This is a genomic window from Jhaorihella thermophila (assembly GCF_900108275.1).
Lineage (GTDB): Bacteria > Pseudomonadota > Alphaproteobacteria > Rhodobacterales > Rhodobacteraceae > Jhaorihella > Jhaorihella thermophila.
Genome location: NZ_FNVD01000019.1, coordinates 1 through 43,132, shown reverse-complemented (window position 1 = coordinate 43,132; position 43,132 = coordinate 1). Strand labels below are relative to the sequence as shown.

Genomic DNA, 43,132 nt, shown 5'->3' with positions numbered 1-43,132 from the left:
TTTTTGAGCAACCGGTTCTCAAGCGTCAGTTCCGCAACGACCTCCTTCAGCGCCAACGCCTCGGACCACAGTTCCTTGACTTCAGGGGCCGTCGCCTGCCGGGCGGTGTCGCCCGCGAGCCGGTTCTTCCCGGCTTCGAGGAATTCCTTCGACCAGGAGTAATACAGGCTCTCGGCAATACCCTCGCGGCGCCACAGTGCAGCGATGCTTTCCTCACCGCGCAGGCCAGCCAGGACAATCCTGATCTTCTCTTCCGCTGAATACTGTTTACGGGTCTTCCGCTTGATGCCTCTGACCAGCTTGTCAGCGGCATCCTTGCTTGTTCCGGATTTCTTGTTCATCTTCGCTCCTTGATGGCTTCGATGAACCAGAAATCCTCCGTTGCTCAAACCCCTAAATCTGTCCGATAGGTGCTGACTTCAGACAGGGCTTGAATACCGGAATTTTGCGGTAGGACCGGAGCGCTGTGATCCGCTCTCTGGTCCAGCGGTTGCCGTTTCCGATGGCAAGGCCGTTGCGGTACAGGGCGCCTGCGATGACATCGTCGCTGGCGATCCGTGCAAGCTGGCGGACAGCCTCGACAGCATTCGGCGGTATTGCGTTGCGCTGTCCGCGGCGGCGCTTTGGCAGGCGGATTTCCTTATGCGCGCCGCCGGCCCAATGAACCAGCAAAACGATCTCAGAGGCATCATCATCAAGATCTGCCACCACTTCCTGGATCACCGTGAGCGTGTTGCACAAATCGTTTCCGATGCATAGCTGGTCCTTTGATTTGACTGCGGGATGCTGGGATGCCTTTCAAATTCAACGCGTCGCGGCGGGATAAGTTTGCGAAGGCAAAGTACCGTGTGACGAACTGGGCCGAATACAACGAGGCGCTCCGGCAGCGTGGTGATGTTACAGTCTGGTTCAGCGAAGACGCGGTGTCTCGGTGGTGCGCAGTGCGCTCCGGCAAGCGCGGTGGTCAACAACGATATTCTGATCTGGCGATCGAGACCTGCTTGACCCTGCGCGCCGTGTTTGGCTTACCGCTTCGCCAAACGCAGGGCTTTGTCCGCGGTCTGCTGCGGCTCATGCAGACGGACCTCCCCGTGCCGGATTTTTCGACGCTTTGCCGGCGTGCGCCATCGCGTCAGATCGCGCTCGACACCCGGACAGCCAGTGGTCCGATCGCGCTGGTTGTGGACAGCGCAGGGCTGCGTGTCCACGATGGCCGCGAGTGGATGCGGGAGAAGCACGGGCTGCCGAAGGCCCGCAAGATATGGCGCAAACTGCATATCGGCTTCGATCTGGAGAGCGGCGAGCTTGTGGCGTCCTGCCTGACACCCCAGCAGGTCGGGGACACCGGCGCTTTGCCCGAACTTCTTGCCGAGGTGCCCGGTCCGGTGCGCCGTTTCATCGGTGACGGGGCTTACGATGGTGTACCAACCGCCGCGACCATCCGGCACGCGTTTGGCCCGGATGTCGAGTTGATTATTCCACCGCCGAAGAACGCCGTTCCCGGAGAGTGCGCCGCACGCAACGCCCACATCAACATGATCGCCAGGCATGGTCGTATGGCCTGGCAGAGGGCCACCGGTTATGGTCAGAGATCGCGCGGCGAGGCTCAGATCGGGCGCTACAAACAGGTCATCGGACTGGAACTGCGCAGCCGCAACATGGAGACCCAGACAACCGAAGCCCGCATCGCTGTCAACGCCCTCAACCACATGACCCGTCTCGGTCGAGCGGCCTATGAGCGTGTCGCATAGCGAACCGGGGAAAGGGGCAAATGCGGCCCAAGCGCTATTCGTGCAACGCGGTCCTGAATGACCGCGCATATTGGCTCGGAGGCGCAAGCTTTGACCTCTTTGGCTGCATTCTCAGCGACGCAGGCAAAGGGCATTTCGTGCGCGAACTGAAACGCCACGGGGTAGAGGTCACCTGTTTCGGAAACTCAAGCAGCGATCTTCCGATGCTCCGATAGGCGGATAAAATACGTTTTATGTTCATAATGAGAACCCAAACGAGCGCCACCGTGAAAAGCTCCGTGCCCATCTATCCCTGACCTTGCTGCAACTGGAACACCAAGATGCCTGTCACGATACTCTCCAAGCAGATCCCGTTTCTTGAAACCCTAAACGGCAAGACCCGCGACGCACGAAACAATGGCACACGACTGGCGAAGATCCACCGGGAAATCGGGCGCATACTTGGCCAGCACCATCTGAGCCGGAAACCGTTTCGAACCAAGCCGACTACGACCGTTCAGGACAAGCGCAGCGACATTTCGGTCCTGGACACATCCGATCTGACTATCGTCGCCTTGCTGCGGGCGGGCCTTTATGTTGCCGAAGGTGTTCGCGATCTGCTTGATGAAGCGCCGCACCACTATCTTCTGTCCAGGCGTCCCGACGATCTCGACCTCCGGTTCATCGACGGCAAGGATGTTCTGCTGGTCGATGCGGTGATCAACACCGGCAAATCGATCGAGGCCTATATCCAGGCCGCCGCCGCAGCCAGGAGCATCGCGTGTTTCAGCATCGTCATGCAGGATGAATTCCGCATCAAGGCCGAAGACCGGCACCGGGATATCGCGTTCATCACCAGCCGCGTGTCAGAGAATGCATTCGTGGGTCGTGGGCAGACAGACACTGGAAACCGACTGTTCGGAACGATCTGACTCGTGAAAGGTGCAGCAGGCAGACCGCCCACGCCGGGCGGTCTGCCTGCAAGCGGATCCGTTTTTGGGGGCCCGGTTACGGGGCCAGGCCGACCCGCCTACCCCGCGTCCAGCATCGCGATCAGCGCCTCGAGATCCTGCACCGAGCGCAACCTGAAGCACACAAGGTCGGCCCGTTCCAGCTGCGGCATGGTCCGCAGCCCCGAGTGGCGACCATACAGCAACTCTCCCTTTTTGTTTTTGCGCGAATACAAGGTCGAGGCCGGAGACAGGCGGTGGTCCAGATGCCCGCAGGCTCTTTCGTTGACGAACCGTTGCGCGATCCACAGATTCGCGGGGCTTCTGGGGCCTTTTTCGAACATGATCTCGATCGGCGTGCCACCTGCCGCGCGATAGACATAGCGATTTGCATAGGTCGATTGATGCCCCGCAGGATGGACGTCGGCGATGGCATCCAGCCGCGCGACCACACGGCGCTTGATCTCGTCCTTCGACAGCGGCGTATGCGCCGCTCTCCCGGCCTGCGACGCCGGTCTGACTGCCGGAGCCTTCGACCGCGCGACCGGCCGTTTCAGGGCAGGCCCCGCGCCTGTCAGGGCGCGCAGGTCAAGGCCGGTCTGCGCCATCGCCCGCAGCACGACTTCGGCGGCGGCCCGTGCGTCCTCTTCGCCGTCATGGTGGCGGAACTCCAGCCCCAGATGGGTCTTGAGCGAGGCCAGCCCATGCCCGCCGTTGCCCCACAGCTCGGGCCAGGCCCGGCGGGCCACGGCCACGCTGTCCTGCCAGTTCCAGGCCGGGGTCGCCACCCCGTGGGCGGCGCAGGCGGCATTGATGGCGCTTCGGTCAAAACCGCTGTGCTGGAACACGATCTGACCATCCAGAACCGGCAGCAGCCGCGCCAGAACCTGCGGGAAGCCAGGCGCACCGCGCACGGTCCGGGCGGTGATGCCATGCACGAAACTGCAGCTCCAGTCCGTGGTCCGCGGATCGACATGGCTGCTCCAGGTGCCGCTGATCCGGCCGTTCTTCACGAAGGCCAGGCCGATCTGGCAGATGCTGGCACGATCATTGTTGGCCGTCTCGACATCCAACGCGACGAAATCGAACGGACCCGACGGCAGGTCGCCGCCCGATGACTGCGCGCCGCCGGCCGTGGCCTGGGCATGGCGCGCCCGCTGCCGCTCGAGCGCGGCGATTTCGGCCGCCGAAAACCCCATCCGCCCGATCAGTGCATCCACCAGGTCCGACGGCTCGGGATACGGTTCCATCGCCCGGCGGTTCCAGGCCACGGCCTCGGGCGGGGCCAGGCGCAGGATCTCGGCCTCCAGCGCCTCGATCGGGGCGGTGTCGGGCAGCGGCACCCAGACCGCGCGGCAATGTTCCGCGATGAAAGCGTTGCGCAGGCGCTTGGCGACATCCGCATCCGCCCCGGCCTCGGCATCGCGGCGGTCGCGATACATGCGGCCCGTGTTGTACATCCGCGAGAAATAATGGCTGCTGTCTTCGGACCCGGTCCGGTGACGCTGATGGATGCGTTCATACAGCGTCTGGCGGGTCGAACTGGTCGATCCGACATAGCGCAGATCGCCATGGTGGTCGATCAGGCCATACAGGCCGCGCCGGTCCCGCGGGGCCGCCGCGGTGCGGGCGGGCGCGGCCGAAAGAAGCGCGGCAAGAAGCTCTTTGGGGTCAAGTCGCGTGGTCATTTCCATCCTCTCCGGTGCCTTGCTCACGCCCGCTTCACCCGCTGCCAGGCCACCCCGGTCACGATGCCCCAGTTGCCCTGCGCGTTGGGGCGGCGCCAGCGCGGCACGGGCATGGCGTTGAGCGCCTCGAGCGCCTGCTCGTAGGTGTCAAAATGCTGCTCGTCGCCCTTGGCCCCGATCTGGTACTGGCCGGCGCGCTGCAGGTCCGGGGTGAACATCGACCCGTCGCGGGCCACCGGAACAAAGATCATCCTGCCCGGATCGACGGGCTCGGGCCGGGCTTCGGGTTCCGACTCGGCCTCGTTCCAGATTGACGCCAGGAAACCCTTGCGCTTCTGCAGCCAAGTCAGGGCCGACAGGGCCACGACCCCGCCGTTCGGGCCCCGTTCAAGCTGCGCCCCCTCGCCGGCCAGCAGATTCCGCAGCCGCCCCTCGGACACGGCGCCCAAGACGGACATCGAATGGATGTCAACCTCGCCCTGCCCCCGGTCCATCGCGTGCCGCGAGGCGGCAAGATTGGCGATCATCACGATCGGGTTCCGCTCGACCCCGAGAGCCTGAACCTCGGGGTGCGCGGCAAATTCCGTCACCCGGCCGACCAGATCGGCGATCCACCCCGCCCGGTCCTGCACCGCGATCCGGGCCGGGGTCACGCCGTAGAGCCCGTACAGAAGCGCGTGGTTGAAATCTTCGCCGATCGGCCAGACCGTCCCGGCCGAGAACACATCCTCCATCACCTCGCGCCAGGTGTCCTTGCGCGTGCCCTCGATGGCGGCCACGGGGGCCAGAAGCTGCATCAAGGGTTCGGCGGCGTGCCGTTCGCCCACAAGATCCTCGACCAGGTCCAGCGCCCGCTGCAACAATTCGGCGATCCACTGGGCATAATCCCAGTAATGCGGATCATCGCCATGCTGAAACTGGTTTTCCATCCAGGCGTCGCGGCGCTCTTCGGCGGTCATCAGGTTGTCCATCTTCTGTCCTCTTCTTTCAACGGTGCAGGCGCCGGATCGCGCTGCGCAGGTTCTTCAGGTGCGCCGGTCCGATGGCGACGCCGGGGCGGTCACGAACCCGGCCTCGAAACACAGGCGGCAGTGTTTGCGGTGCGCCTCCAGGCGCAGCAGCGTCACGCCCTCGGCCGCGCACAGCGCGATGTATTCCCGGTGGCTCCAGGTCATGGCAAATCCGTTAAGGCGTAGCTATTGTAATCAAACTATTAGAGATTCTTGAGGTGTCAATTATCATTTTTCGTGAGTGGTGATATCACGCGCTTACCATCTTCCCCAGCAAACCAATCCGTACTCTACTCACGGGCGGAAGGGCCTGTTCCGCGGATCAAACGTCGCCCGGGGGCAAAGATGGGGCTGGCCTATGCGTTCTGATTGCCCCAGCCCGCGCCCAGCGATCTGCCGATCCTTTCGATCAGGAAATCCATGAACGCGTGTTGACGCCCCTTTGAGGCAAGCTGGCAATTCGAAGGAGCGGAACAACGCCGTGACAAGTCCAGACAGCATCGCTGGGGGGCCAACCTAGATTGCTGGGATTGCAGATTTGCCGGCCGGGTCTCGGGAGATGGCCGAGACCATGGCGATCATGATGCTCGCGTCAGATGACATGAGCTTCGCGGAGCAGATATAAGAGAAAAGTCGCAATTAGGATCAGGCGAAAATCACGCCCTCGGGCTTCTTGAAGAACTTATTTCTTTCATATGCGGGGAACACTATGGGTGCCTAATGCCTTGCTGCCCGAAGGGCGGGTCATCCCCGCGGGTGCGGGGAACACGGCGAGCGCTGCCCCGATGCGGGCGTCCAAAGCCGGGTCATCCCCGCGGGTGCGGGGAACACAGGGCATGGGTGGCGGCGGAACCGTCGAGGTTCGGGTCATCCCCGCGGGTGCGGGGAACACGGCGCTGGTGCTGGCCGATTGGATCGTCAACATGGGTCATCCCCGCGGGTGCGGGGAACACTTGGGGTAGGCCCCCATCACTGTGTCCAGCTCCGGGTCATCCCCGCGGGTGCGGGGAACACACGGACTACACCTACAAACTCTATGCCGCTGGCGGGTCATCCCCGCGGGTGCGGGGAACACGCATCCATCTGCGTCATCAGCGTTTTGAGCGCCGGGTCATCCCCGCGGGTGCGGGGAACACGGATCCCCACGCCCCGCGACCCCTGTTCGACGCGGGTCATCCCCGCGGGTGCGGGGAACACGGTTCTCAGGACGGATCGGCATCATCATTCCCGGGTCATCCCCGCGGGTGCGGGGAACACGGCATGATCGAGATCCCCGAACATGACCGGCTGCGGGTCATCCCCGCGGGTGCGGGGAACACACCGCGCAATCATCGACGCCCAATCAGCCGCCCGGGTCATCCCCGCGGGTGCGGGGAACACTCAGCTTCGCGACGTAGATATTCAGCGACGGCCGGGTCATCCCCGCGGGTGCGGGGAACACTCCAAGCTGTCGGCACCGAACGCGACCAGGAACGGGTCATCCCCGCGGGTGCGGGGAACACACGATCACGACCCTCCGCGATCGCGGCGGCCACGGGTCATCCCCGCGGGTGCGGGGAACACTGCCGCCCCCATTCGCCTCGATTGCATCGGCCCGGGTCATCCCCGCGGGTGCGGGGAACACGCCTACCTATCTCGACAAGTATGCCAAGAAGGCGGGTCATCCCCGCGGGTGCGGGGAACACTCTGGCTGGAACATATTGAAAAACAACGGATTTGTCACCCGTCGAATTTCCACCGATGATCTTGGCCGGGTTTTTCAGCCGCCGGGGCCTCAGCCGGGGCCGTCGCGCGGGGCGAACTGCACCAGGGTCAGGCCGTCGAAGTCCACCGGCATCCGGCGGTTGCGGCCCACCGTGCGGAAGGCAAAGCCCTGATCCGTCGGCGCCGCCCAGCACATCACCGCGTCGCCCTCGGCGATGCCGGCCTCGACCTGCGCCCAGATGCGATCGCGCACCCGGGCCGAGTAGCGGCCCACATAGACCCCGGCGCGGATCTCCAGCAGCCACACCGCCAGCCGCCCCCGCAGGCGCGGCGGGGCGTTCTCAACCGCGATGACCATCATCGCCGCCTCCCTCGCCGTCGCTGAAGGCCGGGCCGACGCCCTCGGGCGCGGGCACAGGCTTGGGCAGGTCGCCCGCCGACAGGACCTCTTCGATGCCGGGAATGATCTTGGACAGCAGGCCGCTGCTGCGGAAGGCGTCGCGGCAGGCCAGACGCACCGCGCGTTCGGGCGGCATGTCCAGCTTGCCCTTCTGCGCCTGGGCGGCGACGCGAAAGGCCTCGGGCACCACGGTATCGAGCTTCCACAGATCGGCGATGTCATAGACGAAGCTGCGCGGCTTGCCCCGGTGCAGAAAGCCGATCGCGGGCGCGTATCCGGCGGCCAGAACGGCGGCCTCGGACAGGCCGTGCAGGCAGGCGGTGGCCGCCGACAGGCAGCGGTTGGGGATGTCGGCGCTGTCCCACTGGCCCGGATCATAGCGGCGGTGTTTCCACTTGACGCCGAACTTGCGCGCCAGCAGTTCATAACCATGGCGCACGCGCTGCCCCTCGATCCCGCGCAGCTGGTCGACCGAGCGACGGGCCGGGGGATCTTCGCCGAAGCGGCGGGCGAACATGGCCCGCACCACCCGCAGGCGGGCGCCCTCGTCCAGCGCCAGCGCCGCCTGCCACAGCAGCTTGTCGGCGCGCGCCCCGCCCGGTTGCCCGGCGGAATAGAGCCGCACGCCGCCCTCGCCCACCCAGGTCACCAGCGTGCCCGCCTGCGCGGCCAGCGACACCGCCGCGTGGCTGATCCGCGCGCCGGGTTCCAGCATCAGGCAGGCGATGCCGCCCACGGGGATATGGGTGCGCATGCCCTCGGCGTCGATGGCGACGAAGGCGCCGTCCTTCACGTCGATCTGGGCGCGTTCGACGAAAACCATCGCCGCCCGTTCCTTGAGCGGGATGGGTTTGGGCGGTGGCAGGCCCGGCAGGCTCATCGCGCCCTCATCGCGCCCGGCGGATCAGCATCAACCCGCAGCCCCAGGCCTTGGCCCGGCCAAAGCCGCTGGCCAGCGCGGGCAGAAAGGCTGTGGGGTCGGTGACTTCGATCTCGCCGGTCAGGTCCAGCACGCCGTGGGTCAGGCCCCGGCGCCCGCCCCGGCCCAGGTTCAGCACGCGGTAATCCTGCACCGCGACGCTGTGCGGGGTGAATCCCTTGGCCGCGCCCTGCCGCGCCATCCAGCCCTCGGCCGCCTGTTGCGCCAGCCGCATCCGTTCGGCCGCGCGGTCGGGGCCGGGCACGTCGCGCAGCAGGTCCATCACCACGTCGACGCGGCGGCTCTGGCCCCGGCGGGCGGATTTCTCCATCCGGCTGACCGCCGCCCGGTCGCGGGTGGCGTTGGCGCGCAGCGAAAACAGCAACCGGTCGCCGGGGGCGAGCTGCGGTGCGAATTCCTTGGTTTCCGGCGGGCAGAACAGGTCATTGGCCAGCGGCGGCCGGGCCGAGAGGATAAAGAACCGCCCGCGCCCATCGGCCCGCCACAGGAAATCGCGGGGCCGGTCGCGCGCGTCGCCGAACAGGGTCCAGATCAGGCGGTGATGGGCGTCGGCGCGGGCGTTGTCATCCGCCGGGTCCAGCAGGCCCGACAGGGCGCGGGTGGGCGCGTATCGGTTCAGCGTCAGGCGCGAGAAATACAGGCTCATGCCTCGGCCTCCGGTCGGTGGACATGCACGATGCGCGGCCCGAAATGCCAGCCCGCGCGATCGAGCGGTTCATCCCAGACGGTTTCCTGCATCGCGCCCTCGATGGCCACGTCCGAGGCGATGGCCAGCGGGCGCCGCCCCGCCAGCCAGGGCGGTAGCACGACCTGATCCAGCGCCGCCACCACATCCGCCGCCTGCACGATGCGCGGGGCCATGGGCGCGGCCAGAGGGCAGGATTTGCGGCCCAGATAGGGGGTGAACACGGGCCGTTCCAGCGCGGCGCGGGCGGCGTCCAGGTCGTCTCCGCCCCACAGGGCCACGCCAAAGGCGCAGTCACAGCGGTAGTCGCGCCTTGTGATCACGGGGTTGTCCTTTGGTTTCAGTGCCTTCAGGGCCTGCCGTCGGGTATCGGGGCGCTTGATGTTGGCGCTGGGAACGGTCTGCACGGTGTGGAAATCCTGCACCGGCACGCCCTCGGACAGCACCGAGACCGCCACCTGCCACCGCCGCAAGGCCCCCTGCCCCGCCGCATCGTCGCGTCGCACGCCCTGCGCCGCGCCCAGCAGGCCCAGGATCGCCGACCGGCCCGGCCAGCTGCCCGAGCCGCGCCGTTCATGCCCGGCCAGCCCGCCGAAACTGCCCATGGGCGCGGTCAGCGCAAAGACCAGATACTCAGTCATCCAGCACCGCACCCCGCACGAAGGCCTTGATCTCGGCCAAGCTGCCGATGCCCTGTTCCACATCCATCAACGCGCAGGCCTCGGCGCAGGGGCCATAAGCCTGATCCATCCGCTCGGCCATCTGTTGCAGCGCCGCGACCGATCCGGCCATCAGCGCGCCCTCGACCGGCTGAAAGAACGCCCCGGCCAGGCTGCGCGGCTGCTGCGCCCCGCGTTCGGCGCGGATGAACCCGGCGCGAGTCTGATGGGCGAAACTGTTGCGCTTGCCCGAGGGCGTGGACACCGCCAGCGCCTCGGCCAGCGCCTCGGCGGCGCGGGCGGCCAGATCGCGGTCGCCCTCGAGGTTTTCAAACAGCAGATCCCGGTCGATGCAGGCATAGAGGTAATAGACCCCTGAGCCGAACCCCGCATCGCCCACAAACCCGGCCCCGGCATCCTCGGCCGCGGTCTTGAGGTCATCGACAGCGGTGTAGAAATCATCCTCGACCAGCGCGCGGTGGGTGGTGATGGCGTGGCTGACCTGCACGGCGGCCTCGCGATTGAAATCCGGGTCATCGGCCAGCATCCGCCCGAACATGGCGATGTCGGCGGCGCCGTCGGCGGTGCGCAGAATCATCTTCTTCAGCTCGGCATTGGCGGGCAGAGGCTCGCCGGCGATGGCCTTCTGCGCCAGTTCGGTCGCCAGCGCCTGTTCCTGCGGCGACACGAAGGCCAGCTGTCGGGTGCGCACATGGCCCTTCTTTTCGGCCTCGGCATCCAGCTTGCCGAACACGTCGGCGATCTGCTTGGCGGCTTCGCGGGCGGCGTCGCCCTCGGCCCCGGCCTCCTTCAGCGCCTGTTCGATCACCTCGCCGATGCGCTGGGTGCGCGCGCCCATGTGGCCCTGCAACGCCTGCTGCATCACGTCCGAGATCCGCGCCGCGCGCTTGATCGACTGGCTGGAGATCCGCAGCCGCGGCTGACCCCCGAACACGGCCGATTTCGGGCGGCCCTGATCGTCGCGGTTGGGGTTCGACGGCGGATAGACGGTCAGGTAATGCAATTGGATGAAACGGCTCATGCCTCACTCTCCTCGGACATCTGTTCTGTTTCGGGCGCCGCCTGCGACGCCCCGTAATAATCGAAACACCAGCGGGCGCGGGTGGCGTCGGTCCACCAGCGCAGATCCTGCGCCAGACGGGCCACGTTGGCCCCCTGCCCCACCACCGCCAGCGCCCGGCGCAGTTGGGTGGCCAGTTCGGCCAACTCCTCTGGCTTGGTCAGATCGCGGGTGCGGATCAGCCGGTCGAAGCGGATCTCGCTGAGGGGTTTCGGATCGCCCTGCCCCATCCGCTGCGCCAGCCGCGGCCCCGTGTGTTCCTTGACCTGCGCCAGCACCATCGCGATCAGCGCCAGCCGGTCGGGCGCGGCGCGCATGTCATGGCCCGCCGCGGCCAGTTTCCGGTTCAGGTCATGCACCGCCCGGATCGCCAGCGCGTCCACCGCGCCCCCGGCCCGTTTCAGCCGCGCCAGATCGGCCCGCGACCGGCCGATCGACGGGTCGGTCAACCCGCGCCACCAGCCTAGGCAGATGGTGCCGAAATCGCCGCTTGTCTCCGTGCTCATGAGCGTGCCTCCGCTTTGGCCTTGCGTTTGGTTTTGGGCAGGGGAAGCTGCAGCGCGGCAAAGATCTTCTTGCCCACGCCCCCGTAGCCACTGAAAGTTGACAGCAGGCTCTTGCGCGCCGCCACCGCCGCCTGCCGCCGGGTCTCGGACAGATCGGCCAGCCCGGGCATCACCTCGGCGTCGAAGATCCGCAGCGCCGCGCCGCGCAGATCGCTCAGCCAGTCGCCCGGCACCCGGTCGCCCTGCCCGTTCACCACGTCGCGCAGACGCGCCTCGAACGGGGCCTGGGTGGCGGCAAAGAACACCTCGCGCGCGCGCGCCCCTGCGCCGGTGGTCAGGTCGTCCTCTCCCCTGCCCTGCCGCACCGCGCTGGCCAGCGCATAGCCCGCCTGCTCGGCCGCATCGACCAGCCGCCCGGCCAGATCCTCGCCCTCCGGGTCCAGCGGAAAGACCGGCGCTTCGGACCAGATGAAATCCAGCGGGCTCATGTTTGACATGGCCCAGCCGCCCACCAGCAGCCGGCAGGGCGCGCTGTCGGTGCGCCTCAGATAGGTCTCCAGGCACTGCGCCCGGTCCGCCCCGTCATTCAGCAGCACGATGCCGCGCCAGTTGCGATAGCCGAAGGCGCCGGGCTTGGGGTGTTTACACCGCTTTTTGTTTTTGTCGTGATAGTAAGGACTGAGTGGATGCACCCAGCCTTCGTAATTGGTGCCCCAGGGCGTCTGGATCACGCCGGTGATCTGCCCGCCCTCCTCCACCAGCCGCAGGCGGCGCGGCTGGCCAAAGAACACCTCGGGCGGCAACAGGTCGCCGTCGGGTGGAACCGTCACCTGCCCCTTCTTTTCCGAGGTCTCGGTGGGCCGCATCCAAGGCAACCAGTCCAACTCGTCCGCGCCCAGCGGCACCCCGTCGGGCACATTGGCCCAGATCAGCGGCCATAGCCCCGCCGCCTCGGGACGCACCAGCGTCACCATCGGCCCGCCGCCCCGCATCGAGGTCCGGTTGCCCGCCCCGCCCGAGGGCGCGAAGGCCTGCAACGTGTACAGCGCCATCGCCGCCAGCGCCGGGTCCAGCCGAGGATAGCGGGCGCGTTTGACCATCAGGTCGGCGTTCTTTTTCGCGGTGCTGTCGCCCGCGCTGTCGATGAACAGCATGTCGGGCGGGTTCAGGCTGCCGTCGATCGGGTCGAAATCCTGAAGGAAACGCGGCCCCTCGCCCAGCAGGTTGAAGGCCGGGGCCAGCGGCGCGAGCGCCTCGCGCAGCGCCTGTTGGTCAGGTTTGCGGGCGGCCCAGTCGTCGGCATCCTGCGGCGGGCAGGCCAGATAGACCAGCCCGATCAGCAGCTCGAGACAGGCCAGATTCAGGTCGGCGCGCGGCCAGTTAGGGAACAGAACATCCGGCTCGGCGATCTGGTCGGGGCGGATCACGTCGCGGCCACCGGTCCGGCGCACCGGGATCCAGGCATCGGTAACAAGATTCAACAAATATGCACCTTAAGTTGATCCGTACTCCTGCAATCGCGCCAAGGATGTATCAGCTTGGCAGTGTTTTCAACCCCAGACCGCCCCCAGTTCCGGGTCATAACGAAGCCCCTCACAGATCTGCCCGTCCGGCCGCAGCGGCGCAATGAGGGTGTATTTCGCGCGGGCTTCGGACCAGCCCCGCTTGACGCACGCGATGGCCGGGTCGCTCTGGTCGGGCGGCGTCAGCTTGTCGAACCGCGGTTTCGAGACCTGCAGTTCCGACATGGCCCAGCCGTCCGGCCCGTCACCGGCATAGGGTTCAAGCCCCCCTGCCCCGGCCCGCGCCAGCGCCAGCGTCACCTGCGGCACGCCCAGCCGGGTCGGGAACTGTTCGTCATCCCAGACCTTGCGCATGGCGTTCTGGGCGAAATCCTCGGCGGCCGAGATCAGGCAGGTCTCGGCCAGGTTTCCCTCTACCAGCGTCTTGCCGATATGCTCGAACTCGGCGTTTTCCAGTGCCTCGGGCAAAGGCAGCGGGTCGGCGCCCTCGACCGCCTCGATCAGGGCGCGCAGCCCGTCCGGGGCGCGCAGTTCGCCGGCATCGAACAGGGCCCGCGCGCTGCGCCACGTCACCGTGGCCGGATAGACATAGGCCCCCGCCCCCAGCACCTGATGCAGCCAGCGGGCGTTGTCCACCCGGTCGGGATCGGGCGACAGCACATGCAGGACCGGTTCGGGCACCGGTCGGGTCGGGGCGGGCCGCGCATCCATGTGCCGCCACAGCCGCCCTGCCCTCTGGATCAGCGCGCCGATCGGCGCCAGGTCGCTGACCATCACGTCGAAATCCAGATCGAGGCTCTGTTCGGCCACCTGTGTCGCCACCAGAACCCGCCCTGCCCGGCCCTGGCCCGATTTGCCGAACACCGCCTGCAAGGCGCGTTCCTTGTCCAGCCGGTCGCAGATGGCAAAACGGGCGTGCAGAAGGTCAGCACGGACCCCGACAGCGCGCAGGGCCGCAACCGCCTCGATCGCGTCATCCACCGCGTTTCGGACCCAGATGCAGGCGGCCCCCTGCGCGCTGGCCTCGGCGATCAACTGCACCGCCTGCGCGGGGTCCGGCAGGCGGGTCACGCCAACCCGGCGCACGGTGGGTTCAGCCGGGTTGACAGCTGTCAACTCGGCGGTGGTAGTGGCGATGGTCAGGGCCGGATAGGGCGCGGCGGGCGGGTCGGCGGCAGGCACGGCCGGACGGCGTTGGCCTCGGCTGGGGCGCGGCGGGGCCAGACCGGCCTGGAATGCGGTGACGAAACCCTGTTTCATCCGCCCCGGCAGGGTTGCCGTCATCACCACCGCCGATCCGCCCAAGCGGGCCTGAAAGGTCAGCAGGCGCTTCAACTGGGCCTCCATGTAGGGGTCATAGCTGTGCGCTTCGTCCACGATCAGCACCTTGCGCGCCAAGGCCCGCAGACGCAACCCATTGAACCGCGTGGGCAGCACGGCAAACAGCGCCTGGTCGATGGTACCGATGCCGATATCGCTCAGCAGGATACGGCGGCGGTCATCGGCCAGCCAGCGGGTGCAATGCGGCCCGGTTTCCGGGTTGGCTCCGTCGCCGCCGATCAGGCCCCGGAACCCTTCGGACAGCGCGGCGCGGCCATGGGCCAGACCCAGCGTCGGCGCGCCGTCGAACAGGGCGGGCGCGGCGGCCTGGACCCGCGACAGCATCGCGTTGGCGGTGGCCATGGTGGGCAGGGCGAGAAACAGGCCATCCGCCTTGCCGGCCTGCATCATCCGCGCGGCCAGGATCAGCGCGGCCTCGGTCTTGCCGGCGCCGGTGGCATCCTCGATCACCGCCAGAACCGGACCGTCAGGCAGGGCGCTGTCGCGGGCGGCCTGCTGCATCGGGCGCGGGGAAACGTCAGGCGGAAGGATACGCGAGTCTCCCGCAACGGTCACCGAGGCCGCGTATAGCCCCGTTGCCGCCACTGCACGCTCGGCCTGCGCGCAGGCCCGCGCCCAATATGCGGGCAAGGGCATGTCGGGCGCGGCGGGCGGGAACCAATCGGGGTTCGAGCCGATCCAGTCGCTTTGCACCACCAGCCCATTCAGCAGCCAGGACAGGGGTTTGGCGCTGGTCGCGTCGATGCCATCCAGCGACGCGCCGGGAAACAGCGCGGCAACGGCCCGGATCGCCTGTTCGGCATCGGCCAGAGCCTCTGGGCCAATTTCGTGCAATTGCTGCTGACGTTCGCTGGCCGTGGGTGTCTGGCGCGGTCCGCCGTGATGGCCTGCGATCGCCTCATAGAGGATCCGGCGCACGCTGTCCGACCCGCCGAGCAGATCCGCCAGCACCGCATCGTGGTGCCTCAGCAGCAGGGCGCTGTGTTCCCAATGGCGCCAGATCTGGCCGCGGCCCTCGCGCAGCATCGCCCGGAAGGAATTGCTGATCTTGCCCAGATCATGCAGCGCCACCAACAGCGCCAGCGCGGCATCGGTGGCACCGCCGCGGATCGGGCGGGCGGTCAGCAGATGCCGGGCCACGGCGCCGACATCCAGCATGTGGCACAGGGCAGGGTGCTCGGACGGGTGCGATTTTCCGGGCCAGTCGCGGGCCAGTCGGGAAAGGGTCAGGTCAGTCAATGCGGGCCTCTAAAATTTTGCGCCCAGATTGGCCAATTCCCACGCCGCCCGCAACCTGGTTGACAGCTGTCAACTCAGGCCGCCGCGCGGTTGGCACCGTTCAGCAAGGCCATCACCATCGGGCCGGGCGAGAACGCCCCCAGCGCCGACTTCGCCGCCAGCGCCCGCAGATAGCCGCCGGGGCTGTTGATCTCGGTGAAGCGTTGCAGGATGCAGGCCACGGTGATCGCCGCCGTTTCGGGGCCCATCAATTCCCTGGCTTCCTCCCAAGCCGAGGGGCTGATCCCCATCATGCCGCGCACGAAACCGGCCGCCGTGACCAGATCGCGCCAATCGCGCAGCTCGCCATCGCAATAGGGCAGGATGTCGGGGCAGGCCTTGACCACCAGCGCCAGAGGAATACGGGGCCGCTCGCGATCCTGTTCAGGGGGATCGCTCACCCCGCCGCCCGGAATCGGCGTCAGTGCCGCTCATTTCTTCTGTTTCCAAAGCCAATCCGCGGTGAATCTTGCGCAAGATATCCTCAAGCTGCGGCTCCAGCGCCTGAACCTCGTCCAGGCTCAGCTTGCGACGCATTTGCTTGTGAACCGCCATCAGATCGGCCAGCAACGCGTCCCAGTCGCCGGGCAGGGCGTTTTCCTGCCCGTAGAGCGCCAGCTTCAGCGCGTCGCGCTTCATCAACGAGATCTTCTCGCGCGCCATCGCCAGGCGGGCCTGATCGGCGCGGGCCTGCTGCGCAGCCTCTTGGATGTCGGCCGCCTGCAGCAGCAGTGGGCGCAGGTCAAAGCCAAAGGCGCGGGCGATCTCGCCATCCACGCCCCGGCGCGCATAGCGTTTGCCGTTGGGGCTGTCGTGGCGCAGGATCAGCCCGGCCCGCACCAGCGCGGCCAGATGCCGGCGCAGGGTGCTTTCGGCCATGCCATGCGCCCGTTCGGACAGCGCCGCGTTCGAGGGGAAGACGATCAGATTGTCATTGTCCGACAGCGCCGCGTTCGGATGGAACGAGACCAGCGCGTTCAGCACCGCCAGATCCCGGTCCGTCACCCCGAAGGCCTGCCGCGCCGCGCACAGGTCCCGCAGCAGCTCTCACTTGTCGATATGCGCGATTTCGGGGGCCGCGTTCATGGCCGCCACCTGTTCGATCAGGCCAGCCGTCACCGGCCGCCGCCCGAAGGGCGTGGTTGTGATGTGTTCCATATCCTGTCACGAGACAAAACTTTTCACCCCGCCGCACGCGACGCCGGTTGACAGCCGTCAACCTCGGGCCTTAGATTGGGGGTGCTAAATCACCAATTGAGGCCTCTCGGAACTTCGGTTTTGGGGGGGTCTTTTTTTCCGTCCTGTCTGTTTCGTGCCTCCTTGTTGCTGCTCCACGATTTTTCCGCCGGGGCGGATCACTCATCCCGTTCGGTCGTCCAACGGTGATGAAGCTCGGACATGTTCTCGATCAACCACTGGTCAAAGCCTTGGGCCGTTTTGGCATCGAGCGTCAGCACCGCCTTGCTGCCGCTGCGCCGGACCTGACCGAGCGCCCTTCCGTCGGCCCCCAGCAGCGGCTGGTCCTGACGCGGGGCAGGGGGCTTGCGCGGGGTCAGCGCCACCAGGACCGCCTCGAACCGGTCATCCGAGGTGTCACCCTGCGCGGCGGCGATGGCGGCCTGCTCTTGCCCGGCGGTCAACAGATCGGCCAGCTTCAGCCACCGGTCCCGCCCGACCGAGGGCGCGGCCCCGATCGCCTGGATCAGTGCCGCGGGAATCCGGTCTGCCACGGAAAGCATGCGTGAAATCAATGTCTTGTCCACATGCAGCGCGTCGCAGATCACCTTGCGGTCATAGCCCATCTCTTGCATCTGGCGGGCGAAGTTGACCTTTTCGATAAAACTCAGATCGCGGCGGGCGGTGTTTTCCTGCCCCTGCGCCAGAACCACCGCGCGGTCGTCCAGCACCCGGATCAGCGCCTTGACCGGCTGGCCCAGCTGGCGCAGCGCGGCCACCCGGCGGCGGCCATAGACCACCTGAAAGCGCTCCGCGTCATTGGGGTTGGGCCGCAGCAGCACCGGCACCTGCTGGCCGTATTCGCGGATCGACTCGATCAGCTCGTCCAGCCCGGCGTTTTCTTCCAGCCGGTCGCGCAGCCCGCCCGCGTCGATCATGCGCGGGTCGATCTCCTGCACCGCGCGCGACTTCAGGTCGGAAATCGACTGGCTGACCGCCCCGATCGCGCCCGAGCCATAGCGCGGCTTGGCCACATCGACCCGCGCGGCGTCGGATTGCGGGGCAGGGGGGCTGTCCATCAGCCCCTGCAACAGGTTCTTACGTGCCATGGTTTCGTCCCCATGCGGCCTGGACCAGCGCCTCGATCTCGCCGTTCACGGCGTTCAGGCTTTCGATCGCGCGCTCATAGGTGGCGCGGGTGAACTGGCCCTTTTCCACTTCGTACAGCGTCTGTTTGGTGATCCCGGCGTCGGAAATCGCGGTGGATTTCAGCACCGGGTGGTTCAGCACATGATCCCCGAACATCGAGCGCATGAAGCTGACCATCTGGTTCTGCGGCCCGTCGCCGGGTTCATAGCGGGTGACCAGATAGCGCATCCAGTCATAGGACATGTTGCCGCCCGCCTCGCTGACCACGCCCAGCAGGTTCGAGGTCATCAGCAGGAACTGGCACATGGACATCACGTCCAGCATCTGCGGATGCACGGTGACCAGCACCGCGGTGGCCGCCGACAGGGCGGACATGGTCAGAAATCCCAGCTGCGGCGGGCAATCGACGACAACCACGTCATACTCCTGTTCGACCGAGGACAGCGCGTCGCCGATCCTTGTGAAAAACAGGTTGCCATCCCGTTGCGCCAGCGCACGGGGCGTTTCATGTTCGAACTCCATCAGGTCCAGGTTGCCCGGGATGATGTCGAGATTGGTGAAATAGGTCTGCTGGATCACCTCGCGCAGCGGCACCGGATCGTCATAGCGGATCGCGTCATAGAGCGTGCCGCCGTCCAGCAGGTCGAACTCGGGCTGGAACCCGTGCAGGGCCGACAGGCTGGCCTGCGGGTCCAGGTCGATGGCCAGCACCTTGTAGCCGTCCAGCGCCATCTTCTGCGCCAGATGCGCGGCGGTGGTGGTCTTGCCCGAGCCGCCCTTGAAATTGATCACCGTGATCACCTGCAGATGGTCGCCGTCGCGGCGGCCGGGCAGATAGGTTCCGGGGGTCTTCGCCCCGGCTTCGAGCAGTTCCCGCAGGGCCTGGATGTCCTCGGGCGAGTAGTAGCGGCGGCCGCCGGCGCGGATCTCGGGCGAGGGGCCGCGGCCATCCAGATGCAGCTTGCGCAGATAGGCGTCCTTGACGCCCAGCAGATCGGCGGCCTCGCCCGAGGTGAACTTGCGCAGCGACCGCTTGGCATCGGGCGGGAACAGCTGCGCGCGATGCGCCTGCAACCGTTCCGACAGCCGCCGGGCATGGTCGCCCACCAGCAGGTCGATCCGTTCCTGGGTGTGGCCAGTCTGCCGCGCATCCGTTACGGTTGCGTCTGTGGTCGCTTGCTCCATTCTGCCCTCATCCGGCGCCGTTGTTACGGTTGGTGCCGTTTTATTCACTTGTTTCCGTAAGTAATGAGGCACAAGCGCCGATTCTTGCAAGTGTATTCTTCAACATCCTGTGGGGCAGGGGGGTCGGGGCACAAGGCGGCGGGCCGGACGGGCTTGACTCGGGGGCGCGGTATGACCAAGTATTCCCTGCAAGGAGATTCCGTATGACCGTCAAGACCACGCTCAGTTTCACCGACCGCCACCACGCATTTCTGAAATCGAAGGTGGGCGAGGGGGTCTATGCCTCGACCTCGGCCGCGGTGGCCGCCGCGATCGAGCGGATGATCGAGGACGAGCAGGCCCGCGAAACCGCACTGAACGCGATGGCCGAGGAAATCCGCCGCCGCGTCGCCGCGCCGCGGGACTCCTTCGTCGATCACGACACCACCTTCGGCGCGGCCCTGCAGGCGCTGGAGCGTCCCGAGTGAGCTATCGCCTGCGGTACCACCCCGCCGTGGCCCAGGACCTGATCACCATCGCCGAGCTGATCGCCGACTATGCCGGGCCGAGCGTGGCGCGCGACAAGCTGGCCCGGATCGCCGACACCGCCCAGAGCCTGGCCGAACAGCCGCATCGCGGATCGCTGCGCGACCACATCCTGCCGGGCCTGCGCGCCATCCTGGCCGCGCGCCGGGCGGTGATCGCCTTCACCATCGACGAAGACCGGCGCGAGGTGCATGTGCTGTCGATCACCTATGGCGGCGCCGACTGGATGGGGCGCATCGGCCGACGCGGGTGAGTGGGCAGGGGGCCTTGTGCCAAAACCGACGCGTGAAGCGTTCCGAGGGGCAGGCTTGTAAAGGCGGCCCGAGCATTACGGCTAGCATATTGTTTTTCCTAGATATTTTGGGAGACCGCCTAAACCAGCTTTTCGTCGTTACAAAATTATTGTTTGTTTTCAACGATGTAACAGATGTAACGCGTAACGCAAAAATGTATGTCTTCATGGGTGTGCATGCGTGCGCGCGCAGGCGCATGTACATATATATATATTCTATTCTATTTCTTGTTACATGTTACATATATACTTAAGTCATTGAAGCTAAGCCAATATTCGCGTAACAGAATATGTAACAGGCCGTTACAAAACGGATGATCTGTTACAAAATCCCGGGAATTCCATCGAAAAAGCGCCCAAATCTCAAATGTCTTGATGTCCGCGGCACTTTTGGCTTCGACCGTTGGACTTTCTGGGGAAATCCGAACTTGCCCAAGCACATCGGGACCGAAGTCTGTTTTTGCAGATCCCGTCGATTTGTTCTGCCGTCACTCCTGCACCACCGGGTAGAAGGGCGCGCCCCAGTCCTGGTCGGGGGCGTCCATCATCAAGTCGATGAACACCGGCACCAGGAACGCCAGAATGGCCGTGCCGTCGCGCATCTGGTCGCGGTTCACGCCGCTGTTCCAGGTGGCACCTCCGTGGATCAGCTGGTTGCGCAGCACATACAGCCGGTCGAACAGCATCGACAGGATGGTCAGCGTGTCCCTGGCCTTGAGCGCCTCGGCAAAGCGGCGTTTTGAGGTGGCGAAACGGTCCTGCCAGTCGTCAAAGCCCTCGATCCCGTTGAAATGGTGCCAGAACGGGCCAAAGACGAACCGGTTCTGCAGGAACATGCGGATCGGGCCGGGAAAGCCGGTCCAGACGGCATCGTAGATGCGGTGGGTGTGGTCCAGCGCCACGACCTTCTGCAGGTAGCTGCGGAACCGGTCCTTTTCGCCCGCCGGATCCTGCTCGGCCGCATAGGCGGCGTTGAAGGCGATCCAGTAGAACAGGAAGGCGGCGTCGGGGTCCTCGGTTTCGCGCTCGGCCCGGCCCAGCCAGCTGATGGCGCGGTGAATGCGCAGGCCGAAGTCAGACGGGAAGCCGTCGCGGATCGCGCGTTGACGGGTTTTCAATCGGTCGAAATCAGACATGCGGGAATATCCTAAATGCGTTTCAACTCAGACTGGCAATTCCCGCGGACGGGTGCAATATTCGCCGCAGACCGGACAGGCAGAAACCGGGGCGGGGCATGTCGTTCGAAAAGGCAAAGGATCTGTTGCGGTTGGCGGACATGGCCGCCGCACGTCATCGCGGGGTCAGCCTGCGTGAGATCGAAGAGGCGTTCGGCGTCACCCGGCGCACCGCGCAGCGGATGACCCAGGCCCTGCACGAGGCGTTTCCCCATTCGGTCAACGTGATCGAAGACCCCGACCGCACCCGCCGCTGGGCGCTCAAGCCCAACCGCCTGTCGGCGCTGGCGCTGAACGGCGCGGATGAGCTCGAGGCGCTGGAGGTGGCGCTGGCGCGGCTGGATGATCCGGCGGACTTGCGGCAGCGCCGGGCGCTGGCCGGGCTGCGCGAACGGCTGCTGGCGGCGATCCCTTCGGCCAGCGCGCGCCGCGCCGAAGCCGATGCCGAGGCGCTGCTGGAAGCCTATGGCATGGCGGCCCGCCCCGGCCCCGTGGCCCGGATCGAAGCCGGGATCGTGGATGCGATTTCAAAAGCGCTGCGAGGGCCGTACCGCCTGCGGGTCCGATACACCGGCACGCAGCGTCTGCTGGAACCCTATGGCATCCTGCTGGGCGCGCGGCGGTACCTGGTGGCGCGCCAGCCCGACAAGGACGACCGGCTGCGGCATTTCCGGCTGGACCGGATCGAAGAGGCCACCGCGACCGACGACTGGTTCGCCCGCGACGAAGGATTCAGCCTGGCCGATCACGCCGCCCGCGCCTTCGGATCGTACCATGACGACAGCCAATATGGCGAAGTGATCTGGCGCTTTGCCCCCGAGGCGGCCGCGCGCGCGGCCTCGTGGCAGTTCCACCCCGGTCAGACCACGCGGATGCTGGAGGACGGGCGGCTCGAGGTGCGGTTTCACGCGGGCGGCTGGCTCGAGATGGCCTGGCACCTGTATCAATGGGGCGATTCGGTCGAGGTGGTGGCCCCCGAGGCGCTGGCGCGGCTGGTCCACCCGGCCCGGCGCGGCGATTTCGACGCACTTCCCTGATCATGTTTCATCTTTGTTCCCGGTTTCCAACATTTTTTCGGGGCAGGGGCCGCCCCCTGCGACAGGTTTTGACACCCCCGGCTGCCACATCCGAATGCGACGGCGGCCCCGCCTGCCGCCCAGACGTGATTTTGACGAGGAAGATTTGATGGCTTTTCGTTTCATCCACAGCTCGGACCTGCATCTTGGCAAAGGGTTCGGCACCATGCCCGAGGATCTGCGCGGCCGCCTGATCGAGGCGCGGTTCGAGGTGATCGCCCGCCTGGCCCAGGCCGCGCGGGACCACGGCGCCGGCCATGTGCTGATCGCCGGCGACCTGTTCGACACCACCGGCCCGTCGGCGCAGGTCCGCCGCCAGGCTGCCACCGCCATGAGCGCGGCCGGTGACATCCTCTGGTGGATCATCCCGGGCAACCACGACTCGTTGCAGGGCGAGGAATTGTGGGCGGCTTTCGAGGGGGAATGCGGCCCCAACGTGCGCCTGCTGCGCCACCCCCGGCCGGTCGAGATGTCGCAGGGCGTGGTCCTGCTGCCCGCGCCGCTGCCGCGCCAGTTTCCGGGCACGGATCTGACCGCGTGGATGGCCGGGGCCGAAACGCCCGAGGGGGCGCTGCGGATCGGGCTGGCGCATGGCGGCGTGGTGTCCTTCGGCGAGGATTTCGACGGCTCGGCCCTGATCCCGCCGGACCGCGCCCGCACCGCGCGGCTGGACTATCTGGCCCTGGGCGACTGGCACGGGCAGCTGACCATCGGCGAGCGCACCTGCTACAGCGGCACGCCCGAGCATGACAGGTTCAAACGTGGCGGGCGGGGGCTGTGCCTGGCGGTGACGATCGACGGCCCCGGCGCGATGCCGCAGATCACCCCGGTTCAGACCGGCCGCTTCGACTGGCGCGCGCCCGAATTGATGCTGAGCCCCGGCACGGATCTGGGCGCCGAGCTGGACCGGCTGCTGCCGACCGACCGGGCGGCGCGGCGTGACGTGCTGGTGCAGCTGCGCGCCGCCGGCTATCTGCGCATGACGGAACGTGCCGCGCTCGAGGACGCCGTGCGCCGGGCCGCCCCGGATTTCGCCCTGTTCGACCTGCGCGATGATGAACTCGCCACCGAATACGAGGCCGACGATCTGGACCTGATCGCCGCGGGCGGCGCCTTGCGGACGGCCGCCGAGGCGTTGCGGGCCGAGGCGCAGGATTCCGAGCTTTCCGCCGAAGACCGGCGCGTGGCGCAGGCGGCGCTGAACCGCCTGTGGTCACTGGTGCGGGAGGGCTGAACGATGCAGATCACTTCGGTCACCCTGAAAAACGTACGCCGGTTCGTGGACCCGGTCCGCATCGACGGGTTCGGCCCCGGCCTGAACGTGCTGGTGGCGCCGAACGAGCATGGCAAATCCACCTTTTTCGAGGCGCTGCATGCGGCGTTCTTCGTCAGCCACCGGTCGTTCGACAAGACGGTCAAGGCGCTGGTGCCCCGCGTGGGCGGCGACCCCGAGGTCGTCGTGGAATTCCAGGCCGACGGCGCTCAGTGGAAGTTGATGAAATGCTGGAGCAGCCGCCCCGGAAGCAAGGATGCGAAACTGTGGCGCGACGGGACGTTGGTGGCCCAGAAATCCGAGGCCGACGCGATGCTGTCGGGGCTGCTGAAACCGCCCTCGGATGGCGGCCCGGCGGGGCTGCTGTGGGTGCGGCAGGGGGTCGTCGGGCTGGACAGCGGCGGCGAGGAACAGCAGGCGCGGCGCGACATCATGACCTCGGTCGCGGGCGAGGTCGAGGCGATGACAGGCGGGCGGCGGATGGAGGCCGCGCTGGCCAGCTGCGCCGCGTTCCTGGCTCAGCACCTGACGGGCACCGGCCGCCCCAAGGCCAATGGCGGATTGCAGCAGGCGCTGGCCGAGGTCGAGGCCCTGACCGGACGCCGCGACCAGCTGCGCAACGACATGCGGGCCCTGCAGCAGGATCTGGAGCGCCGACGCCAGCTGCGCCGCGAACTGGCCGAGCTGGACGCGCCCGAAGCCCATCAGGAACGCGCCCAAGCGCTTGAGAAGACCCGGGAAACCCTCGAGGCCGCGCAAGCGCATGACCGCAAGGTGAAGGACGGAGAAAGCGAGATCGCCCGGCTGTCGGCGCAGCTGGAGTCCTGCAAGACCCAGATCGAGGCGCTGAACGGCGTGCTCGCCGAGGCCGGATCCGCCCAGGACGCGGTGGAAACGGCCAAGGCCGCCGTTGCTGAACGCACCGGCCAGAATGACGCGGCGCAAGCGCGGCTCGAAACGGCGAAAACTGCCCATGACACCGCCCGCAAGGCGGTCGAACAGGCGGCGTCCGACTTGCGCCGGGCCATGCGGGCGAAAGAGGCCGCGGCCGCGGCCACCCGGCGCGCCGAGCTTGCGGACCGCATCGAGAAAGCCGGGGAACTGGGCGCGCGCATCGCGGACCTGCGCAAGCAGGCGGGCGGCGAAATTGTTCCGGAAACGCTGGACAGGCTGGAAGAGCTGGCCCGTGACCTGAGCATCGCGAGGAAGAGCCTTGAGACTGCGGCGGCGGCCTTCAGCATCACCTATTCCGCCGGCGGCGAAGGCCGGATCACCCGCGCGGGCCAGCCCGTCGAGGGCGGCAAGAGGCATCCGGTTCTGACCGGGACGGTGCTGGATCTTGACGGGATCGGGCGGCTTGAGATCAGTGCGGCGCAGGCGGATGACGGCGCGGTGGCCGAGGCCGAAGCCGCGCTGAAGACCGCGCTGGCCGAGGCCGGAATGGACACCGTCGCCGCGGCGCGGGACTCTCTGGCCCGGCGGCGCGGGATCGAAGCCGAACTGCGCCAGGCCGAGGCCGATCTGAAGGCGCTGGCCCCGCACGGACTGGATGCCCTGCGCACCGAGCATGACGCGCTGCCCGAACCGGTTGAGACCGAAGGAGACGTGCCGGACGTGGCCCTGGCCGAAGCCGCCGAAATGGCGGCACAGGAGACGCTGGCAGAAGCCTCCGAAGCGCTTGAGGCCGCGCGGGCTGCGGCGGATGCGACCAGGGACAGCCTGACCCGTGCCGAGGTCGACATGGCCAATGCCGAAAACCGGGCCCGGCGGGCGCAGGCGGCCCTGGCCAGCCACCCGGACCCGGCCAAGACGCTGGCCGATCTGCGGGTTTCGCAGCAGGAGGCAACCGGTGCGCTGCAACAGGCGCAACGGGCGCAACAGGCACGTCTGGCCAATGCCCCCGATCTGGGCGCCGCCCAGGCCGCGATGACGCGGGCCGAGTCGGTCCTGACCTCGGCCAAGGACCGCATCTCGTGGTTGCGTGAAGAGCTCGCGGGGCTGAATTCGCGCATCGCGGTGGTGGCCTCGGCCGCCGTCGAAGAGGAGCTGGCCCTGACCGAGGACCAGCTGCAACAGGCCGAAGACCGGCTGGCGCGGATCCGGTTCGACATCGCCGTGCATCAACGGCTGGAACGCGCGTTGCAGGCCGCCCGCGACACCGCGCGGGAAAACTATGTCGCCGCCGTCCACCGCGAGCTGCTGCCGCTTTTGCGAATGATCTGGCCCGACGCCGAACCGGTGATCGACGCCGATACCGGCCTGATCACCCGCATCACGCGCCGCGGCGAGGAAGAAGAGTTCGAAGTGCTGTCGGGCGGCACGCAGGAGCAGATCTCGCTGCTGGTGCGGCTGGCCTTTGCCCGCATCCTGGCCAGGGACGGCCGCCCGGCGCCGGTCATTCTGGACGATGCCATCGTCTATACCGACGATGACCGGATCGAGCAGATGTTCAATGCCCTGACCCGGCAGTCGCAGGACCTGCAGGTCATCGTGTTCTCGTGCCGGCAGCGGGCCTTCCGCGCCCTGGGCGGCACGGCCCTGGCCATCACGCAGGCAGGGGATGCGGCATGAAGCTGGACAACGGGAACATCCGCCTGTCCGCCTCGGACCTGATGCGCTTCATGGCCTGCGCCCATGCCGCGACGCTGGATTTGCAGCGGTTGCAGGGCAGGGGCCCCGACCCCGTCGAGGACAGCGCGGATGCCGAACTGTTGCAACGCCACGGCGACGCGCATGAGGCCGACCATTTGCAGCACCTGGCGGAACAGGGGCGCAGCATCGCGCGGATCGAGACCGAGGGCGTGCCCTTCGACCGGGCGGTGGCCGACACGCTGACCGCCTTGCGCACCGGCCCCGAGGTGATCTTTCAGGGCGCGCTCGAAGGCGGCATGTGGGGCGGTTACAGCGATTTCCTGGAACGGGTGGACCGGCCCTCGGATCTGGGCGATTTTTCCTACGAGGTGGTGGACACCAAGCTGAAACGCAAACCCGCGCCGGGCCATGTGCTGCAGCTGGTACTGTATTCCGACCTGCTGGCGCAGGTTCAGGGCCTTGCGCCCGACCGCGCCCATGTGCAGCTGGGCAACGGGCAGCGTTTCAGCTTTCGCCTGTCGGAATACGCCGCCTATGCCCGCGCCGCGCGGCAGCGGCTGGAACGGTTCGTGGCCGACCCGCAGCCGACGCGCCCGGTGCCCTGCAAGACCTGCGGCCTGTGCCGCTGGCGCGAACATTGCCAGCAGGTCTGGGAAAACGAGGACAGCCTGTTCCAGGTCGCCAACATCACCCGCCCGCAGGTTCAGCGGCTCGAGGCCGCCGGGATCACCACCATGGCCGCGCTGGCCGAGCGGACCGAGCGCGTGCCGCGCATCGCGGCGCCGACGCTGGACAAGCTGGTGACGCAGGCGCGGTTGCAGCAGGCCCGCAAATCCGGCCCGCCCAGGGCCGAGCTGCGCCCCCCTGTCGCGGGCAAGGGGTTCGACCTGCTGCCGCGGCCGCAGGCGGGGGATCTGTTCTATGACATCGAGGGCGACCCGTTCTATCGCGAAGGCGGGGCCGAGGGGCTGGAATACCTGCACGGGGTCTGGGACGGCGCCGAATTCACCGCCTTCTGGGCGCATGACCACGCCGCCGAGAAGGACGCACTGATCCGGCTGTTCGCCTTCTTCTCGGATCGGCTGGCCGCGCATCCGCAGGCGCGGATCTATCACTATGCGCCTTACGAGATCACCGCGCTGAAACGGCTGTGCACGCAATACGGTTTCGGCGAGGCGCAGCTGGACCGCTGGCTGCGCGAGGGGCGGTTCGTGGACCTTTACGCGGTGGTGCGCGGCGGGATCATCGCGTCGGAAAAGAGCTATTCGATCAAGGACATGGAAGCCTTCTATGACATCGCCCGCACCGGCGAGGTCAAGACCGCCGGCGGCTCGGTCGTGGCCTACGAGGCCTGGCGCGAGACCGGCGACCAGGGAATTCTGGACGAGATCGAGGAGTACAACCGGATCGACTGCATCTCGACCGAGAAGCTGCGCGACTGGCTGCTGGGGCTGCGACCCGACCGGGCGACGTGGCACGAGCTGGGCGCGCCGACCAGCGAAAAGACCGACGAAGCCGACGCCGAGGCCGACCAGCTGCGCGACCGGCTGGCCGCGGCCGATCTGCCCGAGGACCGGCGCAAGCTGCTCTATGATCTGGGGCAGTTCCACAAGCGCGAGGCCAAGCCCGCCGCCTGGGCGGTGTTCGATGCCGCGGGCAAGGATTTCGACGATCTGGCCGATGATCTGGACTGTCTGGCGGGGCTGCGTGCGACCGGGCCGGCGCAACCGGTGAAATCCTCGGTCGAGCGCAGCTATCGCTATCCGTTTCAGGAGACCAAGTTGCGCCGCGATGCCACGGCGTGCGTTGACCGGGGCGACGGGTCGATGGCTTCGGTGACGATTACGGCAATGGATCGCGCGGCGCGCACGGTCACTCTGAAGGTGGGCAACAAGAATGCTGATGTGTTGCGCGACCGGTTGGACCTGCTGCCGAATTTCGCCATCAACCCGCATCCGATCCCCTCGGCCATCGCGGCGGTGATCGCCGATCAGTGCGGTCCGCGCCGCAACCGCGCCGCCGAAGACCTGCTGGCCCGCGCCGCGCCGCGCTTTGTCGGGCCCTCGCCGCTGCGGGCCACGGGCGACCCGGTCGAGCGTCTGATCGCCGCCGTCGGCGCGATGGACGACACCGTGCTGCCGGTGCAGGGGCCGCCCGGAACCGGCAAGACCCATGTCACCGCCCGCGCCATCCTGTCACTTGTGCGCAGGGGCAAGCGGGTGGGCGTGGCCTCGAACAGCCACGAGGCGATCCGTAACGTGCTGATGGGCTGCATCAAGGCGCTGGAGGATGACGACATCGACCTGACGGTCGAGGATCTGACCATCGCCCACAAGGACAAGGCCGGGGCCGTGCCTCTGCCCAAAGGGTTCGAGGCAATCCGCCAGACCCGGTCGTCGGACGACCCGCTGCACACCAGCGCCCATGTGGTCGGCGGCACCGCCTGGCTGTTCGCGCGCGACGATCTGGCCGATGCCTTCGACTATCTGTTCGTGGACGAGGCCGGGCAGGTGTCGCTGGCCAATGCGTTGGCGATGACGCGGGCGGCGCGCAACCTGGTGCTGGTGGGTGATCCGCGCCAGCTGCCGCAGGTAATCCAGGGCGCGCATCCGCATCCGGCCGAGCTATCCTGTCTGGACTGGATCATCGGCGACGCCCCGGTGCTGCCGCCCGACCGCGGCCTGTATCTGGACACCACAAGGAGGATGCACCCGGACGTGACCGCCTATGTCTCGGACCAGTTCTATGCCGGCACGCTGACCGCCCATTCCGACACGGCGCGGCAGGCGGTGATGGTGGACGGGCTGCCCCGTGCGGGCGCCTTCCTGGTGCCCGTCCCGCATGAGGGCCGCGCACAGGACTGCCCCGAAGAGGTCGCCGCCATCCGCGCCATGATCGATCGCCTGCTGGGCGGCAGCTGGACCGACAAGACCGGCGCGACCCGCCCGATCACCCGGTCCGACATCATCGTCGTCGCCCCCTACAACGCGCAGGTCAACGCTCTGACCGAGGCGCTGGAGGGCGTGCGCGTGGGCACGGTGGACCGGTTCCAGGGGCAGGAGGCCCCGATCGCGCTGATCTCGATGACGGCCAGTTCGGCGGCGGAAACATCGCGCGGGCTGGATTTCCTGCTCTCGCGCGAGCGGTTGAACGTCGCCATCAGCCGCGCCAAGGCGCTGAGCCTTGTCTTTGCGTCGCCGCAACTGCCCGCCACCCCCTGCGACACGGTCGAGAAGATGCGCCTGGTCAACGCGCTGGCGGCACTGAAACCGCTTGGAGGGGACGGCGAGTGGCACAGACGTTGTTGTGATCCGACAAGGAGCCTGGCGGATGCTGGAAAAACTGTTTGACGACACCCTGACCCGGCGCATTCCGGCCGGCACATTCGCAGCCTGCGCGCCGCTGGCCGCGCGGCTGGATCAGCTGTTCCCCGACGAGTGGAGCGCCGCGTTCTGGGGCCTGACCGCGCCCAAGCGTCACGCCGTCGCGGCGGTTCTGTCGGGTCTGAAGATCACGCAGGACGATGGGCCGGTCCTGCGGCGCAACCTTCTGATGTCCGATGAACGCTTCCTTATGACCTGCCGGTTCGGGCAGGCCGCCGAGACGGTGCTCTGGTTCCTGGACAAACTGCCGCCCCGCGCGCTGCCGGCCGCGGCTTATGACACGCTTCCGGGCTTGTTGACGGCCGAGATCCGCAGCGGCCGCCTGACCCCCGATGACGCGCGCTGGACCGAGGGGCCCTGGGCGGATGGGCACCGCTATCTGGCGGCCCTGCTGACCCGCCTGACCGACCCGGCACCGCGCAAGGCCGAGCTGCGACGAGATGTCGGCACTCAGGGGCCGAACACCGATTGACGAATGGCGTGCGACGCGCTGAATTGGCAGAAAATTGATTGAGTAGGACGACGATGTTTCATGCAGTGATTGCAAAGAAGGCGCTGACAATACGACAATCAACGGTGAAAAATTACACCCGTGCAAGGACCTATTTTTTTCGACTTTGCTCCGAACGTATCTGCCTCGCTGCGAGAAGAAACCTTTGCCTGGCCGGGACTGCCGGCAGAGCTGCACAATTGTTGAACTGAGACATATGAACCGGATCTACTTTCACTATTCCACACAAGAATTGGAATACGAATACCGACAGCATTTCGGAAACCCGAAAAAACTGCTGGAGTTGTCGGACGAACTAAAGCACCGCTCGCGGCCGCATGCGTTAGAATTGCAGGAAAGAGTTTCCAAACGGATCGCTTCACTTCAGTCCAGAAGCAGCGAAGATGAAACCATTCTGCGTCTGCTCAGGCAGATGCGAAGTCACGACCAGACGAAACAAGCTCTTGAGCAAACAAAGCGACAGCTGGTGGCTCTTAGATTGCGTGTTGAAACTTTGGAAGCTGAACTTGAAGCGGAACGGCGCGCAACAACGGTAGATTTCGATGACATCGTATGTTTGAAGAAGCCGGGCAAAGATGGCGTTCTCTTCGTAAGCGTATCGGAAACTCCTTCGACAGACCCAACGCAAAAAGTGACGTTTCGTCACCCTGACCACTCGATCTCGGCAGATCTGCTCGGAGCGCGAGTTGGCGATTTCGTGGAGCTCGATGGGCGGGTCAGATACCAGATTGTGCAGATCACCAAGGTCAGCGAGGGCTTTTTTGTCGAAATGTCACATTTTGACTAACTGAAGTCGTCTCGATGTAATCGAACACCGACCCGGGCCTGAAAGCCTGGGCCGAGGCGACGGCAACCTTCCTGAACTGCACACCTCAGGGCGCCGTGCTGAGCAAATGGCCGGACTTGATCGTGCCGCCGGCCGTCGAGTTTTCCTTCGACGATGGCACCGGCCGCGATGCGCAATGACGCGGCACAGGTTGACCACGACACAACCACGTTTCAACAAGGAATGAATTGATGAGTGCAAGCGAAGCCCTCTGGCAATCGGCCCAGAACCTTCTGGATGCGCAGATGAACCTGAACAAGTTGTATGGCGCGTTTAGTCAGATCGAGTGTGTCACAAAGGACCTGACAATACAGTATTCGAACAAGTCCGCTGAGCGTGATGTTTGGGTCAATCCAGTGCGCAGCGCCTTTTTCCAAGTTACCAAGCACAAAGGCAAAAAGTCATTCGAAGCAGGCTGGATTACAGTGGCCATTCAATTGGCTTGCGAAGAACCCGACGGTGCAGGCGAATGGAAATATGGACGGCAAGCCAAGGTTCTGGTCGGGTATTGTCCGGATACCGATTGGGAATACAGATGGATCTTCGACACCGCCGACCCCGACGGCGCGGGCAAATTTGAAGACTGTACTCCGGAAGGCAAAATCTGGGTCCACGACGACGACGACGGCGGTTGGTTCTACGCGGTGCAGCTCGATGCACTCGACAGTGTTGAAGCGGTCGATGAATGCCTCGTGACTCCATTGCGCGCCTTGATCAAAAAAGATGGCACCCCGGAAGGAGTTCTCGGCCCCATCAAGGACAAGCTGTGCATCCCGCCCCAAAAGGCCTGAGCCGCGGGCCGGAGGACCTGGCCTGACGCCGATTTGCGCGGAAGTTGCCGCCCTGTCGGCAGATGCCGCGCAGTCGGTTTTCGCGCCCCGGCGCCGACGTATGGTCAGGACAACCAGCCCTTGCATGTCAGAATGAAACTTGGCATCTGTCCATCCGCGCCTCAACCTGTCGGGTGGAACAACGCTTTTGAAACAGACGGTTAACATCCACAAGGTACGGGGCAGGATCGCGTGAAAACCCGCTTAACGTGCATGGAGCGTCGCCTTTGAGCACCCTGCTGCGCACAGTCGAAGCCTTCCCCCGCGGTCGCACGACCGACGAATTGTACGCGCTGTTGGATGTGGATTTCAACGCCGCCCGGCGCGAGCAGATCCTGGCCGAACTGATCGCCTTGCAGAAGCGGGGCGTCGTGACCCTTGGTCGCGACAACAAGTGGCGGGCGGTCAGTCGGACGGTGGCGGCGGCCGGGCGTCACGGAACCGGCGCGGGGCCGGGTGCCGGCGCGGATCCGGGCGCGGTGCTTCAGGCCGTTCCGGCGGGTTTCTCGCGGCAGGCGGACCGGGAAACCGCCGGATCCGAAGACGGCGGGGACACGGCACAGATCAATCCGATTGCCCTGCTGCGATACTATCGTGCGGCGCTGCAAAGCGATCCGCGCGGCGCGCTGACACAGGCCGATGACCGGCACGGAACCGCGTATCAGCTGATCTGCGGCGCGGGCGACCCGTTCCCCGAAGACGGCGAAACGGGGATCATCCGGGTCACGCTGGACCATCTGCCCGACAGTTTCCGCGAGGCTCTGTCCCGCCGCGAGGCGAATGACCGGGCACTGGCCATCGGCTGGCCCATTTCGATCGCCCGCAAAAGCGGCGCGCCCGCCATCCGACCCGTCGGCCTGATCGCGGCCACGTGGGAGCGCAGCGGCGAACAGTTGGTGATCCGGATCGCGGCCGATGACGTCATGGTCAACCCCGACTGGATCCGCGCCGCCGCATCCGGAACCGCCTGGACCGCCATCGCGCTGCGCGACATCTTTGCCGGTCAGGGCGGGGCCGGGCTGTCGCGCGACGACTTCCTGCTGCGGCTGCGCGAGGCCGCGGCGAAATCGATCCGCGGCAAGATCACGGGCCGCCGTTTCGCCACCAGCCTCGACCCGGCGGATGGCGGCATCTTTGACGCGATGGGGCTGTTTCTGCCCACCGAAAGCTCGTTCACGGCGGGCGCGGTGCGTGACCTCGACCAGATCGCCACCTGGGCGCCCGAGAAAATCGCCCGCACCGCCCTGGGCCCCCTGCTGGGGCTGAAACATGACGGGGAAATTCCCGCGGATCCGCCGATCAATGTCGGGCCGCTGAACCATGAACAGATCCGCGCCGTGGCAAATGCCGCCGCGCATCCGCTTTCGGTGGTGACCGGGCCGCCGGGCACCGGCAAAAGCCAGGCCATCGTCGCCATGGCCGCGACGACCCTGCTGCGGGGCGGATCGGTGATTGTGGCCTCGAAGAACCACCAGGCGCTGGACGCGGTCGAACAACGCCTGTCCGAAATCGCGCCCGACGTGCCGTTCATGGTGCGCACGCTGGACCCCGCACGCGAGATCGATCAGGGCATGACGGATGTGGTCGCGCAGCTGGTCAACGACCCCGGCGGGGCGCCCGGGCTTCACGATCCGGTGCTGGCGGATCAGCTGGCCGACCTGGCGGGCCGACGCCTGCAAGCGCTCGATATGGTCGAGGCCCGGCGCGCGCTGAACCTGCAACTGGCCGATCTGATCGAAACCCTCGACCTGCGCGCGGATGACCCCGAACCGAACCCGGCCACACGACCCGAGGCGCGGGGCCTTTTGGCCCGCCTGCTGCGCTGGCTGTTGCCGGGCCGCTTTGGCCCGGCCGGCGCGGCGGGCGATCCCCCGCCCTCGGGCCGCGCCGCGCTCGAGGCCAAGATCCGGGCGCTGCGGGCCGAACTGGCCCAACTGGCCCCACCGCCGGACCCGGTGGACCTGACCCGACAGATCGAACCCCTGGCCAAGACCGTCATGCGCCAGACCCTGGGCGCGCGGGCGGCCCTGACCGAGGATCAACGCATCGACCTGTCGAACCGGCATGACGACCTGGCCTTGCACGGCGGCGGCGCCATGTCCCGCGATCTGGCTCAGACGGTGCTGGATCACCGCCCGCTGTGGCTGGCCTCGGTGCTGGGGACGCCGCGGCGCATTCCCTTGTACGAGGGCCTGTTCGACCTGGTGATCTTTGACGAGGCCAGCCAGTGCGACATCGCCTCGGCCCTGCCCCTGCTGGCGCGGGCAAAGCGGGCGGTGATCGTGGGCGACGATCGGCAGCTGGCGTTCATTTCGCAGATCGGGCTTTCCCAGGATCGCAACCTGATGGCCGCCAACGGGTTGCCGGATTCGGGAACCGGCCGGTTTTCGCAGGGCCGCAAGAGCCTGTTCGACCTGGCCCGCGGCACGCCGGGGGTTCCGGCGGTCATGCTGCGCGACCAGTACCGCTCGGCCGAAGGGATCGTGGACTACATCAACACGCAGTTCTACGGCGGCAAGCTGCGGGTCGCGGCGGATCTGGGGGCGCTGAAACTGCCCAAGGGTCGCAAGCCGGGCCTGGCGTGGACGCATGTGCCCGGCCCGGGCCGCGCCACGTCCACGGCGCAGAACGTGAACCTTGCCGAAGTCGCCGCGATCACGCGCGAGGTTCAGGACCTTCTGCAAAACAAGGGTTACGAAGGAACCGTCGGGGTGATTGCCCCGTTCCGACCGCAGGTGCACGCATTGACCCAGGCGTTGCGACAGGCGCTGCCGGATGCCTGCTGGGCCAGGGCCGATCTGCGCGTCGGCACGGTTGACGGCTTTCAGGGGCAGGAACGCGACCTGATCCTGTTTTCGCCCACCGTGCATGACGGGGCCGCGCCCTCGGCGGTGACGTTCCTGGTGCGCGAGTGGCGGCGCATGAACGTGGCGATCAGCCGGGCGCGGGCCGTGGCCCATGTGTTCGGCGATCTGGATTACGCGCGTTCGGGGAAGGTCGGGCAGTTGCGCAGCCTTGCCGCGCGCGCGACCGAACCGCGCGGCCGATCGGGCGAAGACGTGTTCGAAAGCGGCTGGGAACGCATCGTGTTCCACGCGCTGAAGGCGCGCGGCCTCGATCCGCAGCCGCAATATGAAATCGCGGGCCGCCGGCTGGACTTTGCCCTGTTCGGGGCAAACGGGGTCAAGCTGGACCTCGAAATCGACGGCCGCCGCTGGCACCAGGATGCCGACGGCAACCGCAAGATCGACGATCACTGGCGTGATCACCAGATGCGCGCACTGGGCTGGAAGGTGCGGCGGTTCTGGGTGGATGAGTTGAAACAGGACATGGAGGGGTGCCTTGACCTCGTCGAACGAGACCTCAAAGACTGACACCGTGCGCAAGTCGCATCTGTTTGGCTGGCTGGCCATCGGCAGCGCCGTCATCACGGCGGCGGTTCTGGCCGCCTTTCTGTACCTCGTGATCGGTCTGGAGCAGGAGTTCGGCGAGATCCGCAACGACCGCGCCCGGATCGAGCGCGAGATTGCCGAGGGGCAGGAGAAACGTGCCGCGCTTGGTGCGGACATCGCCGGCGCGAAGGCCGAACTGGCGAAGCTGCAGGCCGAGCGGGCGCGGGCGGAAACCCTGATCGGCCAGTTGCAGAGCCTGAACGCCAAGGTCCAAGAGGCACAGACGGCGCTGAAGTCGCTGGAGGCCGACCGGGCCGATGCCGAGCAGAAGATCGCAAACCGCGATGCGGCCACGGTCGAGATTGACAAGGCTCAGGCCCGTCTGGACGACATGCGCGACCAGCAAGCGGCACTGCAGCGTGAGATCGAGCAGCTTGAGACCCGCAAAACCACCGCCCGGGACGAAGCCCGTGATCTGGAATCTCGGCGTGACCAGCTTCGGGATCAGGTGGACGATCTGACCCGCCTCGAACAAGAGCGCGACCGGGTCGCAGCCGATCTTCAGAAGACGAAAGACGAACTGGACGCCGCCAGACGTGACTTGAAGACCGTTCAACAAGCAAGTGACGATCAGAGCGCCCAGGCGGCTGCTGCCGAGCGCCGCGCGAAGCAGGCGCAGGAGGATCTCGACCGGCTTCAGCCTCAGATCGAACAGGCACGCGCGGACCTTCAGTTTGCCCAGAACGATGTCCGCAAACGGACGGCCGAGTTGGAAGGACTGCGCCGAGATATCGAGCTTGCCGAAAACCGGGTCAGCGCGCTTCAGGATGAAGAAGCCCTCCTGAAAGGGATCGAAACCAAGGTTCAGGACGCCGAAGCGCGGCTGGCCGAGGTCAATCAGCAGATCAACGCGCGCCTGGACGAAAAGCGCCGACTGGAAACCGAAATCGCCGCCGCACGTCAGAACCTGCCGCAAGCGCAGGCCGAGCTGGCATCGGCTCAGGCGGCCGCCTCGGACTGGCAGAAGAAGGCGCAGGATCTGGAAACTGCCGCGCAGGCGGCGCAAAACCGGCTTGCGGATCTGGACCGAAAGATTTCGGAAAAACAGACCGCACTGGCGACGGTGACCGCGGACAAGGACGCAGCCGAACAGGCGCTGAACCAGGCTCTGGCCAGAACGAAAGCCGAGCAGGACCGCCGCGCCCGGATTGCCGAGGCCATTGCGCAGTTGGAACAGGATCGGGACGGTCTGGAAAAACAGAAGGCGGATCTGATGGCCAGCCTTTCGGCGCTGGTGGCCGAAACCGCGACGTTGAAGGCCGAAAAAGAACGGCTGTCTGCCGAGACAATCGAACTTGAGGCCGTGGTGAACAATCTGCAGGCACAGAAAGAAACCGCCCAGACCGCGGCGGCCGACGCGCGCCGGGAATTGGCGGCGATCACCGGGCAGCTTGCGGTGATGCGGACGATGGTCGAGGCGCCGGCCGCGCCCGACCCGCAGAATGACGCCGGACAATCCGACGAAGCACAGACGCAGGAGGCCAACTGATGGGAACGCTGCTGATTTCGGCGCTGTTTGCGGCATTCGTTCTGTTCGTCCTGGCGGCGATCATGGTGATGGTGGCCTGGCGGGCCGACCATGCCATCACGATCAAGGGGCCGATGGCCTCCTTGGGCGAGCTGGAAGCGCAGATCGCGGGCAAAAAACACCTGCGCGACGATCTTGAGGCCGAAGTGCAAAAGCTTCGCGAAACCGCCGCGGACTACGCGTTCAAACAGGCCGAAGTGGATGCGCTGGTTCGGCAAAAGGCCGAGTTGCAGGCCGAGTGGAACCAGCTTGAAGACCGCCGGCAGGAAATCCTGTCCCTGCGCCAGGAAACCGACGAGGCACAGACCGCGCTGGCGCAGGTCACGCGCGATCTGACCGACAAGGCCGCCGAGCTGGAACAGGTCGAGGCGCGCCTTCAAAAGGCGGAACGGCTGGTCGCCCAGACCGAACAGCTGGAACAGAGCCGCGCCGAGCTGGAACAGGCGGTGGCCGATCTGCGCGGCGAGCTGTCCGATCTGCAGACCCTGCAGGCCCGCGAGGCCGAGCTGCGCGAGCGCCTCGACCGGTTCGAGCGCGATGCCGCCCGCCTGCAGGGCGAGGTCGAGACCTTCCGCGCCCGCCGCGACGAGGCCGAAGACGGCGCCCGCGCCGCAGAGGTGCGGCTGGAACAGATCCGCGCGGCCCATACCGACGAGGCGGCCCGGCTGGCCTCGGCCCAGACCGAACTGACCCGGATGGACGCGCAGCGCGCCGAACTGCTGGCCCAGATCGAGGCGATGAAGGACAAGGCCGGGCTTGCGGCGGGCGGGAGCGGCAAGCAGGCCGACCCGCTGGTCGAGCTCAGGTCGCTGCCGCCGGTGCTGCGCGACATGCAGGGCTGGGACGAACACGCGCGCGAGACCGAAGCCGAGGCGCTGCACCGCGTTTCCGTGCACATGAAGGCGCTGGGGCTGGACTATCACCGCCGGGTGATCCGCGCCTATCACACCGCGATGAAGGTGAACGAGACCACCCAGATGGCGGTTCTGGCGGGGATCTCGGGCACGGGCAAAAGCCAGCTGCCTCGCCGCTATGCGCAAGCGATGGGAATCGGGTTCCTGCAGGTTCCGGTGCAGCCGCGATGGGACAGCCCGCAGGACCTGATGGGGTTCTACAACTACATCGAAGGCAAATACCGCCCCACCGATCTGGCGCAGGCGCTATATCACATGGATGAATGGAACGGCCCGGCGGATGGCGGCTTTGACGACCGGATGCTGCTGGTGCTGCTGGACGAGATGAACCTGGCGCGGGTCGAATATTACTTCTCGGACTTCCTCAGCCGCCTGGAAAGCCGCCCCGGCATCGACGAGACCGACCGCGCCGAGGCCCGGAAGGATGCCGAGCTGAACCTGGACATCCCCATGCCGGATGGGCAGACGCCGCGGATCTTTCCCGGCTACAACGTGTTGTTCGCCGGCACCATGAACGAGGATGAAAGCACCCAGTCGTTGTCGGACAAGGTGGTCGACCGGGCCAACGTGCTGCGCTTTGCGGCGCCGCGCACGATCAAGGCCGGGCAGACCCAGGGCACGCCGGTCGAAACCCGGGCCCTGACCCGCCGCCAGTGGCGCGCCTGGGTACGCGGCATCGCCACGCTGGGGTCCGACCGGCCCATGGTCGAAGACCACGTCGAAAAGATGGTGGGCCACATGACCGCATTGGGCCGCCCCTTCGGCCACAGGCTGGGGCGGGCGATCATGGCCTATGCCGCCAACTACCCCGAGGACAACGGCCGGCGCGACCTGAAGGCCGCGTTGGCGGATCAGGTGGAAATGCGCCTGCTGCCCAAGCTGCGCGGCGTCGAGGTGGAAAACCTGACCGGCCCGCTGGACAATCTCGCGGGCTATGTCGAGGCGGATCTGGGCGACCCCGATCTGGCCCAGGCGATCCGCGAGTCCGTCCGCCACGCCGAGGACGAGACCGGCCAGTTCGTCTGGCGCGGGGTGACGCGCGGATGAAGCTGATCCGCAGGCCCTGGTCGCACCGCACCGAGGACCCCGCGGCGGCGGTGCTCGGCCCGTCGGACTGTCTGCTGGGCGAGGCCACGGGCAGCGATGGCGCCCGGTCCCGGCATGCGGTTCTTCTGGCGCGCGACGGGGCCCAGCTGCGCCTCTACCCCTATCCCAAGACGGGCCGGTCAGACGCCCCGTGCCAGATCGCCGGCCTGCCCGCGCGCCCCAGGATCGGGCTGGAACCGCGCACCGAGGAAGAAACGGTGGCCCTTGCCGCTTCGGCGCGAATGCACCGGGTTCTGGCGCGCATCCACGAGGTCGAGGGCGCGCTGGACGACCCCGAGAACCTGTGGCCGCGCCTGCAGGCGGCCTGGGACCGGGCCGAAAACGAAGCCGATCCGCGAATGGCCGAGATCGTGCGCCAGTCACAGCAGACCCGGCCCCATGTTCTGCAACTGGAATCGCGCATTCGCCGGGTTCTGCGCCGCAACCGCGAGATGGTGCCGCTGGACCGGGTGCAGGAAATGGACCGGGCCTCGATGCTGTGGATGGTGCGCCAGCCGGGCCGCAGCATCGCCGAACGGGCCGGCGCCGACCAGCGGGTTCTGGCGATTGCCCGGCACGAGGATTTCAACACGCTCGAGAACCGCGTGTTCCACGCCTATCTGCGGCTGGCCGAGCGGTTTGCCAGGCAATGGCTGCGCGAACACAAGACGGCCCAGAGCAGTCAGCGCTATCGCAATGTCGAATCCTATCAGCGCCTGTGCCGCCGGCTCTCGCGGGAGCTACGCGAGCTGAATGTCGGCGTGGCGGACCCGGACGTGACCGACAATTACGTGCTGATGGAAGACCGCGCCTATCGCGCGATCCGCCGGGCCTGGGACAAGCTGCTGCGGCAGAACAAGGCCGAGGACGAGCTGTGGGCGTGGCAGGCCCAGAGCTGGACCGATTTCTGCGTTCTGGCGGTTACGCTGGCCCTGCACGGTCTGGACGAGGCGCAGCTGCTGGCGCAGGCCCCGCTGATCTGGCTGGACGAGGCCGTCCAGGGGCGGAGGTTCCTGCATGACCGGCCTCTGGCGGTGTTCTGGCTGCGCGACAGCGGCCTGATCGTCGAGGTCCAGGCCCGCCCGGAACGGGTTTCGCGCATCCAGTTCGCCGCGCGGGCGCATGTCTGGCTGCGGGTGACCGATCTGAATTCGGACGCGATCGAACGGCGGGTGCCGGTCTGGACCCCGCACAGCTTTGACCCGATGGATCTGCGCGCCGAAACCCAGCAGGCCGCAACCCTGATCGAGATGCTGCGCCGCCACGCCACCCATGAGGTGATGCGCGAGGGGGTGATCCTTGCCCCGGCCGATGCGACTTTCGACAGCCACGAGGCCACCAGCGGCGGCAGCCGGGTCCGCGGCATCGCCTTCGACGCCCGCGGCGCAGCGCTGCGGCAGGGCAAACAGGCGCTGGCGGGCTTCGTCCGCTCTCTGTTCACGACGGAGGCCGCATGAAACGTCTGGTCGGCTATGATCTGAACGGCTGGAGCGATTTCGCCGCCCGGAACTGGCTGGAAATCCCCGGGCAGGAACCGGTCGAAGACAGGGACCAGGTCGTGAAGGGCGGTGCGGGCGGCGTGGTCGTGCGGCTGAAGGACTCCGATTCCGAAACGGGTCTGATCGGTGGCATGCAGGCGGCGCGCGCACCGCATGGCCGCGGAGGTGGCTGGGGCGACATCGGCGCGCAGCCGCGCCACCGGGTGAGCGATCTTCTGACCGACCCCGCGTCGCAGACCGGTGCGATCGCCGCCGCGCTGAAGGCGATGGCGGGTGCCCGCAAGGCCACGGTCGCGCTGGCCATCCCCGATCTGCCGGATCTGGACGAACACCGGCAAGAGGCCCTGCTGAAGGCCCTGCGCCAGTTGCGGCCGGGGCGCGCGGTTCTGGTCTGGCGCCCGGTTCTGGCGGTGTTGGCGGCCCTGCAACGGCTGGACCGGATCGGCTGGTCCGACGTGCGCAACATCGGCATCATCGGCCATGACGCGGGTGGTTTCGTCACGCAGACCCTGCGCCTGCGGCACGGCGCGATGATCGCGCCCGAACGCCGCGACACGGGCCGGCTGCACCCCTGCGGCCTTGGCCTGAAACCGTTGCTGGATCAGGCCGAAACCGCCCTGCGGGCCTGCTGCGCCAACCCCGATCGTGCGGGTCACGTGATCGCCTCGGATCTGCCGCACAGGCTGGCCCTGGGCTTTGACTGTCCGCCCGAACCGTTGCGGAAATGGAATGCCAGCTGGGAGCTGATCGCGCCGCCCCCGGATTTCCGCCCCGCGCCCTGCGCCATTCCCGACAGCGTGGCCCAAAGCGTGCAGGGCTGCGATCTGATCCTGTTCGAAACGCCGACGCGGGGCGCGATCCGCCGGCAGGTCCACGAAGCGCTCGTCGCGGCGGCGGGGCGCGACATTCACGCGCTTGCGCCCGATGCGGTCGCGCTGGGGGCGCTCGAGGCCGCCCGCCGCCTGTCCGCCAACCGTCCGGTCTATTTCGACTTTCTGCCGCAGATCTCGACCATCGTCCAGGATGGCGACACGGCGAAGAATTATGACCTGATCCCCAAGGACGCGCTGCTGCCGGCCGGCCAACCCTATCGCAGCACCCGACCGGCGGTTCTGGGGCTGCAACCGGGCACGTCCGAAATCAAGGTGCATCTGAAGAAGGAAACCGCCCCCGCCCCGCGCCGTGCCGAGGTGAGGCTGCCAGTACCTCAGACCTCGGCCGAGCAGGTCGAGCTGCACGTCCAGCAGACCCCTGCCGCCGGGGCCGCGCGGCTGACCCTGGTGTCGCCGGCCTTTTCCGGGCCGGTGGTGGTGGATTGGGACAGTGCCGAAGAGCTGAGCCAGAGCTGGCCCGAGCTGATCGACAGCCTGACCCCCGAGATGCCCACCATCCCGCACCGGCTGGTCCTGCCCTGCGGCACCGACAACTGGTATCCGCGCCGGAACCGTCCCGGTCTGCTGGAGTTGCTTCAGCAGGAGGTGCCCGCGCTGTGGCCCGATTGGAACCTGCTGGCCAGCAAGCTGTCGAACCGACCCGAAGGCCGCTATGCGGTCTCGAGCGACGGCGAACTGCCCGACGATCTGCCGGCCGAGGGGCGGCAGTTGCTGGCCCGGGCGACCGAACTGGCCGAGACGGATGTGCGCGCTCGGCTGGACGGGGGCGGTAGCCACGACAACCATTCGCTGAAATTCCTGACTTGGCTGTTCGCCCGATGCCCTGATTGGGTGGTTCCGGCCATGCTGGATGCGCTTGGGGCGGGGCACGGCCGGCATGTGTTCTTTGCAAATCACCAGTCCCGCACGCTTCTGTTGCAGGGGGTCGGGCGCACGGCCCGCGCCGAACGGGACCAACGGCGCGCCTTCGATCACCTGTTCGGCCTGCCCGAAGGCGGCTGGAAAAAGGACCAGATGGCCTGCGCCGCCTTCCTGCTGTCACGCACCGACACCGCACCCATGTTGTTGACGCGGGACGAGGTGGAACATCTGGCCAAGATCGCCGAAGCCAAGGTGCACGAGGCCGTGGGCCGCGACTTCACCACGCGCTATTCCTATGGCCCGTATCTTCTGGTGGGCTTGCTGCGCTGGCGGTTGAAGGAGCCCTGGGCGCTGGTCGCCGGTCGCGACGAAACCGCCGACCGGCTGCTGGCGGCGACCCAGCGCCTGGCCGACGATCTGGCCGGAAAGGTGGACGGAAAACCGCATCTGGACCGCTATCTGACCGTGCTGGAAGATGTCTGCAAAGAGTTGGAGGGCAAGGGCACCAACCCCAATCTGCTGGTCGATCTGGAAAGCTTCACCCGCAGCAGCGCAAAGGACGACGCTTGAAGGTCTGGGGATCGCGCGGCGGCCGCCAGATTGCCGACCGGGGCATGTCCGTGTCCCGGACTTTGCTAGGCCTCACCCCACCAGCGAGCGCTATGTGAGATCGTTCAATAATAGAATCCGACGCGGGAAACTTGTTAAACGATCACCGCGGCTGAGGCCGCGCCTGTGTCCGGATTTCAAGCGGACCGCGACAGATCAGATCCTTCCAACAGCTCTCTGCACCGTTCCTTCGACATCTCCCGCTCGGTCAGCAACAGTTCTGCGACGGTGATCAGCCTTTCCCGGTTTTGCCGAAGGATGCCGTGCGCCTTCTCCAGACACTTGCCGAGAACATCCTGCACGGCGCGATCGACGGCATCGCCGGGCCGGAGGATGGCTCCGCTGGCCGGGAGGTGGGTGAGGTGCTCGCCCATGCCCCATTCAAAGAGCATCCGCCGCGCGAGGTCGGTGGCGCGGGCGAGGTCCGAATGCGGGCCGTTGCCGGCGCCACTGGAGACCTCGCCGAAGACCAGCCGTTCGGCGGCGTAGCCCGCCAGCAAGGTGGTCAGGCGGGCCTGCGCGGTGGCATGCGTTTCGATGCGGGGGCGCGGGTATTCGACCGAGCCGCCATCCACGGTGAGCACGGCGCGCTCGGGCAGGCCCAGCCCGCAGGCCGCCCCCACTACCATGTGGCCGGCCTCATGGATTGCCGCGCGCCACAGGAAATCCGCGTCGGGCGGCGGCGCGATGCGACGGGCGGCGGCGTACAGGTGGCGCTGCTGCAGGGGGTGACCCGCGGCCCGTGCCAGTCCGCGCGCGTCCCGGACAAGCGCCGTGACCTGCGCGCCCGAAAGGCCCAGCA

The 43,132-nt window shown here is 66.9% G+C and carries 34 protein-coding genes, 1 pseudogene and 1 CRISPR repeat array; of the genes and pseudogenes, 16 read left to right on the top strand and 19 right to left on the bottom strand.

The genetic code is table 11. From position 1 onward, the window contains the following. Nucleotides 1-341, bottom strand: a 341-nt coding sequence (locus C4S70_RS15750) for a transposase (RefSeq protein ID WP_146064235.1), incomplete at its 3' end; no start/stop codon positions are given. Nucleotides 342-393: 52 nt separating this feature from the next. Beyond that, on the bottom strand, nt 394-741 hold the full coding sequence (locus C4S70_RS15745; RefSeq protein ID WP_200822780.1) for a hypothetical protein: 348 nt from the start codon (nt 739-741) through the stop codon (nt 394-396). Nucleotides 742-791: 50 nt separating this feature from the next. Between C4S70_RS15745 and C4S70_RS15740 the strand changes: the two genes are divergently transcribed. Next, nucleotides 792-1,751 (top strand): IS5 family transposase, encoded by a 960-nt coding sequence (locus C4S70_RS15740; protein WP_104009064.1) that lies wholly within the window; start codon nt 792-794, stop codon nt 1,749-1,751. 320 nt (nt 1,752-2,071) lie between these two features. Beyond that, nucleotides 2,072-2,662, top strand: a complete 591-nt coding sequence (locus C4S70_RS15730; protein ID WP_104009062.1) for a uracil phosphoribosyltransferase — start codon at nt 2,072-2,074, stop codon at nt 2,660-2,662. Nucleotides 2,663-2,760: 98 nt separating this feature from the next. On the opposite strand, the gene C4S70_RS15725 is transcribed toward C4S70_RS15730, so the two are convergent. The 15 genes from C4S70_RS15725 to repA form a co-directional block, all read right to left on the bottom strand. Beyond that, nucleotides 2,761-4,368 (bottom strand): 3'-5' exonuclease, encoded by a 1,608-nt coding sequence (locus tag C4S70_RS15725; protein WP_104009061.1) that lies wholly within the window; start codon nt 4,366-4,368, stop codon nt 2,761-2,763. A gap of 23 nt (nt 4,369-4,391) precedes the next feature. Continuing rightward, nucleotides 4,392-5,339 carry a hypothetical protein gene (locus C4S70_RS18860; RefSeq protein ID WP_200822779.1) on the bottom strand — a complete coding sequence of 316 codons (948 nt, stop codon included), beginning with the start codon at nt 5,337-5,339 and terminating at the stop codon, nt 4,392-4,394. A 54-nt stretch (nt 5,340-5,393) separates the two neighbouring features. Beyond that, nucleotides 5,394-5,543, bottom strand: a complete 150-nt coding sequence (locus C4S70_RS18720; protein WP_160114895.1) for a hypothetical protein — start codon at nt 5,541-5,543, stop codon at nt 5,394-5,396. 575 nt (nt 5,544-6,118) lie between these two features. Further along, nucleotides 6,119-7,063: a CRISPR direct-repeat array (repeat unit 29 nt; unit sequence CGGGTCATCCCCGCGGGTGCGGGGAACAC). Nucleotides 7,064-7,152: 89 nt separating this feature from the next. Further along, on the bottom strand, nt 7,153-7,443 hold the full coding sequence (gene cas2e, locus C4S70_RS15715) for a type I-E CRISPR-associated endoribonuclease Cas2e (protein ID WP_104009060.1): 291 nt from the start codon (nt 7,441-7,443) through the stop codon (nt 7,153-7,155). After that, entirely contained in the window at nt 7,424-8,362 is a 939-nt protein-coding gene (cas1e, locus tag C4S70_RS15710) for a type I-E CRISPR-associated endonuclease Cas1e (protein ID WP_104009059.1), read from the bottom strand. The genes cas2e and cas1e overlap by 20 nt, the downstream gene beginning before the upstream one ends. 7 nt (nt 8,363-8,369) lie before the next feature. Then, nucleotides 8,370-9,068: a type I-E CRISPR-associated protein Cas6/Cse3/CasE gene (gene cas6e / locus C4S70_RS15705; RefSeq protein WP_104009058.1), complete on the bottom strand. Its 699-nt coding sequence runs from the start codon at nt 9,066-9,068 to the stop codon at nt 8,370-8,372. Further along, nucleotides 9,065-9,748, bottom strand: coding sequence for a type I-E CRISPR-associated protein Cas5/CasD (cas5e, locus tag C4S70_RS15700; protein WP_104009057.1), 684 nt, complete (start codon nt 9,746-9,748; stop codon nt 9,065-9,067). Before cas5e ends, cas6e begins: the two co-directional genes overlap by 4 nt. Beyond that, nucleotides 9,741-10,808 carry a type I-E CRISPR-associated protein Cas7/Cse4/CasC gene (gene cas7e, locus C4S70_RS15695; RefSeq protein WP_104009056.1) on the bottom strand — a complete coding sequence of 356 codons (1,068 nt, stop codon included), beginning with the start codon at nt 10,806-10,808 and terminating at the stop codon, nt 9,741-9,743. Before cas7e ends, cas5e begins: the two co-directional genes overlap by 8 nt. Next, entirely contained in the window at nt 10,805-11,353 is a 549-nt protein-coding gene (casB, locus tag C4S70_RS15690; RefSeq protein WP_104009055.1) for a type I-E CRISPR-associated protein Cse2/CasB, read from the bottom strand. The genes cas7e and casB overlap by 4 nt, the downstream gene beginning before the upstream one ends. Further along, complete coding sequence (gene casA, locus C4S70_RS15685; RefSeq protein ID WP_160114894.1) at nt 11,350-12,834, bottom strand: type I-E CRISPR-associated protein Cse1/CasA; 1,485 nt, start codon at nt 12,832-12,834, stop codon at nt 11,350-11,352. Before casA ends, casB begins: the two co-directional genes overlap by 4 nt. A 69-nt stretch (nt 12,835-12,903) precedes the next feature. After that, nucleotides 12,904-15,456: a CRISPR-associated helicase Cas3' gene (cas3, locus tag C4S70_RS15680; RefSeq protein ID WP_200822778.1), complete on the bottom strand. Its 2,553-nt coding sequence runs from the start codon at nt 15,454-15,456 to the stop codon at nt 12,904-12,906. A gap of 74 nt (nt 15,457-15,530) precedes the next feature. Further along, complete coding sequence (gene repC / locus C4S70_RS19200; RefSeq protein WP_235003855.1) at nt 15,531-15,896, bottom strand: replication initiation protein RepC; 366 nt, start codon at nt 15,894-15,896, stop codon at nt 15,531-15,533. Further along, nucleotides 15,880-16,500 (bottom strand): plasmid replication protein RepC, encoded by a 621-nt coding sequence (gene repC / locus C4S70_RS19195; RefSeq protein WP_235003854.1) that lies wholly within the window; start codon nt 16,498-16,500, stop codon nt 15,880-15,882. The genes repC (C4S70_RS19200) and repC (C4S70_RS19195) overlap by 17 nt, the downstream gene beginning before the upstream one ends. Before the next feature lie 350 nt (nt 16,501-16,850). Further along, nucleotides 16,851-17,780 (bottom strand): plasmid partitioning protein RepB, encoded by a 930-nt coding sequence (gene repB, locus C4S70_RS15670; protein ID WP_104009052.1) that lies wholly within the window; start codon nt 17,778-17,780, stop codon nt 16,851-16,853. Beyond that, the gene (repA, locus tag C4S70_RS15665) at nt 17,770-19,005 is read right to left on the bottom strand and encodes a plasmid partitioning protein RepA (protein WP_104009051.1); all 1,236 of its coding nucleotides are present in this window, start codon (nt 19,003-19,005) and stop codon (nt 17,770-17,772) included. The genes repB and repA overlap by 11 nt, the downstream gene beginning before the upstream one ends. Before the next feature lie 203 nt (nt 19,006-19,208). Here repA and C4S70_RS15660 point away from each other — a divergent pair, with 203 nt between their 5' ends. Beyond that, nucleotides 19,209-19,472 carry a type II toxin-antitoxin system ParD family antitoxin gene (locus C4S70_RS15660; protein WP_104009050.1) on the top strand — a complete coding sequence of 88 codons (264 nt, stop codon included), beginning with the start codon at nt 19,209-19,211 and terminating at the stop codon, nt 19,470-19,472. Then, a complete protein-coding gene (locus C4S70_RS15655) occupies nt 19,469-19,783 on the top strand; it encodes a type II toxin-antitoxin system RelE/ParE family toxin (protein ID WP_104009049.1) in 315 nt (104 codons plus the stop codon). Before C4S70_RS15660 ends, C4S70_RS15655 begins: the two co-directional genes overlap by 4 nt. 527 nt (nt 19,784-20,310) lie before the next feature. Here C4S70_RS15655 and C4S70_RS15650 read toward each other — a convergent pair. Beyond that, nucleotides 20,311-20,958, bottom strand: a complete 648-nt coding sequence (locus C4S70_RS15650; protein WP_104009048.1) for a HEPN domain-containing protein — start codon at nt 20,956-20,958, stop codon at nt 20,311-20,313. 98 nt (nt 20,959-21,056) lie between these two features. Between C4S70_RS15650 and C4S70_RS15645 the strand changes: the two genes are divergently transcribed. From C4S70_RS15645 to C4S70_RS15590, 12 genes are all read left to right on the top strand, one after another. After that, nucleotides 21,057-22,034, top strand: coding sequence for a helix-turn-helix transcriptional regulator (locus C4S70_RS15645; RefSeq protein ID WP_104009047.1), 978 nt, complete (start codon nt 21,057-21,059; stop codon nt 22,032-22,034). A 148-nt stretch (nt 22,035-22,182) separates the two neighbouring features. Next, nucleotides 22,183-23,307 (top strand): metallophosphoesterase family protein, encoded by a 1,125-nt coding sequence (locus C4S70_RS15640; RefSeq protein WP_104009046.1) that lies wholly within the window; start codon nt 22,183-22,185, stop codon nt 23,305-23,307. Between the two features lie 3 nt (nt 23,308-23,310). Continuing rightward, a complete protein-coding gene (locus tag C4S70_RS15635) occupies nt 23,311-25,917 on the top strand; it encodes an AAA family ATPase (protein ID WP_104009045.1) in 2,607 nt (868 codons plus the stop codon). Continuing rightward, nucleotides 25,914-29,288 (top strand): TM0106 family RecB-like putative nuclease, encoded by a 3,375-nt coding sequence (locus C4S70_RS15630; protein WP_104009044.1) that lies wholly within the window; start codon nt 25,914-25,916, stop codon nt 29,286-29,288. The genes C4S70_RS15635 and C4S70_RS15630 overlap by 4 nt, the downstream gene beginning before the upstream one ends. Further along, complete coding sequence (locus tag C4S70_RS15625; RefSeq protein ID WP_104009043.1) at nt 29,269-29,793, top strand: hypothetical protein; 525 nt, start codon at nt 29,269-29,271, stop codon at nt 29,791-29,793. Before C4S70_RS15630 ends, C4S70_RS15625 begins: the two co-directional genes overlap by 20 nt. A 235-nt stretch (nt 29,794-30,028) precedes the next feature. Continuing rightward, nucleotides 30,029-30,619, top strand: a complete 591-nt coding sequence (locus C4S70_RS18530; protein ID WP_146064234.1) for a hypothetical protein — start codon at nt 30,029-30,031, stop codon at nt 30,617-30,619. Between the two features lie 230 nt (nt 30,620-30,849). Beyond that, nucleotides 30,850-31,449, top strand: a complete 600-nt coding sequence (locus tag C4S70_RS15615; RefSeq protein WP_104009041.1) for a hypothetical protein — start codon at nt 30,850-30,852, stop codon at nt 31,447-31,449. A gap of 266 nt (nt 31,450-31,715) precedes the next feature. Continuing rightward, on the top strand, nt 31,716-34,862 hold the full coding sequence (locus C4S70_RS15610) for an AAA domain-containing protein (protein ID WP_200822777.1): 3,147 nt from the start codon (nt 31,716-31,718) through the stop codon (nt 34,860-34,862). Next, nucleotides 34,831-36,429, top strand: coding sequence for a coiled-coil domain-containing protein (locus C4S70_RS15605; protein WP_146064233.1), 1,599 nt, complete (start codon nt 34,831-34,833; stop codon nt 36,427-36,429). Before C4S70_RS15610 ends, C4S70_RS15605 begins: the two co-directional genes overlap by 32 nt. Beyond that, nucleotides 36,429-38,429: a chromosome segregation ATPase-like protein gene (locus tag C4S70_RS15600; RefSeq protein ID WP_104009039.1), complete on the top strand. Its 2,001-nt coding sequence runs from the start codon at nt 36,429-36,431 to the stop codon at nt 38,427-38,429. Before C4S70_RS15605 ends, C4S70_RS15600 begins: the two co-directional genes overlap by 1 nt. Then, on the top strand, nt 38,426-39,925 hold the full coding sequence (locus C4S70_RS15595; RefSeq protein WP_235003853.1) for a hypothetical protein: 1,500 nt from the start codon (nt 38,426-38,428) through the stop codon (nt 39,923-39,925). Before C4S70_RS15600 ends, C4S70_RS15595 begins: the two co-directional genes overlap by 4 nt. Next, a complete protein-coding gene (locus C4S70_RS15590) occupies nt 39,922-42,291 on the top strand; it encodes a hypothetical protein (RefSeq protein ID WP_104009038.1) in 2,370 nt (789 codons plus the stop codon). The genes C4S70_RS15595 and C4S70_RS15590 overlap by 4 nt, the downstream gene beginning before the upstream one ends. A 176-nt stretch (nt 42,292-42,467) precedes the next feature. Here the strand turns inward: C4S70_RS15590 and C4S70_RS15585 are convergent. Then, nucleotides 42,468-43,132 (bottom strand): annotated as a pseudogene (locus C4S70_RS15585) (AAA family ATPase); the annotation flags it as partial.

Coding starts and splice junctions, on each gene's coding strand:
- C4S70_RS15740 (WP_104009064.1), top strand. CDS start 792: ATGCCTTTCAAATTCAACGCGTCGCGGCGGGATAAGTTTGCGAAGGCA.
- C4S70_RS15730 (WP_104009062.1), top strand. CDS start 2,072: ATGCCTGTCACGATACTCTCCAAGCAGATCCCGTTTCTTGAAACCCTA.
- C4S70_RS15725 (WP_104009061.1), bottom strand. CDS start 4,368: ATGACCACGCGACTTGACCCCAAAGAGCTTCTTGCCGCGCTTCTTTCG.
- C4S70_RS18860 (WP_200822779.1), bottom strand. CDS start 5,339: ATGGACAACCTGATGACCGCCGAAGAGCGCCGCGACGCCTGGATGGAA.
- C4S70_RS18720 (WP_160114895.1), bottom strand. CDS start 5,543: ATGACCTGGAGCCACCGGGAATACATCGCGCTGTGCGCGGCCGAGGGC.
- cas2e (WP_104009060.1), bottom strand. CDS start 7,443: ATGATGGTCATCGCGGTTGAGAACGCCCCGCCGCGCCTGCGGGGGCGG.
- cas1e (WP_104009059.1), bottom strand. CDS start 8,362: ATGAGCCTGCCGGGCCTGCCACCGCCCAAACCCATCCCGCTCAAGGAA.
- cas6e (WP_104009058.1), bottom strand. CDS start 9,068: ATGAGCCTGTATTTCTCGCGCCTGACGCTGAACCGATACGCGCCCACC.
- cas5e (WP_104009057.1), bottom strand. CDS start 9,748: ATGACTGAGTATCTGGTCTTTGCGCTGACCGCGCCCATGGGCAGTTTC.
- cas7e (WP_104009056.1), bottom strand. CDS start 10,808: ATGAGCCGTTTCATCCAATTGCATTACCTGACCGTCTATCCGCCGTCG.
- casB (WP_104009055.1), bottom strand. CDS start 11,353: ATGAGCACGGAGACAAGCGGCGATTTCGGCACCATCTGCCTAGGCTGG.
- repB (WP_104009052.1), bottom strand. CDS start 17,780: ATGGCACGTAAGAACCTGTTGCAGGGGCTGATGGACAGCCCCCCTGCC.
- repA (WP_104009051.1), bottom strand. CDS start 19,005: ATGGAGCAAGCGACCACAGACGCAACCGTAACGGATGCGCGGCAGACT.
- C4S70_RS15660 (WP_104009050.1), top strand. CDS start 19,209: ATGACCGTCAAGACCACGCTCAGTTTCACCGACCGCCACCACGCATTT.
- C4S70_RS15650 (WP_104009048.1), bottom strand. CDS start 20,958: ATGTCTGATTTCGACCGATTGAAAACCCGTCAACGCGCGATCCGCGAC.
- C4S70_RS15645 (WP_104009047.1), top strand. CDS start 21,057: ATGTCGTTCGAAAAGGCAAAGGATCTGTTGCGGTTGGCGGACATGGCC.
- C4S70_RS15640 (WP_104009046.1), top strand. CDS start 22,183: ATGGCTTTTCGTTTCATCCACAGCTCGGACCTGCATCTTGGCAAAGGG.
- C4S70_RS15635 (WP_104009045.1), top strand. CDS start 23,311: ATGCAGATCACTTCGGTCACCCTGAAAAACGTACGCCGGTTCGTGGAC.
- C4S70_RS15630 (WP_104009044.1), top strand. CDS start 25,914: ATGAAGCTGGACAACGGGAACATCCGCCTGTCCGCCTCGGACCTGATG.
- C4S70_RS15625 (WP_104009043.1), top strand. CDS start 29,269: ATGCTGGAAAAACTGTTTGACGACACCCTGACCCGGCGCATTCCGGCC.
- C4S70_RS18530 (WP_146064234.1), top strand. CDS start 30,029: ATGAACCGGATCTACTTTCACTATTCCACACAAGAATTGGAATACGAA.
- C4S70_RS15615 (WP_104009041.1), top strand. CDS start 30,850: ATGAGTGCAAGCGAAGCCCTCTGGCAATCGGCCCAGAACCTTCTGGAT.
- C4S70_RS15600 (WP_104009039.1), top strand. CDS start 36,429: ATGGGAACGCTGCTGATTTCGGCGCTGTTTGCGGCATTCGTTCTGTTC.
- C4S70_RS15595 (WP_235003853.1), top strand. CDS start 38,426: ATGAAGCTGATCCGCAGGCCCTGGTCGCACCGCACCGAGGACCCCGCG.
- C4S70_RS15590 (WP_104009038.1), top strand. CDS start 39,922: ATGAAACGTCTGGTCGGCTATGATCTGAACGGCTGGAGCGATTTCGCC.